Here is a 57,671-nt window from a genome sequence, read left to right as displayed (position 1 = left end):
TGCAGCACGGTGGGGTTATAATTGGACTAGGCGGCGTCGCAGGCCATTCTCACAAAGGCCTGCGACGCGATTCACTCGGTTACTTCGGTCGCGCTCAGTTGATCCAGACCTTAAGCGCAGTAACCGCAGCCTGTCTCGTCGTCAGCAAAGATGTATACAATGCGGTCGGCGGACTGAATGAAAAGGAACTGACCGTTGCTTTCAATGATGTGGACTTCTGTCTTAAAATCCGCGCTGCTGGTTATCGCAATGTATGGACACCTTATGCGGAGTTGTACCATCACGAATCTGCGACCCGCGGAATGGAGACAACTCCTGAGAAGCAACAGCGTTTTCTTGGCGAAATCCGGTACATGGAACAGACTTGGGCCACGAACTACTGGAACGATCCAGCATACAATCCCAACCTAGCTCGGGATCGCGAAGATTTCTCTTTAGCCTGGCCGCCACGCCTTCGAGCATTGTGAAATGCTCAAGTTGGTTGTCCCGGGTTGATTGGGGCTCAGTGTATTGGCAAAAACCATTTTCAAAAGTTGCAGGCACGTCTGGTTGAACGCGCCTGCGCCAAGAAGTCAACGTTAGCCAGTCATTTTTAAATTGGCGATTTTACAGGATTTATCGCGGTCGGTTGAAATGACCCGAAGTTCCACATTGCGGCGCTCAGAAGAGTTCATATTCACTGGCAAGATGACTCCCCTGAAACCTGCCTCTGCACCTACGGCAGCAGTAATATCAGGACGATCCTCCAGCGGCTTGGTAAAGCCCAGCAGATTGCCTTGTCCGTCGAATGCCAACACCCAAACTGGTGTGTGTTTCTGCGCATCAGTTATCCAACCGACCAACTGCAACTGGCCTGACGATGTTTGCATGATACTTTCGATTGCATAGTCCCTGCAGATACGGTCGTTACCCAGATTTTGGACGCTTAACAATTCGGTTATCGTTGGGGTATCAATTCCGCCGTTTCGGGCAAAAATATTAAGGTTGTTTTGCCGCAACCAATTCAGCTCAGCTCTTATGGCTTTCGCGTCTGGATATAGTTTCAGAAGCTGTTCGTCTGAGTCCACATGAGACAATGCGAAATATGCGGCGCGCGTTTGCGCTTTAGAAAAATGGATCGCATTTTCTTCGCTCATCGTAGACGTTCCTACAATCGCAACCATGACCATCAATATAGCGATCAGGCCGAAATTTTTATCATCCTTCCGAACAAGAATTTCGCGCAGCCAGATACAGACCCAAGTCATAATCAAAAGAAGCATAGGGGTGCTATAGCGCGATGACAACGCCGCCCCACTACCCAGCGGACTTCTGGTCCAGGCAGTGGCAAGCGCCGCCGCAAAAAAGAAACTTGCAAGAGCTACGAGGGCAGCAACACCCCGATCAATATCTTGGCGCTTAGACCAAGGCGCCGCGATCAGTTTAATAAATGTGAAACCATAGATCAGAAATATGCCGATCCCGATTTTGTATGCAGTGTCAAGGCTGCCGGTAAGGGCACCACCAATCATTGCGAAAAAGAAAAGGAGCACATCTGATGGCGCCCTTTGACCCAAGCCTCCTACCGGCAAAGAATGGCGAGTCAAATATAAATCTATACAGATGAAAAGCGCCGAGATCGTCAAATAACCCGCGAGCATCGGCCAATGACGCCATCTAACGAAAACCAGGAATAGACCAATGGATACGGGCAATGCGATACCATTTCCCATCGAGAAGATACTTAGAAACGTGAAGAGACATAAAGCAACAAACCAGAAAAGTTGTCTGGATCTGGCCGGACTTTCAACCAGTTTCAATGCAGCGAAAACACCCCAAACTGCCGTTAGGCTGACCAGATAGAACTGTGGTTGGAATCCCCATAAGAGATTCTCATGCTGAGCAAGCGAAACACCGGAAGCAAACAGAACAAAGCAGAGGGCAAAACAGAGGACGCCTTTAACTCTTCCCGTGAATACCAAAAGCGAGATTGAGCCGGCTATAATGAATGCGAGAAAAAAAATAAGCGCTACCAGAGGCCCATTGGTCAATTTAAAAAATAGATAATCTAATATAAAGAAAAATTTTGTTGTGGCGATAATATGTTCATTATGAGCAAGGAAAATATAATCCAATGAAAATATATTGCTTCCGTTTTCTTTTATGTCCTTAACAAACTCCCATTGATCCCAATAAATTGGTCCAAGATAATAGTTATGAACAAATATTGCCGATCTTATTATGGAATAAGAACATGATACGAAAATAAGAATTAACGAAATTTTTCTTGCCGTAGAGCGAACCAACACGTATCCGTCCTTATTTACAAAGCGTAAAAAACTGTCGCACGGGATTTAGAATCCCGGACAGAAAAGCTGCCCTTTTTGCAGGGAAGATATGCATTACTCTGCACATGCATATTTCGTTGACATTACAACTAACACTCCAAAAGTAATGGTCGCATTGCCTATCCAAAACGGATACATGTCATTTTGCCCGGCGGTGCACTGACTTTATATGCTCAATAACGATAAAACACTAAGGTCTCGGCACAGCCCTTGCCCAATAACTCCAATCCCAAGCGCAAGCGCCGATACAAGATGTTTCCAATGAAATTGCTTCGGTACCGCTCGGCAATTCAACCGTTGCATTCTGCTCCGGTCGGTCAGCTTCGTTCTCCACAGGCTTCAGGCAGCGCTCAAAGATCTTTGAAGAGGCGGCTTGAACACTGAAACAAACACCGTTCGTTTGGCCTCCGTCCCGCCATGCTCCTTCCCGTATACCGAAACTTATATCCAGGCGGCGAGAACTGCTCACAGGGAGATTCAAAATCGTCGGAGCATGGGCCAGCAATCCCTCTGGTACCTTTATGACTGTTGGGTCGTGTATTGGATTGTTCTCTAGGAGTAGGCTCAGATTCTTCTGTTGTTCGAAATAAAAATCAGCAAGCTTGCCTTTATAGCCATCACGGAGAGCTTTATTATCCAGAATCGAAAACTGGATATCAATATCTGAGCGGTATGCGAGTATTCCACCAAAGCCCGCACGGACCATTACACTCTTGGCCTTCTGTAAAGCGCCAGCTTCTAAATGCCCTGTAGATACCAATAAGTAATCTGACGGCGACTTTACCAATGGTGACACCATCAGGCCTTCACTCAGCATTCCGGGAATGACACGATAGGTTTCTACCGACCCGTCATGGTATGAAATCACGAGCTCGGTCAACGGCGGACGATAGAAAACATTCAGCAATTTTCCAATGATCGTCGGCTTTATCGTTATCGAGGCCATGACCGGTCCAGCCATATCAGGGAGGCGCACTTCTTCATTCAGGCGTGCGTGAATTGGCCCGCCATTCGTTTCTATGTTGTCCAGCGCAAGAGCGCGTTTTTGTAAGACAAGATAGTCCGCCTCAATAAGATAAGGTTGATACTTTGAGAAGAATAATGGCCACAAAGCCCCTTCGACCGAGGCGGGATGCCGCCGGTCAATAGATCCCGGCGCCATGAATAAAAAGTCTGGCGCTTGATCGCTCTCAAAAAAAGAACGATTCCGAGCGATCAAAGATGGCGAATAGGTTGTATATTCTTGCAGTGTTGGGCGCGGTCGATAGTCAAGCCCGTTGGCGATGATCGAAGATTGATCGTTCAGAATCGTATCTACCGAACCGGACAGGTGTGGTAACGGCCTCTGCTCCTTGATTGAAGCCAAAGAAGCCACATTTTGCTCAACCAGCCTCTTCTTCCAGTTCGACGGTGACAGAGCAAAGCTTGATAGTTCCGACGCTTCTCGCCTTAACGTGTCAGGCAACTGGACAACGGCAGTGAAAGGAAGAATTCGGTAAACTTTGTATAAGGCCAACTGCCCTGGAATTAGACAGGCAAATGCAAGGCCAGCCAAAAGCCAACGGCTGCTTTGTTTCCGAGGCTGGGCTGCAATGACAGCCAGTATTACTATGATCAAAGCAGTCCAAGCGATCAGCATATGGAGATCATGACGGACAAACCCGGCCTTGAACGCTACAAACAAATAGCCCGATATGACAAGAACTTGCGCGACAAGTTTGTAACGGCTCTCGGTATGCCAGTGACGAGAACTTTCGTAAAGGAGGGTTCCCACAAACAGAGTTGCGACTGCTAGCCAGACAAAAGGGTCCGGTAGTTGGATTGGCAAGCTCATTGCCGACGAATATCCGCTAGACACCTCCAGACTGCTTTTGATGAAACTCGGCAACTGTTCCAGAGGCTGGCCAGCCAGCACAAATGCCAGAATCAAACCACCGGCAAAAACAACCAGATGCAAAGGTATTCTTCTGCGTAATAGATCCAAAACATCCAATGCAAGCATAGAAAGTATAGCGATTGGGAATACAGAGAACTTTGCTAATACGATAATTCCAGACAGAAATGCTCCGGAACCGACTACTAATCTCTTGCTGTTTTCTTCGCCCCAGATGCCATACAACGCCGCTAGAAGCGGCACGATCATAAACATTACGTCGGACGTCAGAAACAAAGAGAGGCTTAGAGTTATAAGAACAGCCGCACCAGTAAGAATACTTCTCATCCGCGCAAGGAAAACTGAAAAACACAAACTAATAAAAAAAACTACAGATAAGGACGCGGCAGCCAATATATATGCATTACTCGCTTCGAACTGTCGATTATATAGTCCCGCTAGAGGGCCGCCGGTAAAAACGATATCCTTACCAAAAAGAAGCCTCTTATCTGCTCCATAAGCCAGAGCCGATTGCCACGAACCATCCAATCCCGGTAGAACCGGGTGGAAATATAAAGGCTGAAATTTAACGATAATTATGATCGACGTGATAATAAAGAATAAGATAAAACGGGTGTAAATCGAAGCCATCGCGCGCCCTAACCTGCAAACGTAAAATACTTATGCATGAAGTAGCTCGTTGCAATTGGGCTGAGCACACCAATTACATGCGCCACTGTTTCCGCATGAAAACTATAGTTTAGAGCCGGGAATGCGTATCTTGCTAACAACATACTTATACCCCACACCTGCACGAGCGCTACAGCGTTGACCAGTCCAAAGCGGAGGTATTCATGCCCGACGCTACGACCAGATTCTTCAAAAACAAATAGCTTCATCAGAATATATGCCGTCGTCATGCCGAGCAGATAAGCAACGACGATTGCTGTCGAGAAGTTGGTCACTTCCGACAGCAAGACACGTGAACCGATGTTTACCGCTGCCGCGAGACCGCCCGATAGGACAAAGCGGACAAACGGACGATCGAGAAGAGACTTTGCAATGGCGATCATTTGCTGACAGTTTCCGCCATCATCCGACCGTAGCGAACACTCTCAGCGATACCGCGGTCTTCAGGGTAGTAATAGCACGTGTCTGCAATTTGCAGCCCGTCAATCGGCGTCTGGATCGGCGGCAGCTTGTCCAGAAAATTCGGTTCGCAGACCGGTTGAGCGTAACGTAAACGTCCAACAGTCGCATCGATCAGATCACCCCGGGTGATGTTGGGATTAATCTTGCGAATATATGCGAACGCCTCCTCAATGAACTGCTCGTCGCTCCACTGCCATTTCGGCTGTGTCGTCGGCATATAATAAGGAACGTAGATGACGTGATCATCGACAGGACGCAGGTTCGAGAACTCGATCAGACCCGGAATTTCGATCTTTTCGTCAATGATGTTGAGCCAGAAATTCTTGCTGACACCTTTCCTCAGCTTGAAGAGCAGGCACACGACACCGATGTTGCGAATAGCATCATATTGTTCTTTCGATGCTGTCGGAAGGTCAGGAACGAGCGATGAGATAAATGGCGTCGGGACAGTCGAGATGACCGCGTCGGCCGGGAAAACCCGACCACCTGCGAGCACGCCTGTGACCTTGCCGTCTTTAGTTTCCACGCGCTCGGCAGGCGTGGAAAGATGCAGACGTCCGCCTTTTTTCATGAAAGCATCGACCAGCGCGTCAACGAGCGTTTGCGTGCCGCCATCGATGTAACCCAGTTCTTCCTGGAAAATAGAGCGCCGCGAATTGCCGACACGTCGCACACGGGTCGCAATCCACGAAGCCGACATCTCATCGGCGAGTTCATAGAATTTGAGCTCCATCAAACGCTTCCACAGCGTGTTGTAGACTTCCTTGCCCGAGCCCTGTTCCAGCCACTGGCGCGCCGTCTTGTGTTCGATAGATTTGAAGTTCTTGGCCTTCGTGGTCAAAAACATCTGCAAGCCGGTGCGGAATTTCGAGACGAGGCTGAGATAAGGGAATTTCAGCAGTGAAATCGGATCGCCCCACGGATGGATACGGTCCTTGATGTAATAGCCCATGGTGGTTGGACGCCATTTCATCTTATCGCCGATACCAAGCTCGCGCATCAGGCTGAATGTCGGCTCGTCAGACTTGCAGACGAAATGATAGAAGCGCTCAATCGACAGCCCACCAAAGTCGAAATGCGCAGCCATGCCGCCCGGCACGCTGTCGCTTTCGACAAGATCGACTTCGTGGCCCAGTTGAACCGCACGATGTGCAGCTGCAAGTCCCATTGCCCCGGCACCGATGATAACTATCCGGCTCATTTCGCCACCTCAGAAATCCAGAACAATCGTGCTATAGGTTTTGTTGAGGTAAGTTTCCTCAACAGCTTGCTTCAAAGGCGTAGCCGTAATCGCAAATTCTTTCGGCCAATCAATCACCGGGAAGGTTTCCGGTATGACCAGCGCCTCAAGTTGGCTCGTCGTGAAAGGCGGATTTTTGCTGAACTTTCCGTACACGAACAGCAGCCACCAAAAAAGCGTGTAAGGGATATGAACGATCCGGGCCTTTGGCTTGACCGTATTGTGGATCAGCTTGATCAGATCGCCGTAATTGATCTGCTCCAGACCGGAAATATCGAATGTACCGGTCTTCCGCGTGTTCAGTGCTGAAATAATGATCGCGGCAAAATCGCCGACATAAAGCGGTTGCCGAATGAACGCACCGTTGCCCGGAATGGGAAAGACCGCCGTCCGATCCATGAACCGCCGCAACCAGCCCAGGTGCTTACGGTCGAACCAGCCAAACATAAGCGTTGGTCGCAGAATGACGTGCGGAATGTCCGTAACCGTGTCGATGAAATGTTCTTGGGTCGTTTTGGACCGGGTGTAGAAATCATCGGCCTGTGAATTAACCACTGACGACGAGATATGCACGAAATAAGGGGTCTTGTGTCGGCGCATCGCATCGACGATCCGTTCGGTCGCCGTGACATTGTTATCGACGAATTCCTTTTCAACCAATCCGCCTATCTGAGCCTGATTGAGAACGACTGCGTCCGCACCCACGAAAGCATTCTGCCACGCACCCTCCTGCGCCAGATCCGCCTCGATAACTTCGACTTCCGGGTGAAGGCGGCGTAGCAAATCTGTGTTGGTGGGGTGTTTGTCGATACCGACTATCTTGAGCCCCGGTACAGATTTCAGCCGTGCGATCAAATTCTGCCCGACCAGCCCTGCCGCGCCGGTAATAACAATCTTTTGCATCAGATATCCATACGATTGAAAATGGTGCTCGGAAGGTTGCGAATGATCAGCATGATCAGACGCCAGAAACCCGGCGCATAAGCAATAGGCCCGCCACGTTTGGACCGATTATAGGCAATGAGCGCGATTTGTTCCGGCTTTGCCCATAGCAAGCCTTTCCGGTCCATACCCTCGGTCATAGGGGTAACGGTTGGACCGGGCTTGATAAGCACCGCGCGCGGCCCTTTATCGGCAAAGCGATGCGCAATACCTTCGACCAATGCAGCCAAGCCGGCTTTGGCCGCTCCGTAAATATAGTTTGCCCGCCGTCCGCGATCGCCCGCAACGGAGCCAATCACCACCAGCGTGCCCCGGCCTTGTCGCTCAAACACATCGGCGGCAGCAAGAGTCCAAGCCGCAGCCGAATTGAAATTGACGCGCAATATCTCTTCTGCCGCGACCAGATCGCGTTCCGCCTTGCCCTGTTCACCGAGGATGCCGTAAGCGAGCAATATCTGGTCGACACCACCGATCTGCTCTACAAAACCATCGAACTGGGCTTGCGCATCCTGCGGACCAGCGAGATCCGTGATCGCGGTTTCAACCCGCTCGGCGCCACGGATTTTCAGATCGGCGGCAATCTGATCAAGCCGAACCTGATCCCTTCCCACAAGAAGGATAACTGCGCCATCCTTTGCGTGAAGGCGTGCCGTTGCAATCGCAATAGCCGACGTAGCTCCAAGAACGATAAGGCGCAAGAACTTCCCCTTTTCAAATCGGTTCTTTCCAAATGGATTTCAGAACCGCCCAATTCATCCAACGAACGCATTACCGAACGCGAAATCTCTAACCGCGTTGGCGAGAAATGTTAACTCGCGACGCGCGCCCAAAAATGAGAGCTGAACCCCTGATCGACATGTTTCGCGAAGTTTTCCCATTCGGGATACCCGCTCTGAAACATCTTCGCCGACATGCGTCCATCCTTGGCCGGATAAAGCCTTCCGCCAGCCTCTAGCACAATCGCATCAAGTTTTTCCATGAGCCGGAGCGTTTTATCGCCCCTGTTCGGGAAATCCAGTGCAAGCGTGGTGCCTTCGTGCGGAAAGGACAGCAATCCGGGCGATGGCTTGCGCCCAAACGTCTTCAGGACCGCCAGAAACGACCCTTGACCGCTCGACGATATCGCCTTCAGCATCTCGCGCGTTGCCTCCAGTTGATTGGCCGGGGGGACCACGGATTGATACTGATACATGCCTGCGCGCCCGTACATCCGGTTCCAGCTACCGATAGCGTCGAGTGGGTAAAAGAACGGGTGCGCCGGGATTGTAGCGTTGCCGCTTTTTCGCTTGCCATTCCAGAAATAAAGAGCATTGAAAGCCCGTATAGAATAGCGGTTCATCGCAAATCCGGGCAGATTAACCGGCATTGTAAACCGCGTATTACCACGATCCAAAAGTCGCGACCCGGTGGGTGCATGATTGCCGCGGGTGAAAATTCCTCGCCCAAGGGCGGCGCCCTTCGATAGGCAATCGATCCACGACACCGTATAATCGTACCCCTCCTCGCTTTCAGCCGAGAGCGAGAAGAATTCGTCCAGATTGCCAAATGGAATATTCTCGGCATCCATCAGAGCACTGTCGACGGGAATGACTTCCAGTTCCACCCACGTGATAATGCCCGTCAGCCCCAGCCCGCCGATCGTGGCGGCAAACAGACCCGTATTGTCATTGGATGCCAGTTCGATCTCGGTGCCACCGGAACGAAGCAACCCCAACCGGCGTACCCAGCAGCCAATCGTCCCGTGCGTATGATGGTTTTTGCCGTGGACATCATTTGCCACAGCGCCACCAAGCGTCACGAAACGTGTGCCGGGCGTAACGGGCAGGAAGAAGCCTTGCCTGACAATGATATTCAAAATGGTATCGAAGGAAACGCCAGCTTCGGCCCGCAACAGACGCGTCTCTGGATCGAACGCAATCACCCGGTCCAGCCCGGAGACATCGATCAACTTGCCATCCGGATTGAGGCCACTATCGCCGTAGGAACGGCGCAATCCACAAGCCAGCAAACTGCTGTTTGAATCGTGCGCGCTCGCGATCAGACCAGGCAGTTGGTCACGCCAGGCCGGCGAAGCGACCGAATGCTCACGCAGTATGGTGCCGCCCCAGGAACGAATATCACTGCGGGGAACGAAACTGCTCATAGCGAAACAACGAAGAGAAGCGCAACCACGACACCAAGACCTATACTCGTCCGGTCGCGAATGGCGAAGCTCACCGGATCGTCATTCATTTTGCCGCGATGCGAAAGAAGCCATATGCGTCCGAGCCATATGGAAAGAACCAGAGGAATAAGAGCCAACGGTTGTGGATGCGAGTAGCTGTTGCTCGGCAGCAGCTCCTGCAAAATGAAAATCATCATCACGACAAGTGAAGCAATCGCGGTGCCGAGTCCCATAGCCAGCGTAAGAGGCGCATCTTCGACCTCATAACCCCGGCTTTTCAAGCTCGTCTCACCCATAAGCGACGCGCGTACGATTTCCGTATGTCTTTTCGCGGACGCAAGCGAAAAGAAAAAGAAAACCGCGAAAGTCAGCAGCCATTCCGGATGGGGGTCAGCGAGCAAAGCCGCCCCCATGACCAAGCGAAGGGTAAACAGAACACCGATAATCAGCATATCCAGCAGAGGGACCCGCTTGAGACCAAGCGAATATGCGCCGGTGATCACCAGATAGGCAAGCAGTGCCAGCCCAAAACGAGGCGTTATCGTAAAGGCAACCGCAAAGCCGCCAACAAGCAATCCGACCGCCAGTATGAATGCCGACCTGATCGCCAGCTTTCCACTGGCAATTGCGCGATTGCGCTTCGTCCAATGATGGCGGTCGGCATGGACATCAGCAATATCGTTCAGCAAATAAGTGGCCGAAGTGACGGCCAGCAGACACGCGAAGGCGACAACGGCATGAAGCCATAATCCGATATTGGTCCATTCGTGTGCGAGAATGAGCGGCACGAACATCAGAACGTTCTTCGACCAGTGATGAACACGGATGGCCTTCAGAAACGCCTTGAGATTGAGCTTAGGATTATCAAAACTTGCAATGACCGGCTTTTCCAGCGCATGCGCGCGCGCTGTCACGGCCGGCTTCGTTCCAGCTAGGACAATGCCGCTCGATTCCTTCCAGACATTCAGATCAGCTGCGTGATCGCCGACATAAATAAACCCATCCGGGAACTGCTTTTTCAGATACTCAGCCTTGGCCGCCCCCTTCAGGTTGGCCTGTGCTGATCCAATAGCAGAGCTGAAAATTCCAAGATGTTCCGCAACATTGTTCACCACGGATTGATCCGCAGCCGAACACAAGTGAAGCTCGTGACCTTCTTTTGCCTTTTCATGCAGCCACTCAACCAAATCCTCACGGATCGGGAACACTGCATCCGACAGATTCACCTTCGAAGCGATGGCCGCCTTCAGCGAGTGCCGACCTTTCGCAAGCTGAGGTATGCATCTTATAAAGGCAAACGGTCGCTTGAAAAACAGCATCGCCGCCGTTTCATAGAGCGTATCAGAAAGGATTAGCGTCTGATCGAGGTCAACAACGATCGGCAGACGCGCACCTTTATTATTATCGCTGATATCTGCCTGCTGCTGGACCGGTGCATAAGCCATATTCAATCCACAATCTCGCCAGACGCAGGTGCGCCATAAGCTACTTTCCGAAGTCAGGCAGATACTATGGAATGACGAGCCGTGACAACCACCTTCATCGTCCTGACATTCATACTACGGTAGAATATCGGTAACAAAACGCAACGCAAGAACGCAGAACTCTTCATTCAGGGAAACTTATTATTTTGGATCGTTCGGCTCAAGCAACTGCATAGAAGGTCACCTTGCTTTTCAATCAGCCGAAATAAGTATTCAAAACCTCAGATGTACTGCCGTCCATTTTAACGCGACCGTGCTCCAACCAGATCACTCGGTTACAGTTCTTCTCGAGCAAGTCGCGCGAATGGCTGGCGAGTACCAGAATTTTAGTCGAGTCCACAAGGTTGCGCATACGCTGATTAGCGCGCACTTTAAAGTCTTCATCTCCAGTCGACAGCCATTCATCCATTATCAGAATTTCTGGATTGATCGATGTTGACGCTGCAAAAGCGAGACGCAATTGCATACCAGTCGAATAGGTTCTGAAAGGAACTTCGAGAAATTCGCCAAGCCCAGAAAACTCTGAGATGTCATCGATTTTTGCAGCTATTTCGTCGGGATGCATACCCATCATCGCGCAACGCAACCGAATATTCTCGCGCCCCGTCGCATCTGGGTCGATACCCAGATTGATATTAATAAGCGAAATCGTATGGCCGTTGATCAGCGCAGTACCCTGCGTTGGCGTGTAAATCCCGGAAAGCACACGCAGCAAAGTCGTCTTACCGGAGCCATTGTGGCCGATCAACCCCACCCGATCCCCGTCATTCAATGTTATGGTGACATCGTCCAGACCACGAATAATAACAGTTCGATCAGTTCGGCGCTCGATTTTTCCGCCGGTAGCAACACTCAGGACACGGTTCTTTAAGGAACGGCTGGACGAGTTGTAGATAGGAAATTCCACACTCGCATTTTGAAGTTTGATGAAAGTCATGAATTTACAACCAATAAGCCACGCGCCAGCGGTACCTGCCGAAGAATACCAATGCAACACCCCAGCCAACAACGGCAAGGCCTCCAGCGACAAGCCAACTCAATGTTGCGGGCGCTTCGCCGAACAAAGGCGCACGCACCAGTTGGATCAAATGATAAAATGGATTCCAGTCAATAAAGGCATGCGATACGTGCCCGGGTAAAGTCTTGACCATCCACATGATAGGAGTGGCATAGAACATGACCTGCAGAATATTTGTAATAACCTGCGTCATGTCGCGAAAACGCGCGCAGATGACAGCCAATATCAGCATTGCCCATGCAAGATTGAGACACACCAGCAGGAAACCGGGGATGCTCAAAAACACATAAGCGTTAAATCCGCGCCCTAGTATTAGGGCAACAACTGGAAAGATGACAATGTTGTGGCCAAAGATAATAACATTGCGCCAAAGCGTCCGCATTATATGCGTGAAAAGCGGCAGCCTCACCTGAAGAATGATACCATCAGAAGCGCTGAAAGTCGTGCAACCCTCAGATAGGGATGTGGAAATGAACCCCCACATAATAACACCAGCGCATAAATAGGGTAGGAATACTCTCATTTCAGACTGAAACAGCGTCCCGAAAATGATTCCGAGTGCGCCGATAAAAACAGCCATATTTAAAGTAAGCCAGAACGCACCGACCCTTGACCGGCGATAACGCTGCGCGACATCCTGCCATCCAAATATCAATGCCAAACGATATTTTGAGATGGCGTCAAAAATATCGCCCAACGCAGCTGAAAATCCTGCCTTGGGGCGAATAGAAATCGTGTCTACAGTTATGTGCTGCTCCAAAGAGTCAACGCGCATGATAGCCCTGCATCAATCGCAAAATTCCCAAAATTTGTCCTGACAACTATGAAAACCAAAACGCAGATGATGTGCGTACTAGAGGAATAGTTTTCAAAGAGTCAACCATTCCGATCATGGAATGAGTGGAGAATAAGGCTTCAATAAGTCGCGCCCGCTCACACAACCACGACGGCAGTTGGCGGTTACCATAAATTACAAGGTCAAACTGTTTATAAAACAATCTATATTCATGGCTGGGGCGCCTGGATTCGAACCAGGGAATGCCGGTACCAAAAACCGGTGCCTTACCGCTTGGCTACGCCCCAACAAATCAAACCGAAGCAATCGGTTGCGCGGCCTTATAGCCGCTTCATTTGGCAAGCGCAATCGCCTAATCGCGAAATCCACGCTGGTGTATAAACTACCAGTTCAAGCGCTATGCCGATCCAACAGCTTACTTCTTCCACCCGCAATGCAAGCAGGGATTTGCGTTGACCGGCAAAGCTGATAATCCCTGTTATCAGTCTTATTTGCAGTCGGTATCCGTATGCTTTTTTTGGCAATCTCGTTTTTATTCAGTGCCGTTCTGTGCAGCCTGGGTCTCATAGTCCTTTCCCGCCTACTGCCGCCCACCTTTCTGGCAGCGCGGATGAATTCGCGTTCAAACCATAGTGTGGCAGCAAGGCAAATCGGCGGACTGGCGCTTATTCCTGCCGTGCTCGTAACGTTGCTGATCTTCGGGACCGATCTGGAAATTGCCAGTCGGTTGCAGCTCTGTCTGGTCGGCGCATCGGGGCTGCTGTGGATCGTCGGGGGGCTGGACGACCGTTACGAGCTTTCCGAGCTTATTCGCCTCGGATCGCAGCTCTTGGCTGCCTGCATCGTTCTTTATGGCTTAGGACCTGACTTCCGGCTTTTGCCCGATTTGCTACCACACTGGCTGGAAGCAGCATTGATCGTGCTTGCGCTGCTGGTCGCCATCAATGTCACGAACTTCATGGACGGTCTCGACCTGTTGACCGTTGCGGGACTGGGGCTCCCTCTGGCGGGCGTTGCTCTGCTCGCAGCGCTTGATCTTGCTGGCATGGAAAGCGGCGGTCTCGGGGCTGCCATCGCAGGGGCGCTGCTGGGTTTCGCGTTCTTCAACCGCCCCCCTGCCCGCATTTTCCTTGGTGATTCGGGAAGCTTGCCGCTGGGTCTTCTAACCGGCACAGCCCTACTTGTGCTGGCGCGGGAAACCCATATCGTCGTGGCTTTGATTTTGCCGCTTTACTACATTCTGGATGCTGGCTCGACCATTATCATGCGTCTTGCACAAGGCGAGAACATCCTAAAAGCCCATTCGAAACACGCCTATCAGGTCGCCAAGCGCGCCGGATGGAGTGTTTTGAAGGTTGTCGGCCACGTGGCGCTTCTCAATCTCATCCTGATTGCCTGTGCGATAGCGCTGCTGGCACTTGACCATCTGATCACGCGCGTGGCTTTCCTGCTCGTCGCAGTGGTCGCCACGCTGGTGCTGCTGCTGGATTTTCGTGGACGTTTCAGGAAGCTATAACGCTGAAGAGAACCTTGCGCACTGTTTCCACATCGCCGCTTTCCATCGCCTCCTGAAGGCGCTGAAGGCTTTCCGGCACATTAACGGCCGCCTTGTTTCCTTTCGGCGCGCGCATGATCTTCGGATGCCGGGTGGTTTGCGCCTGCGACGGATCGTAGAAGAGCTCTTCGTACATCTTCTCGCCTTCGCGAATGCCCGTCACTTCAATGCCGATGTCGCCATTCGGGTTTTCCGCATTGCGCATCGTCAGTCCGGCCAGCAGGATCATGTTCTCGGCCAGATCGCGGATTTTAACCGGCTCGCCCATTTCCAGCAGCACCGTATCGCCGGATTCGGCAATCGCGCCCGACTGCACGATGAGTTCCGCCGCTTCCTTGATCGACATGAAATAGCGCGTCATGTCCTCGTGGGTCAGGGTGATCGGCCCGCCATTGGCGATCTGCTCGCGGAAAAGCGGCACAACCGAGCCATTCGACCCAAGCACATTGCCAAAACGGACCGAATAAAAGGCTTTTTCCTTGCCCGCTTGTGCGGCCAGCAAGCCGTAATAATAGACGACCAGTTCGGCCCAACGCTTTGTCGCGCCCATGACATTCGTTGGCCGAACCGCCTTGTCCGACGAAATCAGCACCATGCGCTCGACATCGGATGCGAGCGCGGCTTCCGCCACGTCCAGCGTACCGAACACATTGTTGCAAATGCCGATGAGAGGATTTTTCTCGACCAGCGGCACATGTTTATAGGCAGCGCAGTGATAGACCGTGTCAATGTGATTATTGCGCAGCGCCTGCTCGACATAAGCGCGGTCGCGCACGGACCCCAGCACCGGCACGATCTGGCAGGACGCAATTTGTCGCAACTGGCGCTCGATCTGATAAAGCGCGAACTCGCTCGATTCAAACAGCACCAGACATTCAGGGTTCCACTGCACGATGGTCCGGCAAAGCTGGCTGCCGATAGAGCCGCCTGCGCCCGTCACCATGATGCGGCGACCTTCGACCACTTCACGCAGCAGTTCTGCATCCGGTGGCACCGGCGAGCGACCAAGAAGGTCATCGATTTCGATATTGCGCAGCGCCGAAACGAGATATTTGCCTGCGCTCAAATCGGCAATCGGGGGTAGAATCCGCGTATTGACCGGAAGCCGGCCAAGCAGACGGGCAAAGTCCTGACGCTGTTTCTGATCGAGCCCCGGCTCGGATACCAGCACCTGTTTGACGCCGTAATTTTCAATAAGGGCAGGCATTTCTTCAGCCCCATAGACACGCAGGCCGATAATATCCATGCCCTTGAGCTGCCCTGCCGGATCGACAAAGCCAACGACCATCGTATCGCTATGGCTGCGCAGCGCCGTCGCCAGCTGGCGCGCAGGCTCTCCGACGCCAACGATCAGCGCCGAGCTGGTATAAGTCCGGCCGGTTTCGGCATTGCGCAGCAACCATTTCGCGCCGAAACGGCTTGCCGTGATCAGCACCGTGCTCAACAGCCAATAAAGAAGCGGAACCGAGCGCGGCAGACCGGCATTGCCGTAAAGCTCCATCAGAAAGACCAGCGCGACCCAGAAAAGAGCCGCCACTGCGGTCGCCTGAAAGATCGGCCAGATGGCGCGTTCCGCCAGATAGCGGATGATCGCCCGATAAAGTCCGAACCGGATGAAAACCGGAACGGTCAGAATGGGCGCGATGACAATCAGAAAAAGTTGTGCCTTGCTGGGCGTAAAAACAAAGCCCAGACGAATGACAAATGCCAGATAAGCGCTGAGCAACAGCAGAACGCAATCGCTCAGCATCAAAATAATCTGCTTGGTCAGTCGTGGCAAAAGCGCCAGCCTTTGCCAAGGATATCTCAAACTCATACGCGCATTATCCTGCTCTCAAGACAGAGCGAAACAAATACCGCTCCTGTCGGCAGCAAAAAACTCTCTTTTTACCCGACGGATGAAGCCCCTAGAATTATTCCGCAACCGTTAGCATGAGTCCGCCAGACGAACCATATGAATTGAGCCTGCATAAGATTAACGAACACGTTTCAGGCGATTAATATGCCGGTGCGGCATAAAAGCGTCGGAAAAGGCGACCTGTCTGGAAAAATTTCGCTTTTCCAGACAGATACCACTCAGGATATCAAGATGCCGGTTCTGATGCTGCGCCATGCGCTGCCATCGGAATAGGCAAGCTGCGCGCCCGCCGACGCATCCGTAACGTAGATCAAGGCGCCCGCGCCGTGATTCGCGGCGATAGGCATTGTGAGTTTCGAATAGGATGCAGGCCGGATCGGCCCATCGACATCAAGACGCGTCACCGGTGTATTGCTTCCGATTGCGACATTGCCCGTCGCGCGATCCACACGCATTGCCTGACGCCACGTGCCCAGATCGTCACTCACCTTGATGCTGAAATCGCTGCTGCCGTTCAGGCCCATTTCGGCATAGCCGGTCCAGCTGGTCTGGAACAGAAGGCTCGCGGTGTCGGTCGCGGCCTGCTTGTTGACCTTGATCTGATGCCCCGCGCCTGCATTGTTGAACAGGCTTGCCGCCGCCGAAAGAGCGAAACGATTGACCGCATCCGCCGTCGCTTGAATGCCCAGCATCGATACGGACAGTTCATCCGGCACGCCGCCACCGGTGGGGTTCCAGTCCGTTCCATCGAAAACCAGAAGCTGCGCTTCCGCCTCGACATAGGCTTGCCAGCCGATCGCCGGTTGAATGAACAGCCAGCCATCATCGATGAACGAAGCGACCATGCCGTTCTTGCCGGACCATACGCCCGTGGCGGGCAACGCAACGATATAGCGCGCGCCAGCGGAAGGTGCTGCCGGTGGGGCGGTGAGGCTGCGCGATTTCACACTTAAATTCACCACCGCATCCAGCAGCCGCAATGCTTCATTATGCGTGACATGCTTCTGCGCCTGACTGGGCAGAATATAGGGAAGTTTCAGATTGGGCGTTTCATCCATGTTCGGCTCCTCATGTTTGGTGGTACGAAGAGCTTAGTCCAGGCGAACGACACGGGGATAAGTGCGGATCAGCTGCCGCGATAGGTGGAATAGGACCAAGGGCTGACGAGCAGCGGCACGTGATAATGTCCGTCCACATCCGCCACGGCGAACCGGATCGGAATGAGATCGAGGAAAGGCGGATTGGCCTGATCGGCCCCGCGCCCTGCAAAATACTCGGCCACATGGAATTGCAGCTCGTAAACGCCAATCTGCATGTCGTCGCCGGTCAGCAGCGGTGCATCAGTGCGCCCGTCCAGATTGGTGACAACGCGCTTGATCAGTTCCGGTGTGCCCTTGCTGATGCGATAGAGCTCGATGCGCATTGCCGCAGCCGGGCTGCCATGCGCTGTGTCGAGAACGTGTGTGGAAAGTCTGCCCATGTTTCCCTCGAATAATATTCAGACTGGTTTGGCCGACTGGATGCGGAAAACGACATCCGGGAAGAAATATTCTTCCAGATTGTCCTCCTTGCCAGCGCGGTCGACAATGAGAAAATCCGATTTCTGCTCAAGCGCCAGAAGCGGATGATGCCAGACATTCTTGAGATAATTGACACCCTGATCGCCATTGGCAAGGAAAACACGCGGACGCGCGGGCTTGCTGCCGGCATCTTCAGCGACAACGACCAGAAACGGACGCCGTTCCAGCGGAATGAAAGCCTGCGAACCGAAGGGATGACGCTCCATCATGATGATATCGATGGGCGGCTCAAAAGACTGGCCGCGAAAAATATTGATCAGCACACGCGCTTGCGTACCTTCTGCCTCGACGCGCGCCAGATCGTGAAAACGCTCGGTCGAACCATTGTTGATGAGACGCCGTTCCGCCCCTTCAACCTCGATGACATCGCCGAATGGCGCGAATGCTTGCTTGGTCAGCGGCTCTACCGCGAGCGTCTCAACCTTCAACTTTGCCTCCCGAAAAACAGTACTGGAGTATGACAAAGCGTTGTCCCGCGCCGCTTGTCAATCGCGAAGCAGTTTCAATCAGATATGATAAAGGCCGGACATGATCCGGCCTCTCGCAACCACGGTGAAATAAGCCCTGCATATTTGCGCGGGAGCGCGTTTCACTTTTTCTTTGAAGAGCCGTAGAGCGCTGAAATGCCCAAGAGCGCCACCGCCTGCACCGCCATGATCATATAGATGAAATCAACCTTCACCCCAGCGGCAATCGCAACGAGCGCCGCGCCGATCAGGCCAAGGGAAAGGAAGGAGAATATTCGGGCGAGCTGTCTTGTTTGACGAGATTCGGCGGCGAGCGATGCGGTAGCGACGCGTGATTTTGCTCTGTGCGGCATATCCAACTCCTGACCGTGATGAATACGATTTCCGAATTCCGAACGCATAACCGTCTCAGGTCCATTCTTGACGTATCAGGCAGTTACCGTTTGAAATCCCACTATATAAGGCCTATGCCGTTTCGACAATAACACCATAAATAAATTGGAAATGACTTCCATGGCGCTCGTTTTCGACAGCAGTTTCTCTCCTGAATATGGGAAGCCGGTTGAGCTAAGTAAAGGGATTGTCCGCGTGACGGTGAACAATCCGAGCGCCTTCACCTTTCATGGCACCAACAGCTATATCGTTGGCCGGGACACGCTGGCAATCATCGATCCGGGTCCCGTCGATGAGGCCCATTATCAGGCTCTGCTTGCCGCCATTGCAGGACGCCCCGTCAGCCATATTTTCGTCAGCCACACGCACCGTGATCACTCGCCGCTAGCCGAGCGCCTCAAAAACGAGCTGGGTGCAAAAACGGTTGCCGAAGGCCCGCACCGGCCCGCCCGCCCCTATCATGCGGGCGAAGTGAACGTGCTCGAAGCCAGCGCCGACACGGATTTTGCGCCCGATATCGTGCTTGCCGATGGCGGAACCGTTGAAGGCGATGGCTGGGCGCTTCAAGGCCTTCACACACCGGGCCATGCCGCAAACCACATGGCATTCGAGCTGAAAGGCACGGATATCCTGTTTTCGGCCGATCATGTGATGGCCTGGGCTACCTCCATCGTCGCCCCGCCGGATGGCTCAATGAGCGACTATATGGCCTCGCTCGAAAAGCTTCTGGCACGTGACGATCATGTCTATCTGCCCGGCCATGGCGGTGCGGTGACCAAGCCCGCCGCCTTTGTGCGCGGATTGCGGGCCCATCGCAAAATGCGCGAGCGCGCGGTTTTTCAGCGCATCATGCAAGGCGACCGCACCATCGGCGACATGGTGAAGGCGATCTATCGCGACACCGATCCGCGCTTGCATGGCGCAGCAGCTCTGTCGGTGCTGGCGCATCTGGAAGATCTGGTCGGGCGCGGGGAAATCGTGACCGAAGGCGACCCGTCGCTCGAAAGCATCTACCAGCCTGCATAAACAACGCTATTCGACGTCCGCAGGTGCCTTGTTCACTTCGCCTTCCAGGCTTCCAAGAAATTCGGTGATGAAGGCCGCATTCTGCCCCAGATCGCGCTTGCCATAGCGCGAGAGCGAACGGATATCGACATAGGTGGTTTCACCTTCATCCAGCAGCCGGATGACGATATCGCTCTTGAGACCGAGAATGAAACTATGCGCCGTCGCAACAAAGCGGGTGGCGCTTTCCTCCGGCGACGGCGCATCGTTGACGATCACCTGCCAGCCGAAACTCTTCAACACGGTCTGCACACCCTGCGCCACGCGGTCGGGCGCTGCCTCATAGCGGCGGCCCAGTACATCGGGATAGGCGGTGAGCTGTGTCAGCGCATCGCCGCTGACCGCCGGTGTCAGCGGGTTCATCCATTGCAGGCGGGCGGGCATATCGGTGGGAAATTGCGGCGGCGTCTCGAAATCGGTCGAAATATCGTAGAGCGCTGGCGAGCTGATCCAGAGCATGCCCAGCAAACCGAGCGGCGTCAGCACGATGCAGGCAAACACGCAGGCCGTGAAGGATCGCGCCCCGCCCTTGTCGCCATTGACCCAGAGATTGCGAAAACCCTTGGCTGCGCAGATCAGCGCCAGCAGGGCCAGAGCGCCGCTCAACCCGGCGGCAAGGACGAAATCAGGCGTTTCAAGCTTCCAGAAGCGGTGCAGCACGAAAGCCAGCGCCAGCAATACGGCAGCGAAGACCCCGAACCGCAAGGCCCAGACCGCAGAACGCGACTGTCGCCGCTGATAGCGAAGTTTTCTCATCCAGGTTCCCAGAAGCACATCCCGAAAAATACAAAGCACTTTTCGGCAGAATCCCAAAACGGCCACAACATTCAGCCACGCTCATGAATAGCAGAGAGATTTGAACCCGGCAAAACATCCAGCTGTACAGTTTTGCATAATCATCTTTACTGCCTGAAAAGCACACGTATTGCGCGATCACGGAACACTAAAAACGCATGAAGTGCAGGCTATTTTTGGCTCACTATTGCCGCCTAACAGAAAAAAGCGAGGTAAATCAATCAAAAGAGCATTGCAGCAACTACTAATGAAGGGCATGATCGATTATTAGGGGGCTTTTTTCGGATTCGTCGGAGAGGACGGAATGAACCACGCGCCTGAAAACAGTGCCAACGGGATTGGCACCACCACCCGGTCGGGCAGCGCCGAAGAAAGCGCCCAGACGGGTCTTGAAACAAGTACGATGACGCTCGAAGCCGTCGAGCTGGAATTTGCGCTCGGGGCCATTGACGTGCTGATCGAGGGGTTTGATGCAGCGCTTGCCAAGGCCGCAGAACGTGTGGGTGGCGAAGTTCTGTTCAACATGCCGGCGCTCGACACCAGCGAAGCCCAGCGCATCGGCGCGATCGCCATTGCCGGGCAGCCGCAGGATCAGGTGATTTTCGTCACGCTGCGCAATGACGGCACAACCCTGTCGGTCGAACCGCCGAAGGGCGAGAATGCGCTTTTCGAAAGCCTTGGCCGCAACTATGCCGCCGTCATGAAAAGCCTGTCGCCGAAGGAGCAGACCAACGGCGCTTGATCATTTCGGCGGGGTGGATTTTTTGACGCCTGGAACACCTGCCTGAAGATTGTGCGCAGGCACCGGGTTCAGCGTCATCGACGTTTCAACATCGCGCAGCAGTACGAATTTCATGCCCTTGGCCTTCAGAGCCATTATGCCGTTGGCAACGCCCTCGCCCGCCGACCGTGTCGGCTGATTGATATGCGAGATGATGACATCGCCATCGCGGGCCGCCGATATGCGCCGCGCCACAGTCGGCGCCAGCAACGATGCGCCCTGATCGCCATTCAGCGAATAACCGCCGATCTTGTAGCCAAGGCTTGTGGCGAGCGCCACGGCATCGGTCGAATAGCGGGCTGTCGCATCGCGATAATATTGCGGCTTTGGCGCACCAGCCCCGACAATCGACGTCGATCCGCCTTCGATTTCCGAGCGCACGGCATCCAGCGATCCGGCGGTCTTGATGCCATACATCGTCGGCACATTGGTAATGGCCGGAACATGCATAGCGCCGTGATCCTCAATCGCGAACAGGTCGGGATTGGCTTTCATCACCGCAAAGGCTTCCGCGTTTTGTTTCAACCAGCGCCCGGTCACAAAGATCGTCGCGGGAATGCGCTCCTTGACCAGCGTATCGAGAATGCGATGGTCCGTCTTGCCCATGCAGGCATCAAGCGTCAGCGCCACTTGCGGCGTTGCACTGCCGCCGCGTGCGATGTGCAGCTGCGGCTCCACGATCCGAACCTTTTCCGGTTGGGCCGCATCCTGCGGTGAAACCTCGACAGCGCCTGCCGTGCTGCAAGCGAAAACAAGCGCGGCCCCCGCCGCAGAAATGAAACGACGCATGGCCCGTTCTTCTGAAAGTGTAAATTTCGAAGGATTTTAATACGTCGGGCAATATTGTCCAGTGTGCCGACCCAACTGAATGGGGCCGACATACTAACACTTTGTTGTTATAGGGATTTTCCTTGCCAGAGCGAAAGCGCTCCTTCCTTTTCGGGAGCGCTTTCTTTTGGCTTTACGCCTTGCGCACGGCTGCCTGTGCGGCGGCGAGCCGGGCAATCGGCACGCGGAACGGCGAGCAGGACACATAATCAAGGCCGGTCTTTTCGCAGAAGGCGATAGACGACGGATCGCCACCATGCTCACCGCAAATGCCGAGCTTGATCTTGTCGCGCGTCTTGCGTCCACGCTCGGCGGCGATCTGCACCAGTTCGCCCACACCATCCACATCGAGCGACACGAATGGGTCCTGCTCCACTACACCACGCTGCTGGTAGGTAGTGAGGAAGCCTGCCGCGTCATCGCGCGAAATGCCAAATGTAGTCTGGGTCAGGTCGTTGGTGCCGAACGAGAAGAACTCTGCCGTTTCGGCGATTTCCGCTGCGCGCAAAGCTGCACGCGGCAGTTCGATCATCGTGCCGACCATATAGTCGATCTTGACGCCCGCTTCCTTCATGACGTCCTGAGCCACCGCATCGATGCGCCCCTTGACGAAATCCAGTTCCGCCTTGAGGCCGACCAGCGGCACCATAACTTCCGGCACCACCGGTTCGCCGGTTATCTTGCCTGCCTCGACGGCAGCCTCGAAAATGGCGCGCGCCTGCATTTCCGCAATTTCCGGATAGGAAATCGCCAGGCGACAGCCGCGATGGCCCAGCATCGGGTTGAACTCGTGCAGGCTTTCGGCGCGCTCGCGCAGCTTCACCGCGTCTACGCCCATGGAGCTGGCCACTTCGGCGACTTCCTCGTCCGTATGCGGCAGGAATTCGTGTAGCGGCGGATCGAGCAGACGGATCGTGACCGGCAGGCCCTTCATGATTTCGAACAGTTCGGCAAAGTCGGAACGCTGCATCGGCAGAAGCTTGGTCAGCGCTGCGCGACGGCCTTCTTCATTGTCGGAGAGGATCATCTCGCGCATCGCAACAATGCGGCTTCCCTCGAAAAACATGTGTTCGGTGCGGCAAAGACCGATGCCTTCCGCGCCGAAAGACCGGGCCGTGCGGGCATCCGCAGGCGTTTCGGCATTGGCGCGTACTTTCATGCGGCGTTGGCGGTCGGCCCATTCCATCAATTGGCCAAAGTCGCCGGAAAGCTCCGGCTGAAGCATGGCGACAGCGCCTTTCAGCACCTGCCCGCTCGAACCGTCGACGGTGACAACATCGCCCTTCTTGAAGGTCTGGCCGGCAGCCAGCATGGTGCCGTTGCGATAATCGACGCGCAGCGATCCCGCACCCGAAACGCAAGGCTTGCCCATACCGCGCGCCACGACCGCCGCATGGCTGGTCATGCCGCCGCGTGTCGTCAGAATGCCTTCTGCTGCGTGCATGCCATGAATGTCTTCCGGGCTGGTTTCGATACGAACCAGAATGACCTTGCGGCCTTCAGACTTCGCCTGTTCGGCATCTTCCGACGAGAAGACGATTTCACCCGTCGCAGCGCCCGGCGAGGCGGGCAGGCCCTGACCGACGATCTGACGCTCGGCGCGCGGATCGATGGTCGGGTGCAACAGCTGATCCAGCGCCGCGGGATCGATACGCAGCACGGCCTCTTCCTCGGTGATCAGCCCTTCGCCAGCCATTTCGACGGCCATTTTAAGCGCGGCCTTGGCGGTGCGCTTACCCGAACGGGTCTGGAGCATCCAGAGCTTACCGCGCTCGATGGTGAATTCCAGATCCTGCATGTCGCGATAATGCTGTTCCAGTCGGTCGGCGACCTTGAGGAATTCGGCAAACGCTTCCGGCATCACCTTTTCCAGCGACGGTTTGTCGGAACCGGCAGCGATGCGCGCTTCTTCGGTGATGTTCTGCGGCGTGCGAATGCCCGCCACCACGTCTTCGCCCTGCGCGTTGACGAGGAATTCGCCGTAAAGCTTCTTCTCGCCGGTCGAAGGATTGCGTGTGAAGGCTACGCCCGTGGCGGAAGTCTCACCCATATTGCCGAACACCATGGCCTGCACATTGACCGCCGTGCCCCAGGCCGCCGGGATATTGTGCAAACGGCGATAGGTGATGGCGCGCGCATTCATCCAGCTGGAGAAAACAGCACCGATGGCGCCCCAAAGCTGCTCATGCGGGTCCTGCGGGAAAGGCTGGCCCAGCTCTTCCTCGACCTTGGCCTTGTAGAGCGAAATGACATCTTTCCAGTCGTCCGCCGTCAGCGCCGTGTCGACATCGACGGCGAGATCGGCCTTCTTGTCTTCGAGAATTTCTTCGAAGAAACCATGATCGACGCCCAGCACCACATCCGAATACATCTGAATGAAACGGCGGTAGCTGTCATAGGCGAAGCGCTCGTCACCGGCTTCGCGGGCGATGGCCTGCACGGTTTCGTCGTTGAGGCCGAGATTAAGCACCGTATCCATCATGCCGGGCATGGAGGCACGTGCGCCGGAGCGAACCGACACCAGCAGCGGCTTATCAGCATCGCCGAAATTACGGCCTGTCACCTTGGCAATATGGACAAGCGCTGCGCGCACCTGCTCGTCGAGTTCGGACGGATAATTGCGGTCATGGTCGTAATAATAGGTGCAGACTTCGGTGGTGATCGTAAAGCCGGGCGGTACGGGCAGACCGAGGCTGCTCATTTCAGCCAGATTCGCTCCCTTGCCGCCGAGAAGATTACGGTCGCTTGCCGCACCTTCCGCCTTGCCGTCGCCGAACGTGTACACCCACTTCGCCATCATGGCCTCCCTTGATGCAGGAACGGTTCACAAAAGGCTTGCAACAATTGCAAGTACTCCCAGAACCTGCTGTCCGTTGCTTATGCGATCCGCAAGGCTGCTGCCAACCAAAAAAGACAAGCCGCGACAATAGAATCGATTAGAGGCGGGAATAGCTGCGCGGAGGCCACATAACGGATTGACTCTGCTGGGCAGATACAGCAAAAATAAGAACAAACAAAGAACATATTGGAGTTGGACCATGCGTATCACGGGCAAGCTCGACTATCTGGAAATGCCAGCTGGAAACGGATCGCTTGATGCGACCAAGAGTTTCTATGCGCGTGCCTTCGGCTGGTCTTTCACCGATTACGGCCCGACCTATTCAGCCTTCTCGGAAGGATTGGATGGCGGCTTTGACGCCGACCCGCAAGCAACCGCAAAGCCGCTGCCGGTGCTTTATGCGCTGAGGCTCGAAACCGCGCTTCAGGCCGTGACGGAAGCTGGCGGAATCATCGTGAAGCCGATCTTTGCCTTTCCGGGCGGACGACGTTTTCATTTCACCGATCCGGCGGGTAATGAACTCGCAGTCTGGAGCGACCAGTAAAACCCGTTTGTGGCGGTAGACTACCGAGCGTCAATGAATGTGCTCGGCAGAAGCGCGATCGACTGTTTCCATCTGCAAGGTGGTGTGGTCGAGATCGTATTTCTCCTGCAAGACCTGCTCGACCGCGCGGCGCACGGTTTCGCCCTCCGCGCCGTCGGCCAGCACAATATGGGCGGTCAGGGATTGCTGGTTCTTGGTGAGCGACCAGACATGAAGGTCGTGGAGGGTCGCCACACCCGGTACAGCCAGCACGGCTTTCTGCAAGTCGTTGAGGTCGAGTCCCGCAGGGACGCCTTCCAGCAGGATATTGATGCATTCCTTGAGCAGCACCCATGTGCGCGGAAAGACCATGAACCCGATACCGATGGCGATCACCGAATCCACCCATTCCCATCCGGTCAGATAAATGATCGCAGCGCCGACGATCACGCCGACAGAGCCCAGCATATCCGCCCAGACCTCGAGATAAGCGCCCTTGACGTTTAGGCTTTGATCCTTGTGCCCCATCAAGACCCTCATCGATATCAGGTTGATCACCAGCCCGATCACGGCGACGACCATCATGCCAACCGATTGCACATCGGCTGGACTTGAAAGACGCACATAGGCTTCATAGAGGATATAGAAAGCCACGCCGAGCAGCAGAAGTGCATTGACCGTCGCGGCAAGGATTTCGAACCGGGCATAGCCGTAGGTGCGAAGGATATCGGCGGCCCGGCGGCCAAGATATATGGCGATCAGGGCAAGAAGCAGCGCAAAACTGTCCGTCGCCATATGCATGGCGTCGGATAACAGCGCCAAACTGCCGGTGACGAAACTGCCGATGATCTCGATGATCATGAAAAGGCTGGTTATAGCAAACGCGATCCATAGCCTTGGTAGCGGCGTATCGCTGACATCTCCGTGGTCGTGATCACCGCTCATGCCGGTCCTCCGCACAGATTGTGTTTTTAGCTCGCTTCGCGCAGGCGTTCCGCCGTTTGCAGATCGACCGAAACCAGCTGGCTGACGCCCTGTTCGCCCATGGTGACGCCGAACAGACGATTCATACGCGCCATGGTGATCGGATTATGCGTGATGACCACGAAACGCGTTTCGGTTGAAGCCGCCATCTCATCCATCAGATTGCAATAGCGCTCAACATTGTGGTCGTCGAGTGGCGCGTCCACTTCGTCCAGCACGCAGATCGGCGCCGGATTGGTGAGAAACACCGCAAAGATCAGCGCCATCGCCGTCAGCGCCTGCTCGCCGCCTGACAGCAGCGTCATGGTCTGCGGCTTTTTCCCGGGTGGACGGGCGAGAATTTCAAGCCCGGCTTCCAGCGGATCGTCGCTTTCGATCAGTTGCAGTTCCGCCGTGCCGCCGCCGAACAGATGCGTGAACAGGCGCTGGAACTGCACATTCACCACCTCGAAAGCAGCCAGCAGACGCTCGCGTCCTTCGCGGTTCAGGCTCTGGATCGCCTGACGCAATTTCTTGATCGCCTCAATGACATCCTCTCGCTCGGATACGATCGCGTCGAGACGGTCCGAAAGCTCCTGGCTTTCCTCTTCCGCGCGCAGGTTCACCGCGCCAAGCCGCTCGCGCTCGATCTTGAGCCGCTCCAGCTGGCGTTCCAGCTGATCGGGGTCAGGAATAGCATCATCGGCCTTCAGCCCGGTATGGCGGATCGCTTCATGCGGCGCACAGTTCAGCGCCTCAACGATACGGGCTTCCGCGTCCTTGCGCCGCTCTTCGGCTGCGGCAAGACGTTCTTCGGCGCGAGCACGCTGCTCGCGACTTGATGCCAGATGCTGAATGGCAAGCGTCGCGGCCTTGTCGAGTTCGGCCTGCGCGGTCTCAGCCGCGGCCAGAATATCAGCGGCTTCTTTACGACGATCATCCGCCAGGGAAAGCTCGTTCAACAGCGCCCGACGGCGGGCCTCGATCTCGTCCGGCGCTTCGGCCAGACCTTCCGCCTCGTCTGCCGTCTCGGCGCGACGGTCGTTCAGCGACGCAATCTGCCGGTCGGCATTTTCCGCGCGCGAAATCCAGTTGCGTCGCTCCAGCGCAATCATGTCCAGACGGCGCAACCGCGCTTCGGCTTCGCGACGCAGCCCTTCATAAGCGGCGCGTGCTTCGGCCAAAGCCGTGCGGTCGGAGAGGACTTCGCTCGTCAGCGCTGCAAGGCGTTGCGCAATGGCCTCCAGATCCGGCATTTCACCGAGCCGGTCTTCCGCTTCCGCGACGCGGATCTGCGCTTCTTCCAGATTTTCTTCCAGCCGCGCCTTGGATTCGTCCAGAGCCGAACGGCGGGTTGCAAGCTGCCCTGCCGCACGCTCGGCGACCGCCAGCGCTTCACGCGCCTCGTCCAGCTTGCGCTGATTGGTGCGCCACTGATCGCGGGCGACACGCTCATGTTCAACGGCTTCGCGCACCGAAGCTTCGGCGCGGCGCACTGCCTGTTCGGCCTCATCGACGCCGTTGCGGGCGACAACCGATTCCTGCTCCAGTTCGCTCAGGCGGTTCTTCTGTGCCAGACGTTGTGCTGCCGGTGTCGGCGCATCGGCGCTTGCCGTGTAACCATCCCAGCGCCACAGCGCACCGGCCTTGCTCACCAGCCGCTGGCCGGGACGCAAAAGCGCCTGCAATCGCTGACCATCACTGTCCGACACAACGCCGACTTGGGCCAGCCTGCGGCGCAATTGCTGCGGCCCATCGACCAAGCGGTCGAGCGGCGTCGCCCCTTGTGGCAAGGCCGGATCGGCTTCCGGTGCCGGATTATAAGCCCAATAGACCGGTGCATTGTCGTCGCTTGCCGCGTCGAGGTCTTCACCCAAGGCCGCGCCGAGGGCGATTTCATAACCCTTTTCAACGCGCAGCTCTTCCACCACCGGCGGAAACAGGCCGGTTTCGCCAGCATTGAGAATACGCGCCAGCGTCTGCGCTTCGGTCTCGATGCGGTTCAGTTCCGTGCGCGCTTCGTTCAGAGGCTGACGGCTTGCCGCTTCGACTTCGCGTGCGCCTGCGACCAGTTCTTCTGCCGCAACAACCGCTTCTTCTGCCGCAGCAAGCGCATCCGCACAGGCATCAACCACGATGCGCTTTTCAGCCGGGTCGAACAGACCGCCGATCTGCTGGACGACAGTGGCAATATCGCGCTCGATGGCGTCCATCTGCACGGCAAGGCGGTCGCGGCGATCCTGTGTTTCCTTCAAAGCGCGTTCGATCTGCGCCCGTTCGGCGGTCGCTTCCGCCCGTTCGGCGGTCACCCGCGCCAGCGCGCCTTCGCTATCGGTCAGGCGAATTTCCGCCTCTTCGAACAGCGCACGCAATTCCTCGTCGCGCTCGCCCGATGCTTCGTTGGAGGCGACCAGTTCCTGTTCTTCTTCTTCCAGCTTCGCCAGAATATCGGCATTCTCGCGCACCATCTGCTCTTCACGAGCAATGTCGGCAGTCAGCTGTTCTAGCCGCTTCATCAGCTCGGCGCGGCGGGCGCGAATGCGTCCGTCCTCTTCGTCCAGTTGGGTGCGGGCAATTGATAGGCGCTGCAAGGCGGCGGCAGCCTTGGCTTCGGCCTCGCGCAGTTCCGGCAGCATATGCGCGCCGACCGCCTGATCGCGAGCCGCGTTCATCTGCGCCTTCGCCATATCGCCGACAGTCGCGGTCGCAGCCGACAAGGCGCTTTGTGCCTCGCCTTCCTGCGCTTTGGCCTGGCTCCAGCGCAGATGCAGCAAGGCGGCTTCCGCACGGCGGATATCGGCGGACAGCGCCTTGAAACGGTTGGCCTGACGCGCCTGACGCTTCAGGCTTTCGATCTGGCTACCCAACTCGCCGACCACATCGTCAAGACGGTCGAGATTGCCCTCGGCAGCACGCAAGCGCAATTCCGCTTCATGGCGACGCGTATGGAGGCCGGAAATACCGGCAGCTTCTTCCAGAAGCGCACGGCGTGCCTGTGGTTTTGCCTGAATGAGTTCGCCGATGCGCCCCTGCCCGACCATGGACGGCGAACGCGCGCCGGTCGATTGATCCGCAAAGAGCAACTGCACATCCTTGGCGCGAGCTTCCTTGCCATTGATGCGATAGACGGAGCCTGCCTCGCGCTCGATACGGCGCGACACCTGCAACTCATCGGCGTCATTATAGCTCGCGGGAGCCGTGCGGTCGGAATTGTCGAGGAAAAGCGTCACTTCCGCCGTATTGCGCGCCGGGCGCGTGGCAGAACCGGAGAAAATGACATCGTCCATGCCGGAAGCGCGCATGTTCTTGTATGAGTTTTCACCCATCACCCAGCGCAGAGCTTCGACAAGATTGGATTTGCCGCAGCCATTCGGCCCGACGACGCCGGTCAGCCCGCCTTCGATGACGAACTCCATCGGCTCGACGAAGGACTTGAAACCGACAAGGCGCAATTTGGAGAAGCGCATCAGCAAGCGCCCCCAGTTTTATCGCCCATTCCAGAAACGACAAAAGCGGACGCAGTGATGCGTCCGCTTTTCATCCGGGAAAACGGGTCAGAGAAGCTTGTCGATGATTGCCGACATTTCGTCAACCGAAAGGGCTCCAGCGTATTTTTGGCCGTTGATGAAGAAGGTTGGCGTCGCGTTGACTCCATAATCCTTCGATCCACGTTCCATCGTGGCTCTCACATCATCGAGAACTTGCTGGTTCGTCAAGCAAGCCTTGAAGGACTCCTGTGTAAAACCGGCAAGTTTTGCGATTTGCAGCAGGGCGGCTTCACCATCTTCGGCGGTTGCCCACTGTTGCTGCTGCTTGAAGAACACGTCGACCATCGGGAAATAGCGGTCTTCCGGGGCGCAGCGCGCCAGCATGAAAGCAGCCGTTGCGCGCGGATCGAATGGGAATTCGCGGAAGATGAGCCGCGCCTTGCCTGTATCGATATATTTTTCCTTGATTTTCGGGAAAGTATTGATCGTGAATTCGGCGCAATGCGGGCAGGTCAGCGATGCATATTCGATGATCGTCACCGGTGCATCGGCCTTGCCGTAGACCATATCCTTGAGCTTGCCCGGCTCGGCGATCTTCGCCGCATCGACAGTGCCTTCCGGGGCACGGTCCTGCGCCAGAGCGCCCGTTGCAGAAGCTCCTGCAAAAGCCAGGCCGGCAGCAGCCGATCCAGCGAGAGAAATGACGTGTCTGCGATTAAGTACTGCAGGCATCCGAATCATCCAGTCCTGTTTCATTTGGTTGTTCGATATATAATCTAAGGCGGCAGAGAAATATTCGCCAGACCCGCATCGTTCACATGAAAGTCAGCAGAGCGCCGATATTGTTTCCATATGCAGAACGACTAGCCCAGTTCTTGCTTCAACTCGCTGCAAACTGCCGAAGCCTTGCATCAAATTTATGGCGGCTTGTATCGCAATTAAGCGTTTTTGCAATTGCAGGAAGTTTCTGGCAACGCACTGAGCTTAATCCGTCTTTTTGCCGGAACTGCGCTTTTCCGCCAGAATATTCTTGCCAAGCCGCGCTAATGCCGCCCGCAAGGCATCATCCTCGATACCGTCCGTTGCCTTGTCGATCCGGCGCTCTTCCGAAGGGGCCAGCGGAGCAAGCCGCTTGGCCCGGCGCTTGGCCGGTATAGCGGGCGGCTTTTGCTCGATGCGGATGCGCCCGATGGCCGAAAAGCCAAGAAAGCCGTTGACGCGACTGATGATTTCGCCCGTCTCGTGCTGGATCTGTAAGGCGACAAAACCTTCGCAGGCGATGATCAGCGTGGCAGGCTTGAACGGGTCATCTTCATGCAGGCGACGCGGCCAGAGAATACGCAACGGGCGCGATGTGGCGCCAATGGCCGGGCCGACGATATCTTCCCAGGATTGCAGGAGCGAGAGATTGATGCCCGCACGTTTCTGGAGCATCGGGTCCATCAGACCCGAGGTCATATCCGCCAGCGGTCGAAATCCGCGTTTTGATTTTGGCTCGCTCATCGCGCTCCATTATAGCCGCGAAACCACTCCACAAACAAAGGAATACCTTCATCGAGCGTCGTTTTGGGGCTGAAACCCAGATCGCGGGCGGCCAGCGTGATATCCGCATAGGTGCGCGGAACGTCTGCGGCAGGCATCGGTTCAAGCCTGCGGATCGCGTCCCTACCCGTCGCCTTCTCGATTGCCGCAATGAAATCATTGAGCATGACCGGGCGGTTGTTGCCGAGATTATAGACCGGCGCGGTTTCCTCCGGCTTTTCCAGAATGCGTTTCACGGCGCCGACAACGCCGCTGACGATATCCTCCACGAACGTAAAATCGCGCTGCATCTCGCCATTGTTGAAAACGCGGATGGGCTCCCCTTTCAGGATCGCCGAAGTGAAAAGCCATGGCGCCATATCCGGTCGTCCAAAGGGGCCGTAAACCGTGAAGAACCGCAGGCCCGTCGAATGCAGCTTGTGCACATGGCTGTAGGAAAAAGCCAAAAGTTCGCCCGAGCGCTTCGTCGCGGCATAGACCGATACCGGATGATTGACCGGATCGCTTTCCGAAAAAGGAATTTTCTCGTTTGCGCCATAAACCGAAGACGAACTGGCATAGACCACAGGCGGGCGCTTCCCGAGCTTCAGCGCGGTCTCGAAAATATTGACCTGCCCCATGACATTGGCCGAAACATAGGCAGCCGGGTTTTCGATGGAATAACGCACGCCCGCCTGCGCGGCCAGATGCACGATCACATCGGAATCCCTGTCCGCGCCAATGGCAGTCTTGATCGCTTCCGCATCCGCAATATCGGCTTTGGCAAAACGAAAGCCGTCGCGTGCGAGGAGCTTGGCGAGCCGCGTTTCCTTCAGCTCGACCTGATAGTAGTCATTGACATTATCGATGCCGACAACCTGCCAGCCTTCGTCCAGCAGGCGTTGCGCCGTGTGGTATCCGATGAAACCGGCGGCCCCCGTTACTATCGCTTTCATGCAATCGACTTCTTTCCGAATACGCACATTTCAAGTCCGGCGCGCCGTGCGGCCATGACCCGGCGGGACGCGGCTGCATTCAGCGCCGCAAGGAAGAACATGGTCGACGAAATCGTGACTTCGTGCAGCAGCGGATTGTGCAGCATGCCGTAACTGCCTGAGACGATAGCGAAATAGATCAGGGCTCTGCGCATTGCCCAGCTATCTGCGGTTCGCCACAGATAGACGAAAATGGACAGGAAGGCACCGGTCATGAAGATCAGGCCGATGATACCGTCATTCAGCAATTCGTCGAGAACAGTATTGTGCACATGGCGGAAACCAGCCAGCATCGGAGCCTGTTCGCCCGCTTCCGTCCGCACCTCATTCATTTTGGAATAGGAACCGATGCCCGCAATCGGATGCTGCACGATGATCTTGCTGGAGCTTTTCCACAGCACCTCACGAATATCGGCAGAAATCTTGTCTTCCCACTGCTTGCTGTCACCGGTGTCGTAATATTCGATCATGCCCGAAAAGCGCTTCGAAATGATGTCGCCGACAGGACCGACGACAACCAGCGCCGCCAAAGCAACGCCCAGCGCGGCGTAAACACTCCCCTGCTGGCGGATGCTGAAACGCTTCAGAAAGAAAATGATTTCAATCGCAGCAAAGATAGGCAGAACCACGATCACGGCCCGGGTTTCGGAGGTCAAAACCGCCGCCAGACCAAGCACGAGCCAGTGCGGCCCGTTCGGGAGATAGCGCGATGCCTGGCGCAAAGGTATCGCTGCCGAGATGGCCGAGACGCCCACAACAAAGGCAAAAACCGCCTGATTGCCGCCGATCCCGATACGTCCGCCAGCGGTGACCGCCAGATACAGCGCAGCAATAGTGGCGACGAGGACGCCGACGCGCGCGCCAAGCACATAGGCGCGCAGCGGGTCGCGGATCAAAGCCATGCCGGAGCCTGCAAAGGCGAAAACCGCAATCAGCAGCGTATAGCCGATCTGACGGTTATCGTTGAACGGTTCACCGCGAAACAGGATCAGCCCAAGCGACCAGGCCGCATAAAGCAGAATGAAAATATAGAATTTCTTGCAATGGAGCCGCGCGACCGCATGGCGGCCGCAAGCCATATAGATCCCGATGCAAGAAAAGACGAATAAAATCAAAGGACCGAGGCCGACCCGGATAGGCATCGCCGCCGAGGCCACGCCCAAAATCCAGGGATCTACCCTGCGGCGAACTAAAAAGGATTTTTTGAAATAACTCAATCGGTTGCCTCTCTGAGATTCCTCTTCGCAAGTGCATAAACGATTCGCCTGACATAATCGGCAGTCCTGAAAAAAAGCGTAGTTAGCCTTTTGTATGGCGGCAATCGCTTTTTAGCGTAAGCTGAACGGCCCTGTGCAATTGTCGATACAGCAACCTCGGAGAATTCCACCACCGGTTTGTCGGTAGTGAAAATCTCGTAATGGCCAGCCCATCCTCGTTCAAGTGCAACATCGTAAGGGACCCGCATGGGGCGTATCCCAGCCAGCAGTTTCGCAGCCCCTTCCCGTGTCACGATATAAGCAGCAGAGCTTCCCAGCGGTCCATGCAGACAACGCCCGATCGCGAACTCGTCATCGACTTGACGGAAAGACCGGAATGCCGCCGTGCGGTGATTGACCAGTTTGATCGCATCCCAACCGCTGATTCGGATCGCTTTTTCAACGAAGGGCATAAAAGCGGGCGTAAACAGGACATCGTCCTCGACCAGAACGGCAAAGGGTTCCGGGGCCGCAGCGATGACTTCAAGCGCGCTAATGTGGCTGAAATAGCAACCAATTTCGGCAGGCATGGCGATTTTGCCATGGCAGCGTCGGAAACCGGCCTCATCGAAATCGCCAAGCTCGTCCGGCTGCAACAGCTTGCCTTCCACAGCCTCGACGCGCCGCAGATCGAGCGAAAACGCGTCAGCGCTTTGTTGCAGGCGCTCCCATCGGTCTCGCGAACGCGCGAGATTGATGACATAAACCGGTACGGAATTAATCACTGATTCTCTTTCCACGGCAAAAGCGCGATGGGAGGATTTGTAACGCGCCAGACCCATTTGCCAAGTGCTGACAATGTTTGGCTTTACACTATCGCTGTTTTTTCTATCAACTACAGTAAACGTGACATTTTTTGGAAAGCCGCTGCGACTTTGAACTCCACCGCCCGCCCGATCACTGCTTCGCCTCAAGCCAAAAGCGGCTCCACACGCAGCGGCCAGCTTTTGAGCTGGTATGATCGCCATCACCGTGTTCTGCCCTGGCGCGTGACGCCCTCAGAACAGACGCGCGGCATACGGCCCGATCCTTACCGGGTCTGGCTTTCGGAAATCATGCTTCAACAGACGACTGTTGAGGCCGTGAAATCCTATTTCACCGCTTTCGTCGCACGCTGGCCGAACGTGCGCGCCATGGCGAACGCCAGCGAAGACGATATTCTGCGCGCATGGGCCGGGCTTGGTTACTATTCCCGCGCCCGCAACCTCAAGAAATGCGCCGACCTCGTTGCCGCACAATATGGCGGCAAATTTCCAGGCAACGCCGCAGCCCTGAAGGAACTGCCCGGCATCGGCGACTACACATCGGCAGCGATCGCCGCAATTGCCTTCGGCGAAAATGCCGCAGTGGTGGACGGCAATGTCGAGCGCGTCATTTCGCGGCTCTATGCCATCGACACGCCGCTGCCAGCCGCCAAACCGCAAATCCGCGCCCTGATGGCCGAGATGACACCGTCAGACCGCCCCGGCGACTTTGCACAGGCGATGATGGATCTCGGCGCAACGATCTGCACAACGCGCAGACCCGCCTGCGCGATTTGCCCGGTCAATGATAACTGCATCGCACTCGCCACCCGCGACCCGGAGGAATTTCCGGTCAAGGCGCCGAAGGCGGAAAAGCCGATCCGCACTGGTGCGGCTTTCGTTGCCATGAGCGGAGACGGTGCAATCTTTCTGCGCAAGCGAAAAGGCGAAGGCCTGCTTGCGGGCATGACGGAAGTGCCGGGCAGCCCGTGGACCGCGCGTATTGATGGCGACGCGACCGTCAACGCGGCCCCCTTCCCGGCTTCATGGAAACCGGCGGGCAGCATTACCCATGTCTTCACCCATTTCGAATTGCGCCTCTCGGTCTACCGCGCCGAGAATGTGAGCGAGCGTTTGGCCGCAAACGGCTGGTGGTCGGCACCCGACGAACTCGCGGGAGAAGCCCTGCCCACTGTGATGAAGAAAGCCATCGCAGCAGCGGTGCCGGATGCCTTCAAGCAGGCTAGCAAACCCAAAAGGAAGAAACCGTGATCTCTCCAATCAAACATGTCGTTTTCGATATCGGCAAGGTTCTCATCCACTACGATCCGGAACTGGCCTATCTCGACATCATTCCCGACACCGAGCGGCGGCGCTGGTTTCTGGAAACGGTCTGCACGGGTCCGTGGAATGTCGAACAGGATCGCGGGCGCAGCTGGCAGGATGCCGAAGCGCTGTTGATCGGCACCCACCCGGAATGGCGCGAGCAGATTCTGGCTTTCCGGCAAAACTGGTCGCGCATGGTGCCGCATGCCTATGATGAAAGTGTCGCCATTCTGCGCGGGCTGATCGCCTCGGGGAACGATGTCACCATGCTGACCAATTTCGCCTCAGACACCTTCCGCGAAGCGCAGGTCCGGTTTCCTTTTCTGACGGAAAGCCGGGGTGTCACCGTTTCGGGCGACGTGAAGATGCTGAAACCCGACCGGGAAATCTACGACGCGCATGTCGCGGCGTTCGACCTTGACCCGGCGGCAACGCTGTTCATCGATGACTCGCTGCATAATGTGGACGGCGCAAAAGCTGCCGGCTGGCAGGCCGTTCATTTCACCGGTGCACCCAAACTCGCCGTCGACCTGAAGTCCCTCGGCCTTACGTTCTGATAAAAGCGAAAACGCCCGAAGCATTCGCTCCGGGCGCTCCATGATCAGACTTTGCTGGAGGCCGTCCGATGAGAATTATGCTCAGGCGCCTGCTGCCGCCATCTCGTCGCGGATGACTTTGCGCAGATCGTCGATAGGTTTCAGCAAGCCTTCTTCTTCAAAATGCCAGAAGGTCCAGCCATTGCAGGCGTCGAACCCTTGCACCTTGGCGCCGATACGATGGATCGAACCAGCTTCGCCATTGGCGGCCAGCGTGCCGTCAGCGCGAACGATCGCTGCAAAGCGGCGGCGCGCATCGCAAAGAACCGTTCCCGGACGTAAGAGACCTGCTTCCAGCACGCTGGTGAAAGCCACACGCGGTTCAGCGCGCTTGCCGGTCATGACGGTCAGTTCGGCCTTGCCGAGCGTCTCGACTGCATCGATGCGAGCGGTTGCGGCGTCGATATAGGTCTGTTCGCGTTCGATACCGACAAAATGGCGTCCGAGACGCTTGGCCACCGCGCCGGTCGTGCCAGAACCGAAGAATGGGTCGAGAATAACGTCTCCCGGCTTGCTCGAAGCCATCATGATGCGGGCCAGAAGCGCTTCCGGCTTCTGCGTCGGATGAACCTTGTCACCGTTCTCGTCCTTCAGGCGTTCTGAACCCGTGCAGATCGGAAACAGCCAGTCCGAGCGCATCTGCACATCGTCATTGGCGGCTTTCATCGCTTCATAATTGAAGGTGTAGCCTTTGCCCTTCTGGTCGCGCGATGCCCAGATCAGCGTCTCATGCGCGTTCTGGAAACGGCGTCCGCGGAAGTTCGGCATCGGATTGGTTTTGCGCCAGATCACGTCATTGAGGAGCCAGAAGCCCAGATCCTGCAACTGCGTGCCGACGCGGAAAATATTGTGATAGGAGCCGATAACCCATATCGTGCCATTCGGCTTCAAAACGCGGCGGCAGGCCAGAAGCCAGGCGCGGGTGAAGGCGTCATAGGCCTGAAAGCTTTCGAACTGGTCCCAATGATCGTCAACGGCGCTGACCATCGACTGATCCGGGCGATGCAGATCGCCACCCAGCTGAAGATTGTAGGGCGGATCGGCAAAGATGACATCGACGGAATGATCCGGCAGGCGCTCCAGAGCGGAAACGCAATCACCCTTGATGATGGAGTCGAGCCAGGCGGTACGCGGGGCCTCGATGGGCAACTCATGGGCAAGACGTACTAGGGACATGGGATACTCGATTACCTGTGGACGCGAAAACTTGTCCTTATGGTTACCGGGTAGGGTAAATATGGCGTTAACGCCAAGGTATTGAAATCGTAAACCTTTTCTTAAAAAGGCAACAAAGTCCCGGCTTTCCGGGCTTTTTCCTTTCAAACGATGCGGAACAATTTCATGACTGCCATCTTAACGCCGTCATCGAAATGCAAAGGCCGACGGGTAATGCGTCGTCTCCAATAAGGCTTGGTTATCCCTTTCCGGCTATGATTTGCGAACAATCAGCCTTCGAGGCAACTGAGCCGACCGAACCGCGCCTGTCAGGTTTTTGCATATGAATTTCGCAGAACTGCGCCATAACCGTTATTTGAGGGTGTTCTTCGTTCCCTTCCGCATGCGCGCCGTTGTGCGCGGCAGCGAAATCGGTCTCGTCATCGCGGGTGTGGTGATCGGTATCATATCCGGCCTTGCCGTTGCGGCCATCGGCGGCATATCGCAATGGATGCATCAGGCGCTGTTTGCGCTGGAACCCGGCGAAAAGCTCAGTTCTGCGGCGCAGCTTTATCCCAGCGCCTTCATCGCGCCGCTGGCTGGCGGCATTCTTATGGGGATTATCATCTGGGTGCTGGCGCGTTGGCGCAAGCGCCCCATCGTCGATCCCATCGAAGCCAATGCCTTGCATGGCGGTCGCCTGTCACTCACCGATAGCTTTATTCTCGTCGGGCAAAACCTGATTTCCAACGGCTTTGGCGCTTCGGTTGGCCTGGAGGCCGCCTATACACAGCTTGCCAGCGGTTTCGCATCGCGCATCGGGCGCGCGCTCAAACTGCGCCGGGCCGACTTGCGTACGCTGGTCGGCTGCGGTGCGGCAGCGGCCATTGCCAGCGCGTTCAACGCGCCCCTCACCGGCGCATTTTATGCATTCGAGCTTATCATTGGCGTTTATTCCATCGCCACACTGGCCCCGGTGGTCGTCGCGGCGATTGTCGGCACTTTGGTGACGCAGGCCATTGGGGGCACACCTTTTCTGATCGATATCGGCAACATCGACGCCATCACCCCACGCGATTACGTGCCCGCATTGCTGCTGGGCTTTGTTTCGGCAGGGATCGCCATTTTGATCATGCGCGGCGTAACATTCGTCGAGCAAATCACCCGGCGCAGTTTTCTGCCCAATGTACTGACACCGGCTATCGGCGGGGCCATCGTCGGTCTGATCGCCTTCTTCTCGCCGCAGGTGCTGGCGTCCGGCCATGGCGCGCTGCATCTCGATCTGAATGCGAATATTACCATCTCGGCGCTGCTGTTGCTGATCCTGACGAAATCGCTGGCCTCGGCGATTTCCATCGGCTCCGGCTTTCGCGGCGGTCTGTTCTTCGCATCGCTGTTTCTGGGCGCATTGACCGGCAAGCTTTTCGCGGCGGTCGCGGGCGTGGTGCTGCCAACCAGCCTGACGCTTGCGCCGGAAGTCTATGCGGTGATCGGCATGTCATCACTGGCCGTCGCCATCGTCGGCGGCCCCATGACCATGACGTTTCTGGCGCTGGAACTGACCGGCGATTTTCCGATTTCCATGCTGGTGCTGGGTGCTGTCGTGTCCTCCTCGCTGATGGTCCGCAAGACCTTCGGCTACTCCTTCGCCACCTGGCGCTTCCACCTGCGCGGCGAAGCCATCCGCTCGGCGCATGATATTGGCTGGATACGCAATCTGACCGTCAGCCGCATGATGCGTCACGATGTGCGCACCGTGCTGATCGACACGGATATCGAAACCTTCCGCCACGATTTCCCGCTTGGTTCCACCCAGCGGGTCATCGCGGTGGACGCGCAAGGACGCTATGTCGGCATGATCCCCGTGCCGGAAGTCTATGCCGACAGTTTCGACAGTTCGGAAAACCACAGCATCAGCGAGCTTTTGAAGTATCAGGATGAATTCCTGTTGCCGCAAATGAACGCAAAGGAAGCTGTCGTGCGGTTTGACCGTTCCGAAAGCGAAGCGCTCGCCGTGGTCAACAATGCGCAGGAACGCAAGGTCATGGGCCTGTTGAGTGAAGCGCATACGCTCAGGCGCTATAGCGAAGAGCTGGACCGCAGACGGCGCGAGGTCTCCGGTGAAGTTTGACGCTAGGGCTATAAAGTTGTAGCTGATCCTTCAATATTCCCGATGCGTTCCCGCAAGTGTGAATGCGTCCTCCTCCCGATAAGAAGGCTACCCACATGGCGGCTCCGTCCCTCATCATTTTCGATTGCGATGGCGTTTTGGTGGATTCCGAAATCATCGCTGCGGAAGTCGAATCCGTGCTTCTGACCGATGCCGGTTTTCAGATTTCCGCCGACGAACTGGCCGAACGTTTCGCCGGTCTCACCTGGCAGGACATCCTGCTGACGGTCGAGCGCGAGGCAGGCATAGCGCTTTCTGCTTCGCTGATCGATAAATCGGAAAGCATTCTCGATGAGCGCCTCAAGAACGAGGTCCAGGCTGTCGATGATATTGTGGAAGTGGTTTCGGCATTGAAGCTGCCGAAATGCATCTGCTCCAACTCGACCAGCGCACGGCTGGAAACCATGCTGAAGCGCGTTGAGCTTTACGATCTCTTTGCACCGAATATTTTTTCGGCAAAGGAAGTCGGCACCAAAAAGACCAAGCCCGCGCCGGATGTGTTCCTTTATGCGGCCAAGCAATTCGATGCCGATCCAAGCAATGTGATCGTGATCGAGGATTCCGTGCACGGCATCCATGGCGCGCGTGCCGCCGGTATGCGCGTCATCGGCTTTACGGGTGGCGCACACACCTATCCGGGCCATGCCGACCGCCTGACGGATGCTGGCGCCGAGACGGTGATCCACCGTCACAAGGATCTGGCGAGCGTCATCAACGCGCTATCGATCTGGATCGACGCCTGACACACAAGATGCCGGCACGCTGTCCGGTTTGATCCAAATATCGCGATAGCCCGAACGTTCGGGCTATCGTCTGTACTGCTTCAGTGTCTGAATCAAAAAGCGACAGGCCGTGGCGAAAATGGTGATTTCGAGAACCGGAGCTTGAGCCGTACTTTTGGGTACGTGAGCACCGGGAGCCTCGCGCAATCCAGAAAAGTTGCAGACTTTTCGGATCAGATTATGCGAATACAAAACTCAGATTGCCATTTGCAGTCCGGCATGGCGACTTTTGGAACAGACACTCAGGCGGCGGAGCGTTTGCTGCGCCCCTTCGGCGGCGCGTTGAGGATGGCCAGCAGTTCTTCGGCTTCCTGCTCGGCAAGACCGATCAGCAGCCGGGTCCCCATCATGACAGGCTCACCCGTAGACGTCTCGAAGATCGCCCAGGTATCCGTCGGTTCGAGAATACGTTCATATTTCTGTTTCATGGGTGCAGACTAGCGCAGACTCGTTGCTTTTCGTTTGAACATCGCTGTCGAATTTAATTCGAATTTTAGCTAAAGCGCGTTTTGCTTTTAGGATATTCACAGAATGCGGTAAGACATCAGTCTATCTAACCACGCGGCTCGCCGCCAATGCCCAGAAACGAGCCTTTTCGGGTCGTCTTCCGGCGTTTTACGGGTTTTGCGGGTTTTGCAACCACCAGCGTTCGCGCGATGATCGCAGAGACCGGCTTGCCGAAATACCAGCCCTGCGCCTTGACCGGCGCGCTGTCGCCCGCACTTTCCCTGGCGAAATAGAGCGCCTGCGCCTCCGTTTCCACACCTTCAACAACCACGTCCAGACAATGCTGCCGCGCCATGGCCAATATCTGCGGAACGATCGAAACCGTGCTGCCATTATCGACGGTCCGCGTGAACGTCTTATCGATCTTGATCGCATCCACATTCAACGCGCCGAGATAAGCCAGGCTGGAATAGCCTGTTCCAAAATCATCGATATAGATGCGATGCCCCTTCTCGCGCAAATGATGGATCGCACCGGAAGCCTTCGCAAAATCCACCGCTGTACGCTCGGTCAGCTCCAGACCGATCTGCTGCGGGTCGATGGACGCTTTCACCAGCCGCGCCTCCAGCCGGTTGGCGAATTCCATGTCATGCAGGTCGCGGGCGCTTATGTTGATATTGATGCGCAAGCCGGGCTTGGCGCGCAACAGTTCGCCCATTTCGCTGATCACTGCATCGATTACATAAAGCGTTATGCGATGGATCAGCCCGCTCTTCTCCGCCCGCGTGATGAAAACATCCGGCGGAACAAAGTCTCCCTTATGAATCTCCCAGCGTATCAGAGCCTCAAAACCGACAATCGCGCCACTGACAGCATTGACAACCGGCTGGTAGACAACCTCCAGTTCCTTTTTTGTCAGCGCTCTGGACAGGAGCGTCATCAGAGAACGGTCGCGATTATTATAGACGCGCCAGCCAAGGCCAAGACTGCCAGCCGCCAGCATGCCAAGCACAATGGAAAGAAATGATCGCAGCCGCGCATGCAGGCTTGTACGGTCGATCTCTGTCCTCAGTGCAAGACAGATGAGCTTGTCCGGTTCGCAGGCATAGGCGTTCAGCTGGTCATGCTTTTCGACAAAATCCCGGATACGCCCGCCTGATAGCGGCTCCAGATCGGCATTGGCCGGATATTCATAGAAGCGGGCGAAATTCTCGCGCGACTGGTCGCTCATGAACAGGGCGAAGGCATAGCCCGGCGTATGCATGAAATCGAAGGCCGCCGGGCTTAGAACGACATTGGAATTGCCCTTGCCCATCACCGGGCCATAGGTTCCCGGCGTAACCAGCGGGCGGTCGGCATAGACGTAGGTTCCGTCAGGCAGCAGCACATCCGCCGTGGAGCGCGGTTCCTGCCGCGCCAGATCCGGCAGCAGCGTCGAACAGTTCAACCGGCCATCGATCAGCCGGCCGATATCCTTGATCTGGTAGGCTTTGAAGAGAATTCTGCGCAGGTAGACCCGCTCATCGGCGGAGCAAACCCTGTAGGGCGATTGTTCTGCCTGATCGAGAGTATTGTGCGCCGAGTCGATCAGCCGCCCCGCATAGGACAGCAATGCCTCCATATAGGCATTTACCTGCCGCTCATCGCCCATTCTTCGTAGTTTTTCGCCAACCCAATGCCCGGCGACCGCTCCACAGAGAAGCAGCAAGAGAAGGATAAGAGGAACTGGATTGAAAAGGCTGCCGCCACTGCTCCGCCTGCGCACCATCCGCCCTTGAAACCTCGCAAACGATCTGTGGCAGGGACTATACTGCTTATCCCGCATAAGCAGCTATATTAAATATAAGCACAGACCCACAGCATCAATATAAACATATAAAAACGATATGACTATTACACGAACCGCGTCTTTTGGGAACAATATTAATTTATTGGCAGTTTTTTGTTTTTGTATTAGATATCGCAAATATATCGACGCCCGTAACTGTTCCAATATCGGGCGTGAACAACAAAAAATGCGCGGGTTTTGCCCCGCGCATCTGGTTTTCCGATAAGCGCTCCGCCCTGTCAGGCGCTGCGAAAATTACTTGGCATTCGGGCCTTCATCGAAGCCGACGAAAATCTGAATATTCTGCTTGTCCGGCATTGGCAGCGAAATGCCCTTGTCGTTGAAGACGAACTGGGTCGCGGTATCGCCGTTGGTGATGGTGACCGCCTGCTTGTGCAGCTTGGAATAGACCACCTGATCACCCTGACGCACGGCCACACGCACCGGCATGGTGATGGTGCCGCTCTTATATTTCGGACCGGGCACAACCTTGCCAGCGGCAGCCACATCGATGGTAATGTTGCCGTCGCCATACTGGCACGAACGCGTCACATCGGTCAGCGATGCCTGATAGACCACCTGTGCCGGGTCCTTGTCGCCGCCCTTGGCATAGGTGCTGAAGAAGGCGGTTCCGTCACGCAGCGTCACCGTCGGGCAATAGGCGCGAAGCTCAGATGCGCTGATGCGCTTTGGACCTTCAGCCGCCATATCGCCAGGCTTTTCGCTGCCACTGGTCGTGCAACCCGCAAGCGCTGCGAGCAAAACCGTTGCAAAGACTGGAAACAACGATGAACGATTCTGTGATGCTTTCTGCATAAACCGGGCTTCCCTGCATTAATTCGTTTGTTTGAGAGCGCGCCGATTTCATTGAAACCGCCGGACCACCCCAATTTGTTCCGCCGCCACATTTCCCACCAGCAAGACCGCTTCGCACGTTTGCTGGAAATGAAACTTCTTTCCCATCGCATTTCCCAACGCAAAACCGCTTCGCACTTTTGCTGGAAATGCTTTATACCACTGCGCACAAAACAGTGCGCGATGACGTTTTCCCGTTTTTTGCCGCGAAGAGCAACCCCACCCCCTCCGGGATGTTTTAATTTCTTGCGGCTTTTTTATGGACGCCCTATTGCATTTGCACAGCTTTGAAACGCATCCCAATAAGATGCGCGTCGAATGAGACATGCGCAGCCGATCTGGGCAGATATCTGGAATGAAGGCCTGACGAAATGAAATATGTAAGCACACGCGGCGAAGCCCCGGTCCTGGGTTTTAGCGATGCATTGCTCGCCGGACTTGCCCGCGATGGCGGCCTCTATCTGCCGCAGGAATATCCGCAGTTTTCTCCAGAACAAATCCGCAGCCTGCGCGGAAAATCCTATGTCGAAATCGCGCTGGCCGTGCTGACGCCCTTCACCGGTGGCGAAATTCCGCAGGCCGATTTCGAACGCATGGTGCGCGAAGCCTATGGCACCTTCCGCCATGATGCCGTGTGTCCGCTGGTCCAGACCGGCGCGAACGAATTCGTGCTCGAACTCTTCCACGGCCCGACGCTCGCCTTCAAGGACGTCGCCATGCAGTTGCTGGCGCGCATGATGGATTATGTGCTGGCAAACCGTGGCGAACGCGCCACCATCGTCGGCGCAACCTCTGGCGATACCGGCGGCGCGGCAATCGAAGCCTTTGGCGGTCGTGACAACACGGACATCTTCATCCTGTTCCCGAATGGCCGCGTCTCGCCGGTGCAGCAGCGCCAGATGACTTCGTCGGGCTTCGCCAATGTTCATGCGCTCTCGATCGAAGGCAATTTCGACGACTGCCAGAACCTCGTGAAAGGCATGTTCAACGACCTCGCCTTCCGCGATGCGCTGTCGCTTTCTGGTGTGAATTCGATCAACTGGGCGCGTATCATGCCGCAGGTGGTCTATTATTTCACGAGCGCCTTGAGCCTCGGCGCGCCGGACCGTCCGGTGTCCTTTACTGTTCCAACCGGCAATTTCGGCGATATTTTCGCAGGCTATGTGGCCAAGCGCATGGGTCTGCCCATCGAACGCCTGATCGTCGCAACCAACGACAACGACATTCTGTCGCGCACGCTCGACACCGGCGCTTATGAAATGCGCGGTGTGGCCCAGACCACCTCGCCGTCGATGGATATCCAGATTTCGTCCAATTTCGAACGTCTGCTGTTCGAGGCCCATGGCCGCGATGATGCTGCCGTGCGCGGTCTCATGCAGAGCCTGAAGCAATCGGGCGGCTTCACCATTTCCGAAAAGCCGCTTTCGGCGATCCGCGCCGAATTCTCCGCAGGCCGCTCGACGGTTGCGGAAACGGCGGAAACGATCAAGTCGGTGCTGGCTGATGATGGTTATCTTCTCGATCCGCATTCGGCCATTGGCGTAAAAGTGGCTCGCGAAAATGTGTCCGGCGCAGCCCCGATGGTGGCGCTCGCCACCGCGCATCCGGCCAAATTCCCCGATGCCGTAAAGGCTGCATGCGGTGTCGAACCGCAGCTCCCGGCATGGCTGTCGGACTTGATGCAACGAAAAGAAAGCTTCACAGTTCTTCACAACGACCTGAAAATCGTAGAAGAATATGTAAGCCGCCATTCCAGAGCCCACGCCTGAGGCTCCGGAAAGGAAATTTGAGCCCGATCCTGAATCGGATCGGGCCCATGAAAAGTCAGAGCGGGGAATGCAGGGAGCAGTTCGCTTATGGGTGTTGAAGTAACGCGTCTTCCCAACGGGTTGACGATAGCCACCGATACCATGCCGCATGTGGAAAGCGTGGCGCTTGGAATCTGGGTTAAAGCCGGCGCGAGAAACGAAGCCGCCAACCGGCACGGAATAGCCCATCTCCTCGAACATATGGCCTTCAAGGGCACGGAAAACCGCTCTGCCTGGCAAATCGCCTCGGATATCGAAAATGTGGGCGGCGAGATCAACGCCGCAACCAGCGTCGAGACTACATCCTATTACGCGCGCGTGATGCGCGATGACATGCCTCTCGCCATTGATATCCTCTCCGACATCCTGACCGCATCGAAGTTCGACGAAGCCGAACTGGAGCGCGAAAAGCAGGTGATCATGCAGGAGATCGGCGCGGCGCACGACACGCCGGACGATATCGTCTTCGACCGTTTCACCGAAACAGCCTATCGTCACCAGCCCATCGGCCGCGCCATTCTTGGCGAGCCGGATACGGTGATGTCCTTCTCTTCCGCCGATCTGCGCCAGTATATGGACGAGCAATACAGCGCCGACCGCATGGTCGTAACGGCTGCTGGCGGCGTGGATCACGATGCTTTCGTCAAGGAAGTCGAAAAGCGTCTCGGCGGTTTCCGTGCCCATAACACGGCCCCGACGCTTGAGCTTGCCACCTATGTCGGCGGCGACTTCCGCGAAAACCGCGAATTGATGGATGCGCAGGTGCTAATCGGCTTTGAAGGCCGCGCCTATCATGTGCGCGACTTCTATGCCTCGCAGCTTCTGTCCATGGTGCTGGGCGGCGGCATGTCTTCCCGCCTGTTCCAGGAAGTGCGCGAAAAGCGCGGCCTGTGCTATTCGGTCTATGCCTTCCATTGGGGCTTTTCGGATACCGGCCTGTTCGGCATCCATGCCGCCACGGGTCGCGATGAACTGGTGGAACTGGTTCCGGTCATCATTGACGAGCTGCACAAGGCGGCGGATTCGATCAGTATCGAGGAAGTCAATCGCGCCCGGGCGCAATATCGCGCCAGCCTTCTGATGTCGCAGGAAAGTGCAGCCAGCCGCGCAGGCCAGCTGGCCCGCCAGTTCCTGCTCTATGGCCGCCCGGTCGACAATAACGAATTGATGGAACGCCTTTCCCTGATCACGCCGGAACGCCTGACGGACCTTGCAGGTCGCCTGTTCCTCGACAGCAAGCCGACCATCGCGGGTGTCGGCCCCGTTGGCCGCCTGATGAGCTTCGGCGACCTCACCGATGCGCTGTCGACCAATGCGCATACGAGAAAGATAGCTGTTTAAGGCCGTAGGGGAATAAGGGAATAGGGGAGTATGTGGCCGTGAAGATTTCGTTTTTCCTACTCACTTATTCCCCTACTCACCTACTCCCCTAACTCCGATGATCGGCCTGTCGTTTCGGCGCAACAACCCGACGATCCTGCGTGGACAGCGCATTTATCTGCGCGAGCCCATGATGGGTGATTTCGCGGGCTGGGCAAATCTGCGTGAGCAAAGCCGGGCGTTTCTAACCCCGTGGGAGCCGACCTGGCCCGACGATGACCTGACGAAAAGCGCCTTCCGCTATCGCATGCGGCGTTTTCAGGAAGAAATTTCTGCCGGAACCGGCTTTCCTTTCTTCATTTTCCGCAACAGCGATAATCGCATTCTCGGCGGTATCACGCTCGGCAATATCCGGCGCGGCGTAGGACAGAACGGGATGATCGGCTATTGGAGCGGCGCTCCTTTCGCGGGTAAAGGCTATATGACCGAGGCGCTCTCTCTGGTTATCCCCTTTGCATTCGACCAACTGCGGTTGCACCGGATTGAAGCTGCCTGTATTCCCCATAATGTACGTTCGGTCCGGCTTCTCGAAAAAGCCGGATTTCAGAGAGAAGGACTGTTGCGCTCCTATCTCAAGATAAATGGCTTCTGGCAGGACCACCTGCTGTTCGCCCTCATAGAAAGCGACAAACGTATGTTGGATGGCCGCATGATCAATGGCAAGGTTGAACGCTCGTGAGCGGTTTTTCTGAAAAGCTATTCCAGAACGCCGCGCGGTTTCTCGCGTTGATCGTCTTTCTGGCCTTTTCGACCGTTCATGCATCTGCCATCGAACCGATCAAGATTTCCAAGGACGACACCGCTCTCGATCTGTCGCGCGCCGTCGAACTCCTGCGCAACAAGGGCGAGAGCGTTCAGGTTTCTACCGCGCCCGGCCCCGATGGCATTGTGCGCCGCATCGAAGTGCAGGCCGATCAGAACAGCAATGCCTCCGGCGACTGGGCCGCTTTCTCCATTGCCAATCCGACCGACCAGCAGATCGACCGCCTGATCGTCGCGCCGCATTTCCGTCTTGTCGGTTCAGGCATTATCTGGCCGGATCTCGGCTCGCCGCGTATTGCGTCGATCACCCCCAGCGAAGGCTTCGCGCTCGACCGCCAGCCAAGCGCCGATGCGGATGTGTTCCGCATCACGCTCAATCCGGGCAGCGTGGTCACCTTCGTCGCCGAGCTTTCCTCGCATAATCTGCCGCAGCTTTATCTGTGGGAACCGGAAGCCTATAAGGACACGGTCAATTCCTATACGCTCTATCGCGGTATCCTGCTTGGCATTTCAGGCCTGCTGGCGCTGTTCCTGACCATTCTCTTCGTCGTCAAGGGCACCTCGCTGTTTCCAGCCACGGCGGCGCTTGCATGGGCGGTTCTCGCCTATATCTGCGTCGATTTCGGCTTCTGGAACAAGTTGATGGAAATCACACCCGGCAATGAGCAGATATGGCGCGCGGGCACAGAGGTGGCGCTTGCCGCCTCGCTGGTGATATTCCTGTTCGCCTATCTCAATCTCAACCGCTGGCACGACCATTTCAGCTATGGCGCGGTGACTTGGGTTCTGGGCCTGCTGGCGCTTGCAGGCGTTGCGGTTTTCGATCCGCCGATTGCCTCGGGCATCTCCCGCATCTCGCTCGCACTGACCGTCGTTTCCGGTGTGGCGATTATCGGCTATCTCGCGGTGAAGGGCTATGACCGGGCGGTCATGCTGATACCCGCCTGGCTTCTCACCTTGATATGGCTGCTCGGCGCATGGATGGCGGTCACGGGCCGTCTCGACAACGATATTGTCCAGCCAGCGCTGGGCGGCGGCCTCGTGCTGATCGTGCTTCTGATCGGCTTTACCGTCATGCAGCACGCCTTTGCGGGCGGTGCGCTGCAGCAAGGGCTGCTGTCCGACATGGAACGCCAGGCGCTTGCCGTCATCGGCGCGGGCGATATCGTCTGGGACTGGGATGTGCCGCGCGACCGCGTGGTTACGACGCCCGATATCGCCAACCAGCTCGGCAATTCGGCAAGCAGCTTGCAGGGACCGGTGCGCAACTGGCTGCCCGTCATGCATTCCGACGACCGTGACCGTTTTCGTTCGACGCTGGACGCCATTCTGGAAAACCGCCGCGGACGCATCGGCCAGATTTTCCGTATGCGCGCCAATGACGGCCATTACCACTGGTATGCGCTGCGCGCCCGCCCGGTGATCGGCTCGGACGGCGAAGTCGTGCGTTGCGTCGGCACGCTCGTCAACGTTACCGAGCAGAAGAAGGCCGAGGAACGCCTGCTGCACGATGCGGTGCACGACAATCTGACCGGCTTGCCCAACCGTGAGCTTTTCCTCGACCGACTCAGCAATGTGATGAACATGGCGCGCGGCGAAAGCAATCTGCATCCGACCGTGTTCATGATCGATATCGACCGCTTCAAACAGGTCAATGACAGTCTGGGCATGTCGGCGGGCGATACAATCCTTTTGACCATTTCGCGCCGTCTGGCGCGATTGATGAAGCCGCAGGACACGCTGTCGCGCCTGTCTTCCGACCAGTTCGGGCTGCTGCTTGCATCAGAGAGCGACCCCGGCCGTATCGCGGCCTTTGCGGAAGCGCTGCGTCAGGCCACCCGCGCGCCCATTGCCTACGCCAAGCGCGAGATCGTCCTGACCGCCTCCGTCGGCCTCATCACATGGACGAAAACCGCCACCACGGCAGAAGATTTCGTGAAGGACGCGGAACTGGCCATGTATCAGGCCAAGCGCTTTGGCGGCGACCGGATCGAGCCGTTCCGCCCAGCCTTCCGCGCCATCGGCAGTGACAAGCTGCAGCTGGAATCCGATCTGCGCCGCGCGCTCGAACGCGACGAAATCAGCATGGCCTATCAGCCGATCGTCAAACTGGAGGAAGGCACCATCGCCGGTTTCGAAGCGCTTATGCGCTGGGAACATCCACGCCGTGGCGCAATCTCGCCGTCGGAATTCATTCCGATTGCCGAAAACTCCGGCCTGATCGTGCAGCTTGGCCTTTTCGCCATGCAGCGCGCCGCCGAAGACCTCTTCGCCTGGCAGGAACAATTCCCGAAACTCGACCTGTTCGTCTCGGTCAACCTGTCATCCACGCAACTCATCCGGCAAGACCTCATCAACGATGTCCGGTCCGTACTGTCGCGCATCCACCTCAATCCGGGCAGCCTGAAGCTGGAGCTGACCGAATCCGTCCTCATGGAAAATCCCGAGCAGTCGGCCCATGTGCTGGCGCGGCTCAAGACGATGGGGATCGGCCTGTCGCTGGATGATTTCGGCACCGGCTATTCGTCGCTCGCCTATCTGACGCGCTTCCCGTTCGACATCATCAAGATCGACCGCTCCTTCGTGAAGGGCGACCAGCCGCAGAAGACCACCCTGCTGCGTTCCATCGTCAGCATGGCGCATGATCTGGGGCTGGCGGTTGTGACGGAAGGTGTGGAGAGCGAAAGCGACGCGCTCCAGCTGCGCCAGATGGGCTGCGAATATGTGCAGAGCTTCATGTTCGGCCAGCCGACCAGCCGCGAAGACGCCACCCGTATGATCAAGGAACAGCTGGAAGCAGCGGCAGCGTGAGATTAGGGGAATAGGGGAATAGGGGAATAGGGGAATAGGGGAATAAAAACTGAATCGGGTCAGCCGAAGCAAGTCTTTTTGACCTACTCCCTTACTGCCCTATTCCCCTACTCCCTTGACTCACGCATGCCCCGCGTCGGAAACCAGTCGCGACATGTCGATGCCCATATGCATCATGAGGCGGGAATATTTGCCTTCGATGTCGCTGTCGAAAAGCATGTCGAGCGGCGCATCGCAACAGAGCCAGCCATTGTCGGCAAGTTCTGCTTCCAGCTGCCCCGGCGCCCAGCCGGAATAGCCCAGCGCCATCAAAACCTGTGACGGGCCCTTGCCGCCATAAATGGCGCGCAGAATATCAACCGTTGCGGTCAGGCAGACATCTTCGGAGACTGGCATGGTGGAATCGACCATGTAATCGTCGGAATGCAGCACAAAACCGCGCGAGGTATCTACCGGCCCGCCATTGCGCACCATCATATGCTGCGTGCGCTCGGGCAAAATGATCAGTTCATCCTCATCGATCACGCCAATCTGGCGCAAAATATCCGGGAAGCCGATCGGCTGCAGTTGATTGATGATGAAGCCCATCGCGCCCTCGTCCGAATGGGCGCAGATATAGACCACCGACCGGGCGAAACGCTCGTCGCTCATGCCGGGCATGGCCAGCAGGAACTGCCCGTTTAAGAACCCCTGCTCGTGGTTTGGCTTCCGCATCGTGGTCATAGTGATGAAGGTAGCAAGCCTGCAGAAAATAACAATGGGCGTCGCAGAATTGTCTTCGACGGACGCAAAAATATAATTGCTCCCAACAATGTTGGACTTGAAGCAACCATGATTTCATTTCATTTTTGAACAATGAAAACACGTCTGAATATTCTTGCGTTTGGCCTGCTGGCCACCTCGGCCCTGCCCGCCCACGCTTCAACGTCCGCCTGGACCGACACCCCCGGCGGGCGCGTCCGCGTCATCATCGAAGATGGTGCGGTTTCAGCTGAAGCGGGCCCAAAGCGCGAGATACGCGGCGCGTTGCAAATCGAGTTGCAGCCGGGGTGGAAAACCTATTGGCGCAATCCGGGCAGTGCCGGTGTGCCGCCACAGATCAATCTTGATGGCAACGCCAACGCACAGATCGACTATCCCGCGCCAGTGCGGTTCGGTGGAGATGACGACGGCATCGGCTACAAGAAGCCGGTTTCGCTCCCCATCATCTTCAAGCTGCAACCCGATGACACACGCCTCAAAGGCCATGCCTTTCTGGGTGTTTGCGAACATATCTGCATCCCCGTGCAGGCCGAATTCGACTTCCCCGTGAGTGCAAATGCCGAATCCGCCGAGCCGCAGGCCATTGCCGCGCGTACCATTGTGGAGACGGCCTTCGGGCGGCTTCCGGCGACGGCCTCCCCCACTTTCGGCGTCAGCGCTGTGAAGCGCGATGAGGACACGGCCGTCTTCACCGTGGCCGTGCCTGATCCCAAAGCACCTGCCGAGCTTTTCGTCGCCAGCGACAAGCTTCGCCTGTCTGATCCGGTGGCGTCCGGCAATCGCAACTTCACCGTTACGATCAAGGGCAATGCGCGCTATGCAACAGTCGACTATACCGTCGTGCAGAACGGCAAGGCTGTATCGGGACAGGTCACGCTCGACTGAAGGCGTGTGCGCCCTCGCCCTTTTTGATGGCAATATCAACGTTTTGAAATTGTCGAGCGCCCCGTTATCGGTTTAACTGTCGCTGCCTGCGCTTCGCAGTGCGGCAATGACAGTTTTAAAATCAGGCAGCGGATCAGACGGCGATTTATCCCCTGCCCTCAGGAGAGAACAGATGACGATCAAAGTTGGCGACACGCTTCCCGCAGCAACCTTCAAGGTCAAGACTGCGGACGGTGTCAAGGAAGTGACGACCGACGAAGTCTTCAAGGGCAAGAAGGTCGTCCTCTTTGCCGTTCCGGGCGCTTTCACGCCGACCTGCAGCCTCAACCACCTGCCGGGCTATCTCGACAATCGCGATGCAATTCTCGCCAAGGGCGTGGACCAGATCGCGGTCGTCGCCGTCAATGACGCCTTCGTCATGGGCGCATGGGCGCAGAGCACCGGCGGCGAAGGCAAGATTCTTTATCTCGCAGACGGTTCAGCCACTTTCACCAAGGCAGCAGGCCTTGAACTCGACGCCACCGCGGGCGGCCTTGGCATTCGCTCCAAGCGCTATTCGGCCATTGTCGAAGACGGTGTGGTCAAGACGCTCAATATCGAGGAACAGGCCGGTCAGGCCGTGACCTCCGCTGCTGCCGGAATTCTCGAACAGCTTTGATCCAATGCAAAAAAGGGCGGTGAAAACCGCCCTTTTTAGTATCCAGAATGATGTCTAAAGCACCTTCAAGGATTTGTGGCCGCCATATTTGAACGGCTCCATACCGGCGCGGGCCAGTTCGTCGGCCCGTTCGTTTTCCGGGTGCCCGGCATGGCCCTTGACCCAGTGCCAGTTGACCTTGTGCGGCTTGCGCGCCTCATCCAGCAATTGCCATAGCTCGGCATTCTTCACCGGCTTCTTGGCCGCTGTTTTCCAGCCATTGCGCTTCCAGCCTTCAATCCAGCCGGAAATACCGTCGCGCACATAGACCGAGTCCGTATAGAGATCGACTTCGCAAGGTTCCTTCAGCGCCGACAGTGCCGAAATTGCCGCCATCAACTCCATGCGGTTGTTAGTGGTCTCGGCCTCGCCGCCCTTCAGCTCTTTCTCATTGCCGTTCCAGCGCAGCACCGCCCCCCAGCCGCCGGGGCCGGGATTGCCGGAGCAAGCGCCGTCCGTATAGGCTTCGATCCGCTTCACGCAGCCGCTCCCTGCGGTTCCAGCCCATATTCGGCAGCCGAAACGATCTGGCGGTGGAAGCGCATCTTGCGCACATATTCCATCGGGTCCTTCTTCATGACGAAGCTGCCGTCGGGAACGGTCAGCCAGTCATAAAGCCGTGTCAGCATGAAGCGCACCGCAGCCCCCCGCGAGAGGACCGGCAGCGCATCGGCTTCCGCCGTCGAAAGCGGACGGATCGATGTGTAACCACGCAACAGCGCTGCGCCCTTGGTGCGATTATAGGAAAAGTCTTTTTCGAAGCACCACGCATTCAGGCAGACGGCAACGTCATAGGCTAGAATATCGGTGCAGGCGAAATAGAAATCGATGAAGCCCGACAGCTTGTCGCCGAGGAAGAAGACATTGTCCGGGAACAGGTCGGCATGGATCACACCGTGCGGCAGTTCGGCAGGCCAATGCTTTTCCAGAAAGTCGAGATCGGCTTCGGCTTCTTCGACCAGCCCCGGTTCGACCGTATCGGCGCGTTCGCGCGACAGGTTCCACAGCGGGCGCCAGTCGGGCAGCGTCAGACCGTTGCGGCGGCGCATGGCGAAATCCTCGCCTGCCAGATGCATGCGCGCAAGTCCCTCGCCCACGGCCTCGCAATGCGCCACCGTCGGCTTGCGCATCCACATGCCTTCCAGAAAGGTGACGATGGCCGCCGGGCGCCCGGCCAGTTCGCCGATCGTTTCGCCGTCGCTGCGTATCACCGGCTGCGGGCAATCCACGCCATGCCGGGCCAGATGCTGCATCAGGCCCAGAAAGAACGGCAAGTCTTCGCGGTTGGTGCGCTTTTCATAAAGCGTCAGAATGAAGGAACCGGAGGTCGTGTGCAGGAGATAATTGGTATTCTCCACGCCCTCGGCAATGCCCTTATAGTACGTCAGCGTGCCGATATCGTATTGCTGCAGGAATGCGCCAAGTTCGATTTCGTTGATATCAGTATAGACGGCCATGCCGCTTATTTCCCCTATATGACCTTGGGCATTATTTTGGGCGCCAGTTTCGGAATGCCGACAACCCTGTTCTCGCCATTGACGAATGCCATATCCTGCACCGTCAGTTCCACATCGCGAATTTCACGATTCACAAGGAAGTTTTCCGTTTCCACTGCCGTTTCCGCCAGTTCGATGCGCACATCGAAGCGGTCGCGGAACGATGCGATGATTTCGTCAACGATGATTTCCGGGGCGGAAGCACCCGCCGAAAGACCGACGACCGAAATATCGCCGATCTTGTCCCACTCGATATCAGCCGCGCGTTGCACCAGCATGGACATGCGCGCGCCCGCCTTTTCCGCCACTTCAACCAGACGTTTCGAATTGGACGAATTCGGCGCACCGACAATCAGGAACAGGTCGCAGCCGGGCGCTGCCGCGCGAACCGCATCCTGACGGTTGGTGGTGGCATAGCAGATCGATTCCGCAGCCGGAGCCGAAAGATTGGGGAAGCGCGCCTGCAATTCCTCGATAATGCCTGCGGTATCGTCCACCGAGAGCGTCGTCTGCGTGACGAAACCGAGATTATCCTCATCAGCAAAATGGCAGTTGCGGGCGTCCTCGACCGTTTCGATCAGCGTGACAGCGCCTTCCGGCAGCTGGCCCATCGTGCCGATGACTTCCGGATGGCCGGAGTGGCCAATCAGGATGACATGGCGTCCAAGCCGCTGATGGCGCATGGCCTGCTTGTGCACCTTGGAAACCAGCGGGCATGTCGCATCGAGATAGAAGAGGTTCTTCGATTCCGCATCGGCAGGCACGGATTTCGGAACGCCATGGGCCGAGAAAACCACCGGCTGATCGCGATGCTCCGCCGGGATTTCATCAAGCTCTTCGACAAAGATCGCGCCGCGCGATTGCAGCCCTTCGACCACATAGCGGTTATGCACGATCTCATGGCGGACATAGACCGGCGCGCCGTATTTCTTCAGCGCCAGCACGACGATCTGGATCGCCCGGTCAACACCGGCGCAAAAGCCGCGCGGACCGCAAAGGCGAATTTCCAATGGGGGGCGCTGATCGGTCATGAAGAAGCTCGCAGGTTCGGCGTGACGAAATACTTAAGATCTGTAGCCTCCGAGTTGGGCCGCAACGCGGCCAATGTCAACCCCTTGGCGATTTTCGATAGCGCCAGAGCCACGTTCCGACAACCCCCATCAGCGCCAGAGCGAGGCCGTACCACGTCACAGCATATTGCAGATGATTGTTGGGAAAATCGATGATCGTCACGCCGCCGATGGGTAGACCGCCCGGATTGGGCTTGCTGTCGGCATCGATGAAGAAAGGCACCACCTGATTGAGATCCGGCAGATCGGCGCTTTCGGCCATCGCCGCCCAGTCTTTCCAGTAGAAGATATTTTTGGCGATATCGTTTTCGGGCAGGAAGAAACCGGGCTTTGCGGATAGCGGGTCGCGCGCCAGCCCGGTTATGCTCACCGGCCCGTCCAGCTGGCCATCGGCGCGGGTGGCCGGGTCCTTCTTCTCGTAGGGAACGAAGCCGCGATTGACCAGCACGAAGCGTCCGTCTTCCAGCATCAGCGGCGTATAGACATTATAGCCTGCCGCACCTTCATAGGTGGACAGGAAATGCCGTTCGCCCTGATGCATGAAGGTGCCGGAAACGGTCATAGGCAGATATTCGACCGTGCCCTTTTCCTTATAGAGCTTTTCCATCTCCGCCAGCGGCAAAGGCGGTTCCTTGATGCGCTCATTGGTGGAAGCGATCAGCGCTTCCTTCCAATAGAGCCGCTCCACCTGCCAGGTGCCGAGCGCCAGAAGGATGACGAGCGCGATACCCGATGCGATGAGAACGCCCCATGGAAAGCGGCGCGATGCCTGACGCTCTGTCATTCTTTGGTATCCGGATGGCTATCGGCACCTCGTTGTATCGTGCCGGGCGCGGCCTTGTTGCGATATTGCATATTGATGAGAATACCCTTCATCCATCGCATGGCCACGAGGCTGAGAATGATCGCCAGCGGCACCCAAAGGATGAAATGCACCCAGAGCGGCGGGCCGAGATTGACTTCCATCCAAAGCGCCAGCCCGACCACGATAAAGCCGATGATCAGGATCACAAAAGCTGCCGGACCGTCGCCGGAATCGGCAAACGCATAATCCAGCCCGCAGGCATTGCAGCGCGGCGCGACCGTCAGAAAACCATTGAACAGTTTGCCCTCGCCGCAGCGCGGGCAGCGCCCGGCAATACCGCTTTTGATCGGATCGACCGGCGGATAGAGATTGGCATCAGGCATCGCGCGCTCCAAGATCTTGACGGTGTTTCAAAACAAAAGGCGGCCATGTTGCCAGGGCCGCCTTGAAACTCAGATTACGGCCAATCAGCCGGCGTGCATCGGCGCGCCCCAACCACCCCAGACATAGATGGCGAAGAACAGGAACAGCCAGACCACGTCAACGAAGTGCCAGTACCAGGCGGCAGCTTCAAAGCCGAAATGCTGCTTTGGCGTGAAATCACCACCGATTGCGCGGAACAGGCAGACCAGAAGGAAGATCGTGCCGATGATCACGTGGAAACCGTGGAAACCGGTGGCCATGAAGAAGGTCGCGCCGTAGATCGAGTCCTTGAACGCGAACGGGGCGTGCATGTATTCATAGGCCTGCACGAACGAAAAGATAATGCCCAGCACCACGGTGATAGCGAGGCCGGTGATCATGCCCTTGCGGTCATTGTGCAGCAGCGCGTGGTGCGACCAGGTGAGCGTCGTGCCCGACAGGAGCAGAATCACAGTGTTGTAGAGCGGCAGGTGCAGCGGGTCGAGAACCTCGATGCCCTTCGGAGGCCAGACACCGCCCGTAAACGTGGCGCGCGCCACCTGATGAACTTCGTTCGGGAAGAGGCTTGCATCGAAGAAGGCCCAGAACCATGCCACGAAGAACATCACTTCCGAAGCGATGAACATGATCATGCCGTAGCGCAGATGCAGCGACACGACGCGGGTATGATGACCTTCCTTGCCTTCCTTGATGGTATCCGCCCACCAGCCATACATGCAGTACAGCACGATTGCGAGGCCGATGAAGAAAATCCACGGCGTGACGAGGTTCAGGCCGAAGAACGGCACCTCACCCGCATTGATGTAACGCATCCAGGCGATGCCGCCGATTGCGAGCACAAAAGCGCCCATCGAGCTCAGGAACGGCCAAGGGCTGGGCGCTATGATGTGATAATCGTGGTTCTTCTCGTGTACGTCCGCCATGTCTCTCCCCGTAATCCCCTGAGGGGCTCCTCTCTCGTGCCTGC

51 protein-coding genes and 1 tRNA gene (1 of these 52 running past the window's edge) are annotated in these 57,671 nt (G+C 56.5%); 15 read left to right on the top strand and 37 right to left on the bottom strand.

Features of this window, described 5'->3' with window-relative positions; all coding sequences use genetic code 11:
- A protein-coding gene (locus tag HWD97_RS13960; RefSeq protein WP_371835155.1) for a glycosyltransferase crosses the window boundary here: on the top strand, window positions 1-467 show its 3' portion. It extends 2,473 nt beyond the left edge of the window; the window shows 467 of its 2,940 coding nt (coding positions 2,474-2,940); its start codon lies off the left edge, out of view; it ends in the stop codon at window positions 465-467.
- Window positions 468-578: 111 nt separating this feature from the next.
- On the opposite strand, the gene HWD97_RS13955 is transcribed toward HWD97_RS13960, so the two are convergent.
- The 11 genes from HWD97_RS13955 to HWD97_RS13905 form a co-directional block, all read right to left on the bottom strand.
- A complete protein-coding gene (locus tag HWD97_RS13955; protein WP_371835154.1) occupies window positions 579-2,288 on the bottom strand; it encodes a hypothetical protein in 1,710 nt (569 codons plus the stop codon).
- 229 nt (window positions 2,289-2,517) lie between these two features.
- Window positions 2,518-4,851, bottom strand: coding sequence for a hypothetical protein (locus HWD97_RS13950; RefSeq protein WP_371835153.1), 2,334 nt, complete (start codon window positions 4,849-4,851; stop codon window positions 2,518-2,520).
- 8 nt (window positions 4,852-4,859) lie between these two features.
- Window positions 4,860-5,273 carry a GtrA family protein gene (locus tag HWD97_RS13945; RefSeq protein ID WP_371835152.1) on the bottom strand — a complete coding sequence of 138 codons (414 nt, stop codon included), beginning with the start codon at window positions 5,271-5,273 and terminating at the stop codon, window positions 4,860-4,862.
- Window positions 5,270-6,553 carry an NAD(P)/FAD-dependent oxidoreductase gene (locus HWD97_RS13940; protein WP_371835151.1) on the bottom strand — a complete coding sequence of 428 codons (1,284 nt, stop codon included), beginning with the start codon at window positions 6,551-6,553 and terminating at the stop codon, window positions 5,270-5,272. Before HWD97_RS13940 ends, HWD97_RS13945 begins: the two co-directional genes overlap by 4 nt.
- A gap of 9 nt (window positions 6,554-6,562) precedes the next feature.
- The gene (locus HWD97_RS13935; protein ID WP_371835150.1) at window positions 6,563-7,495 is read right to left on the bottom strand and encodes an NAD-dependent epimerase/dehydratase family protein; all 933 of its coding nucleotides are present in this window, start codon (window positions 7,493-7,495) and stop codon (window positions 6,563-6,565) included.
- A complete protein-coding gene (locus HWD97_RS13930; RefSeq protein WP_371835149.1) occupies window positions 7,495-8,232 on the bottom strand; it encodes an SDR family NAD(P)-dependent oxidoreductase in 738 nt (245 codons plus the stop codon). The genes HWD97_RS13935 and HWD97_RS13930 overlap by 1 nt, the downstream gene beginning before the upstream one ends.
- A 110-nt stretch (window positions 8,233-8,342) precedes the next feature.
- A complete protein-coding gene (locus tag HWD97_RS13925) occupies window positions 8,343-9,677 on the bottom strand; it encodes an FAD-dependent oxidoreductase (protein ID WP_371835148.1) in 1,335 nt (444 codons plus the stop codon).
- Window positions 9,674-11,143 carry a UbiA family prenyltransferase gene (locus HWD97_RS13920; protein ID WP_371835147.1) on the bottom strand — a complete coding sequence of 490 codons (1,470 nt, stop codon included), beginning with the start codon at window positions 11,141-11,143 and terminating at the stop codon, window positions 9,674-9,676. The genes HWD97_RS13925 and HWD97_RS13920 overlap by 4 nt, the downstream gene beginning before the upstream one ends.
- A 235-nt stretch (window positions 11,144-11,378) precedes the next feature.
- Window positions 11,379-12,119, bottom strand: a complete 741-nt coding sequence (locus HWD97_RS13915; protein ID WP_371835146.1) for an ABC transporter ATP-binding protein — start codon at window positions 12,117-12,119, stop codon at window positions 11,379-11,381.
- A gap of 4 nt (window positions 12,120-12,123) precedes the next feature.
- The gene (locus HWD97_RS13910) at window positions 12,124-12,975 is read right to left on the bottom strand and encodes an ABC transporter permease (protein ID WP_371835145.1); all 852 of its coding nucleotides are present in this window, start codon (window positions 12,973-12,975) and stop codon (window positions 12,124-12,126) included.
- A 233-nt stretch (window positions 12,976-13,208) separates the two neighbouring features.
- A tRNA-Gln gene (locus HWD97_RS13905) sits at window positions 13,209-13,283 on the bottom strand.
- 221 nt (window positions 13,284-13,504) lie between these two features.
- On the opposite strand from HWD97_RS13905, the gene HWD97_RS13900 reads away from it, so the two are divergent.
- Window positions 13,505-14,512, top strand: coding sequence for a glycoside hydrolase (locus HWD97_RS13900; protein WP_371835144.1), 1,008 nt, complete (start codon window positions 13,505-13,507; stop codon window positions 14,510-14,512).
- Here HWD97_RS13900 and HWD97_RS13895 read toward each other — a convergent pair.
- From HWD97_RS13895 to HWD97_RS13875, 5 genes are all read right to left on the bottom strand, one after another.
- Window positions 14,499-16,367: a polysaccharide biosynthesis protein gene (locus HWD97_RS13895; RefSeq protein WP_371835143.1), complete on the bottom strand. Its 1,869-nt coding sequence runs from the start codon at window positions 16,365-16,367 to the stop codon at window positions 14,499-14,501. The two genes, HWD97_RS13900 and HWD97_RS13895, sit on opposite strands and share 14 nt — an antisense overlap.
- 260 nt (window positions 16,368-16,627) lie before the next feature.
- Window positions 16,628-17,467, bottom strand: coding sequence for a DUF2793 domain-containing protein (locus HWD97_RS13890; RefSeq protein WP_371835142.1), 840 nt, complete (start codon window positions 17,465-17,467; stop codon window positions 16,628-16,630).
- A 68-nt stretch (window positions 17,468-17,535) separates the two neighbouring features.
- Window positions 17,536-17,889, bottom strand: a complete 354-nt coding sequence (uraH, locus tag HWD97_RS13885) for a hydroxyisourate hydrolase (RefSeq protein ID WP_283736071.1) — start codon at window positions 17,887-17,889, stop codon at window positions 17,536-17,538.
- Window positions 17,890-17,907: 18 nt separating this feature from the next.
- Window positions 17,908-18,417: an ureidoglycolate lyase gene (locus tag HWD97_RS13880; protein WP_371835141.1), complete on the bottom strand. Its 510-nt coding sequence runs from the start codon at window positions 18,415-18,417 to the stop codon at window positions 17,908-17,910.
- A gap of 161 nt (window positions 18,418-18,578) precedes the next feature.
- Complete coding sequence (locus HWD97_RS13875; protein WP_371835140.1) at window positions 18,579-18,857, bottom strand: hypothetical protein; 279 nt, start codon at window positions 18,855-18,857, stop codon at window positions 18,579-18,581.
- Window positions 18,858-18,969: 112 nt separating this feature from the next.
- Here HWD97_RS13875 and HWD97_RS13870 point away from each other — a divergent pair, with 112 nt between their 5' ends.
- Complete coding sequence (locus HWD97_RS13870) at window positions 18,970-19,875, top strand: MBL fold metallo-hydrolase (RefSeq protein ID WP_339439908.1); 906 nt, start codon at window positions 18,970-18,972, stop codon at window positions 19,873-19,875.
- Between the two features lie 6 nt (window positions 19,876-19,881).
- Here the strand turns inward: HWD97_RS13870 and HWD97_RS13865 are convergent, their stop codons facing one another.
- The gene (locus tag HWD97_RS13865; RefSeq protein WP_371835139.1) at window positions 19,882-20,670 is read right to left on the bottom strand and encodes a DUF1499 domain-containing protein; all 789 of its coding nucleotides are present in this window, start codon (window positions 20,668-20,670) and stop codon (window positions 19,882-19,884) included.
- Between the two features lie 442 nt (window positions 20,671-21,112).
- On the opposite strand from HWD97_RS13865, the gene HWD97_RS13860 reads away from it, so the two are divergent.
- Entirely contained in the window at window positions 21,113-21,451 is a 339-nt protein-coding gene (locus tag HWD97_RS13860) for a hypothetical protein (RefSeq protein ID WP_036592710.1), read from the top strand.
- On the opposite strand, the gene HWD97_RS13855 is transcribed toward HWD97_RS13860, so the two are convergent.
- Window positions 21,452-22,279 (bottom strand): polysaccharide deacetylase family protein, encoded by an 828-nt coding sequence (locus HWD97_RS13855; protein WP_371835138.1) that lies wholly within the window; start codon window positions 22,277-22,279, stop codon window positions 21,452-21,454. It abuts the gene before it with no gap.
- 172 nt (window positions 22,280-22,451) lie between these two features.
- A complete protein-coding gene (gene ppdK / locus HWD97_RS13850) occupies window positions 22,452-25,115 on the bottom strand; it encodes a pyruvate, phosphate dikinase (protein WP_371835137.1) in 2,664 nt (887 codons plus the stop codon).
- Window positions 25,116-25,356: 241 nt separating this feature from the next.
- On the opposite strand from ppdK, the gene HWD97_RS13845 reads away from it, so the two are divergent.
- Window positions 25,357-25,701: a VOC family protein gene (locus HWD97_RS13845; RefSeq protein ID WP_371835136.1), complete on the top strand. Its 345-nt coding sequence runs from the start codon at window positions 25,357-25,359 to the stop codon at window positions 25,699-25,701.
- Window positions 25,702-25,731: 30 nt separating this feature from the next.
- On the opposite strand, the gene HWD97_RS13840 is transcribed toward HWD97_RS13845, so the two are convergent.
- The 7 genes from HWD97_RS13840 to HWD97_RS13810 all read right to left on the bottom strand — a co-directional run bounded on the left by HWD97_RS13840 (window position 25,732) and on the right by HWD97_RS13810 (window position 34,871).
- The gene (locus tag HWD97_RS13840; protein ID WP_339439913.1) at window positions 25,732-26,625 is read right to left on the bottom strand and encodes a cation diffusion facilitator family transporter; all 894 of its coding nucleotides are present in this window, start codon (window positions 26,623-26,625) and stop codon (window positions 25,732-25,734) included.
- A gap of 26 nt (window positions 26,626-26,651) precedes the next feature.
- Entirely contained in the window at window positions 26,652-30,110 is a 3,459-nt protein-coding gene (gene smc, locus HWD97_RS13835) for a chromosome segregation protein SMC (protein ID WP_371835135.1), read from the bottom strand.
- A gap of 87 nt (window positions 30,111-30,197) precedes the next feature.
- Window positions 30,198-30,863 (bottom strand): DsbA family protein, encoded by a 666-nt coding sequence (locus HWD97_RS13830; RefSeq protein ID WP_109370185.1) that lies wholly within the window; start codon window positions 30,861-30,863, stop codon window positions 30,198-30,200.
- 252 nt (window positions 30,864-31,115) lie between these two features.
- Entirely contained in the window at window positions 31,116-31,634 is a 519-nt protein-coding gene (locus tag HWD97_RS13825; protein WP_371835134.1) for a DUF721 domain-containing protein, read from the bottom strand.
- Window positions 31,631-32,608 (bottom strand): SDR family NAD(P)-dependent oxidoreductase, encoded by a 978-nt coding sequence (locus tag HWD97_RS13820; protein WP_371835133.1) that lies wholly within the window; start codon window positions 32,606-32,608, stop codon window positions 31,631-31,633. Before HWD97_RS13820 ends, HWD97_RS13825 begins: the two co-directional genes overlap by 4 nt.
- Window positions 32,605-33,726 carry an O-antigen ligase family protein gene (locus tag HWD97_RS13815; protein WP_371835132.1) on the bottom strand — a complete coding sequence of 374 codons (1,122 nt, stop codon included), beginning with the start codon at window positions 33,724-33,726 and terminating at the stop codon, window positions 32,605-32,607. Before HWD97_RS13815 ends, HWD97_RS13820 begins: the two co-directional genes overlap by 4 nt.
- A gap of 134 nt (window positions 33,727-33,860) precedes the next feature.
- A complete protein-coding gene (locus HWD97_RS13810) occupies window positions 33,861-34,871 on the bottom strand; it encodes a glycosyltransferase family 25 protein (protein ID WP_235858909.1) in 1,011 nt (336 codons plus the stop codon).
- Here HWD97_RS13810 and mutY point away from each other — a divergent pair.
- Both mutY and HWD97_RS13800 read left to right on the top strand, forming a co-directional pair.
- Window positions 34,800-35,918: an A/G-specific adenine glycosylase gene (gene mutY, locus HWD97_RS13805; RefSeq protein WP_371835156.1), complete on the top strand. Its 1,119-nt coding sequence runs from the start codon at window positions 34,800-34,802 to the stop codon at window positions 35,916-35,918. The genes HWD97_RS13810 and mutY overlap by 72 nt on opposite strands.
- Window positions 35,915-36,529 carry an HAD family phosphatase gene (locus HWD97_RS13800; protein WP_339439919.1) on the top strand — a complete coding sequence of 205 codons (615 nt, stop codon included), beginning with the start codon at window positions 35,915-35,917 and terminating at the stop codon, window positions 36,527-36,529. The genes mutY and HWD97_RS13800 overlap by 4 nt, the downstream gene beginning before the upstream one ends.
- A gap of 81 nt (window positions 36,530-36,610) precedes the next feature.
- On the opposite strand, the gene HWD97_RS13795 is transcribed toward HWD97_RS13800, so the two are convergent.
- Entirely contained in the window at window positions 36,611-37,744 is a 1,134-nt protein-coding gene (locus HWD97_RS13795) for a site-specific DNA-methyltransferase (RefSeq protein ID WP_371835131.1), read from the bottom strand.
- A gap of 322 nt (window positions 37,745-38,066) precedes the next feature.
- Here HWD97_RS13795 and HWD97_RS13790 point away from each other — a divergent pair, with 322 nt between their 5' ends.
- Window positions 38,067-39,854: a chloride channel protein gene (locus HWD97_RS13790; protein WP_124915221.1), complete on the top strand. Its 1,788-nt coding sequence runs from the start codon at window positions 38,067-38,069 to the stop codon at window positions 39,852-39,854.
- Window positions 39,855-39,949: 95 nt separating this feature from the next.
- Window positions 39,950-40,636, top strand: coding sequence for an HAD family hydrolase (locus HWD97_RS13785; RefSeq protein ID WP_371835130.1), 687 nt, complete (start codon window positions 39,950-39,952; stop codon window positions 40,634-40,636).
- Window positions 40,637-40,917: 281 nt separating this feature from the next.
- Here HWD97_RS13785 and HWD97_RS13780 read toward each other — a convergent pair whose 3' ends face one another.
- The 3 genes from HWD97_RS13780 to HWD97_RS13770 form a co-directional block, all read right to left on the bottom strand.
- Entirely contained in the window at window positions 40,918-41,103 is a 186-nt protein-coding gene (locus tag HWD97_RS13780) for a hypothetical protein (protein WP_109368510.1), read from the bottom strand.
- Between the two features lie 125 nt (window positions 41,104-41,228).
- Window positions 41,229-42,890 (bottom strand): EAL domain-containing protein, encoded by a 1,662-nt coding sequence (locus tag HWD97_RS13775; protein WP_371835129.1) that lies wholly within the window; start codon window positions 42,888-42,890, stop codon window positions 41,229-41,231.
- Between the two features lie 315 nt (window positions 42,891-43,205).
- Complete coding sequence (locus HWD97_RS13770; RefSeq protein ID WP_109368508.1) at window positions 43,206-43,766, bottom strand: hypothetical protein; 561 nt, start codon at window positions 43,764-43,766, stop codon at window positions 43,206-43,208.
- Between the two features lie 410 nt (window positions 43,767-44,176).
- Between HWD97_RS13770 and thrC the strand changes: the two genes are divergently transcribed.
- The 4 genes from thrC to HWD97_RS13750 all read left to right on the top strand — a co-directional run bounded on the left by thrC (window position 44,177) and on the right by HWD97_RS13750 (window position 50,566).
- On the top strand, window positions 44,177-45,574 hold the full coding sequence (thrC, locus tag HWD97_RS13765; protein WP_371835128.1) for a threonine synthase: 1,398 nt from the start codon (window positions 44,177-44,179) through the stop codon (window positions 45,572-45,574).
- An 87-nt stretch (window positions 45,575-45,661) separates the two neighbouring features.
- On the top strand, window positions 45,662-46,954 hold the full coding sequence (locus tag HWD97_RS13760) for a M16 family metallopeptidase (protein WP_371835127.1): 1,293 nt from the start codon (window positions 45,662-45,664) through the stop codon (window positions 46,952-46,954).
- 97 nt (window positions 46,955-47,051) lie between these two features.
- Entirely contained in the window at window positions 47,052-47,672 is a 621-nt protein-coding gene (locus HWD97_RS13755; RefSeq protein ID WP_371835126.1) for a GNAT family N-acetyltransferase, read from the top strand.
- A complete protein-coding gene (locus HWD97_RS13750) occupies window positions 47,669-50,566 on the top strand; it encodes an EAL domain-containing protein (protein WP_371835125.1) in 2,898 nt (965 codons plus the stop codon). The genes HWD97_RS13755 and HWD97_RS13750 overlap by 4 nt, the downstream gene beginning before the upstream one ends.
- A gap of 120 nt (window positions 50,567-50,686) precedes the next feature.
- On the opposite strand, the gene HWD97_RS13745 is transcribed toward HWD97_RS13750, so the two are convergent.
- A complete protein-coding gene (locus HWD97_RS13745) occupies window positions 50,687-51,289 on the bottom strand; it encodes a YqgE/AlgH family protein (protein WP_109368503.1) in 603 nt (200 codons plus the stop codon).
- Window positions 51,290-51,421: 132 nt separating this feature from the next.
- Here HWD97_RS13745 and HWD97_RS13740 point away from each other — a divergent pair, with 132 nt between their 5' ends.
- Together HWD97_RS13740 and HWD97_RS13735 are read left to right on the top strand one after the other, a co-directional pair.
- Window positions 51,422-52,213 carry a protein-disulfide reductase DsbD domain-containing protein gene (locus tag HWD97_RS13740; RefSeq protein WP_121537377.1) on the top strand — a complete coding sequence of 264 codons (792 nt, stop codon included), beginning with the start codon at window positions 51,422-51,424 and terminating at the stop codon, window positions 52,211-52,213.
- A 172-nt stretch (window positions 52,214-52,385) separates the two neighbouring features.
- Complete coding sequence (locus HWD97_RS13735; RefSeq protein WP_109368501.1) at window positions 52,386-52,871, top strand: peroxiredoxin; 486 nt, start codon at window positions 52,386-52,388, stop codon at window positions 52,869-52,871.
- A 54-nt stretch (window positions 52,872-52,925) separates the two neighbouring features.
- Here HWD97_RS13735 and rnhA read toward each other — a convergent pair whose 3' ends face one another.
- The 6 genes from rnhA to HWD97_RS13705 form a co-directional block, all read right to left on the bottom strand.
- Complete coding sequence (gene rnhA / locus HWD97_RS13730; RefSeq protein WP_121537375.1) at window positions 52,926-53,390, bottom strand: ribonuclease HI; 465 nt, start codon at window positions 53,388-53,390, stop codon at window positions 52,926-52,928.
- The gene (locus HWD97_RS13725; RefSeq protein ID WP_371835124.1) at window positions 53,387-54,367 is read right to left on the bottom strand and encodes a homoserine kinase; all 981 of its coding nucleotides are present in this window, start codon (window positions 54,365-54,367) and stop codon (window positions 53,387-53,389) included. The genes rnhA and HWD97_RS13725 overlap by 4 nt, the downstream gene beginning before the upstream one ends.
- Window positions 54,368-54,381: 14 nt before the next feature.
- Window positions 54,382-55,437, bottom strand: coding sequence for a 4-hydroxy-3-methylbut-2-enyl diphosphate reductase (ispH, locus tag HWD97_RS13720; RefSeq protein WP_109368498.1), 1,056 nt, complete (start codon window positions 55,435-55,437; stop codon window positions 54,382-54,384).
- Between the two features lie 76 nt (window positions 55,438-55,513).
- Window positions 55,514-56,260, bottom strand: a complete 747-nt coding sequence (locus tag HWD97_RS13715) for an SURF1 family protein (protein WP_121537371.1) — start codon at window positions 56,258-56,260, stop codon at window positions 55,514-55,516.
- Window positions 56,257-56,664, bottom strand: a complete 408-nt coding sequence (locus HWD97_RS13710) for a DUF983 domain-containing protein (RefSeq protein ID WP_121537369.1) — start codon at window positions 56,662-56,664, stop codon at window positions 56,257-56,259. The genes HWD97_RS13715 and HWD97_RS13710 overlap by 4 nt, the downstream gene beginning before the upstream one ends.
- An 84-nt stretch (window positions 56,665-56,748) precedes the next feature.
- Window positions 56,749-57,627: a cytochrome c oxidase subunit 3 gene (locus HWD97_RS13705; RefSeq protein ID WP_109368495.1), complete on the bottom strand. Its 879-nt coding sequence runs from the start codon at window positions 57,625-57,627 to the stop codon at window positions 56,749-56,751.
- Window positions 57,628-57,671 lie beyond the last annotated feature (44 nt).

The sequence above is a fragment of the Ochrobactrum sp. C6C9 genome (genome assembly GCF_022627935.1).
Classification (GTDB): Bacteria; Pseudomonadota; Alphaproteobacteria; order Rhizobiales; family Rhizobiaceae; genus Brucella; species Brucella teleogrylli.
Note: the sequence above shows the minus strand (reverse complement) of the source record. Positions and strands in the feature narration are given on the sequence as shown.

What these genes read in the sequence shown, in the direction of transcription:
- HWD97_RS13825 (WP_371835134.1), bottom strand. Translation starts at nt 31,634, where the DNA reads ATGAGCGAGCCAAAATCAAAACGCGGATTTCGACCGCTGGCGGATATG.
- HWD97_RS13745 (WP_109368503.1), bottom strand. Translation starts at nt 51,289, where the DNA reads ATGACCACGATGCGGAAGCCAAACCACGAGCAGGGGTTCTTAAACGGG.
- HWD97_RS13810 (WP_235858909.1), bottom strand. Translation starts at nt 34,871, where the DNA reads ATGGCGATCATACCAGCTCAAAAGCTGGCCGCTGCGTGTGGAGCCGCT.
- uraH (WP_283736071.1), bottom strand. Translation starts at nt 17,889, where the DNA reads ATGGGCAGACTTTCCACACACGTTCTCGACACAGCGCATGGCAGCCCG.
- HWD97_RS13740 (WP_121537377.1), top strand. Translation starts at nt 51,422, where the DNA reads ATGAAAACACGTCTGAATATTCTTGCGTTTGGCCTGCTGGCCACCTCG.
- ispH (WP_109368498.1), bottom strand. Translation starts at nt 55,437, where the DNA reads ATGACCGATCAGCGCCCCCCATTGGAAATTCGCCTTTGCGGTCCGCGC.
- thrC (WP_371835128.1), top strand. Translation starts at nt 44,177, where the DNA reads ATGAAATATGTAAGCACACGCGGCGAAGCCCCGGTCCTGGGTTTTAGC.
- HWD97_RS13900 (WP_371835144.1), top strand. Translation starts at nt 13,505, where the DNA reads ATGCTTTTTTTGGCAATCTCGTTTTTATTCAGTGCCGTTCTGTGCAGC.
- HWD97_RS13770 (WP_109368508.1), bottom strand. Translation starts at nt 43,766, where the DNA reads ATGCAGAAAGCATCACAGAATCGTTCATCGTTGTTTCCAGTCTTTGCA.
- HWD97_RS13890 (WP_371835142.1), bottom strand. Translation starts at nt 17,467, where the DNA reads ATGGATGAAACGCCCAATCTGAAACTTCCCTATATTCTGCCCAGTCAG.
- HWD97_RS13870 (WP_339439908.1), top strand. Translation starts at nt 18,970, where the DNA reads ATGGCGCTCGTTTTCGACAGCAGTTTCTCTCCTGAATATGGGAAGCCG.
- HWD97_RS13915 (WP_371835146.1), bottom strand. Translation starts at nt 12,119, where the DNA reads ATGACTTTCATCAAACTTCAAAATGCGAGTGTGGAATTTCCTATCTAC.
- HWD97_RS13935 (WP_371835150.1), bottom strand. Translation starts at nt 7,495, where the DNA reads ATGCAAAAGATTGTTATTACCGGCGCGGCAGGGCTGGTCGGGCAGAAT.
- HWD97_RS13895 (WP_371835143.1), bottom strand. Translation starts at nt 16,367, where the DNA reads ATGAGTTTGAGATATCCTTGGCAAAGGCTGGCGCTTTTGCCACGACTG.
- HWD97_RS13760 (WP_371835127.1), top strand. Translation starts at nt 45,662, where the DNA reads ATGGGTGTTGAAGTAACGCGTCTTCCCAACGGGTTGACGATAGCCACC.
- HWD97_RS13920 (WP_371835147.1), bottom strand. Translation starts at nt 11,143, where the DNA reads ATGGCTTATGCACCGGTCCAGCAGCAGGCAGATATCAGCGATAATAAT.
- HWD97_RS13780 (WP_109368510.1), bottom strand. Translation starts at nt 41,103, where the DNA reads ATGAAACAGAAATATGAACGTATTCTCGAACCGACGGATACCTGGGCG.
- HWD97_RS13840 (WP_339439913.1), bottom strand. Translation starts at nt 26,625, where the DNA reads ATGAGCGGTGATCACGACCACGGAGATGTCAGCGATACGCCGCTACCA.
- HWD97_RS13855 (WP_371835138.1), bottom strand. Translation starts at nt 22,279, where the DNA reads ATGCGTCGTTTCATTTCTGCGGCGGGGGCCGCGCTTGTTTTCGCTTGC.
- HWD97_RS13775 (WP_371835129.1), bottom strand. Translation starts at nt 42,890, where the DNA reads ATGGTGCGCAGGCGGAGCAGTGGCGGCAGCCTTTTCAATCCAGTTCCT.
- HWD97_RS13815 (WP_371835132.1), bottom strand. Translation starts at nt 33,726, where the DNA reads ATGGCTTGCGGCCGCCATGCGGTCGCGCGGCTCCATTGCAAGAAATTC.
- HWD97_RS13790 (WP_124915221.1), top strand. Translation starts at nt 38,067, where the DNA reads ATGAATTTCGCAGAACTGCGCCATAACCGTTATTTGAGGGTGTTCTTC.
- HWD97_RS13865 (WP_371835139.1), bottom strand. Translation starts at nt 20,670, where the DNA reads ATGAGAAAACTTCGCTATCAGCGGCGACAGTCGCGTTCTGCGGTCTGG.
- HWD97_RS13910 (WP_371835145.1), bottom strand. Translation starts at nt 12,975, where the DNA reads ATGCGCGTTGACTCTTTGGAGCAGCACATAACTGTAGACACGATTTCT.
- HWD97_RS13925 (WP_371835148.1), bottom strand. Translation starts at nt 9,677, where the DNA reads ATGAGCAGTTTCGTTCCCCGCAGTGATATTCGTTCCTGGGGCGGCACC.
- smc (WP_371835135.1), bottom strand. Translation starts at nt 30,110, where the DNA reads ATGCGCTTCTCCAAATTGCGCCTTGTCGGTTTCAAGTCCTTCGTCGAG.
- HWD97_RS13795 (WP_371835131.1), bottom strand. Translation starts at nt 37,744, where the DNA reads ATGTCCCTAGTACGTCTTGCCCATGAGTTGCCCATCGAGGCCCCGCGT.
- HWD97_RS13705 (WP_109368495.1), bottom strand. Translation starts at nt 57,627, where the DNA reads ATGGCGGACGTACACGAGAAGAACCACGATTATCACATCATAGCGCCC.
- HWD97_RS13860 (WP_036592710.1), top strand. Translation starts at nt 21,113, where the DNA reads ATGACGCTCGAAGCCGTCGAGCTGGAATTTGCGCTCGGGGCCATTGAC.
- HWD97_RS13715 (WP_121537371.1), bottom strand. Translation starts at nt 56,260, where the DNA reads ATGACAGAGCGTCAGGCATCGCGCCGCTTTCCATGGGGCGTTCTCATC.
- HWD97_RS13735 (WP_109368501.1), top strand. Translation starts at nt 52,386, where the DNA reads ATGACGATCAAAGTTGGCGACACGCTTCCCGCAGCAACCTTCAAGGTC.
- HWD97_RS13845 (WP_371835136.1), top strand. Translation starts at nt 25,357, where the DNA reads ATGCGTATCACGGGCAAGCTCGACTATCTGGAAATGCCAGCTGGAAAC.
- HWD97_RS13940 (WP_371835151.1), bottom strand. Translation starts at nt 6,553, where the DNA reads ATGAGCCGGATAGTTATCATCGGTGCCGGGGCAATGGGACTTGCAGCT.
- HWD97_RS13710 (WP_121537369.1), bottom strand. Translation starts at nt 56,664, where the DNA reads ATGCCTGATGCCAATCTCTATCCGCCGGTCGATCCGATCAAAAGCGGT.
- HWD97_RS13725 (WP_371835124.1), bottom strand. Translation starts at nt 54,367, where the DNA reads ATGGCCGTCTATACTGATATCAACGAAATCGAACTTGGCGCATTCCTG.
- HWD97_RS13875 (WP_371835140.1), bottom strand. Translation starts at nt 18,857, where the DNA reads ATGCGTTCGGAATTCGGAAATCGTATTCATCACGGTCAGGAGTTGGAT.
- HWD97_RS13950 (WP_371835153.1), bottom strand. Translation starts at nt 4,851, where the DNA reads ATGGCTTCGATTTACACCCGTTTTATCTTATTCTTTATTATCACGTCG.
- ppdK (WP_371835137.1), bottom strand. Translation starts at nt 25,115, where the DNA reads ATGGCGAAGTGGGTGTACACGTTCGGCGACGGCAAGGCGGAAGGTGCG.
- HWD97_RS13830 (WP_109370185.1), bottom strand. Translation starts at nt 30,863, where the DNA reads ATGCCTGCAGTACTTAATCGCAGACACGTCATTTCTCTCGCTGGATCG.
- HWD97_RS13820 (WP_371835133.1), bottom strand. Translation starts at nt 32,608, where the DNA reads ATGAAAGCGATAGTAACGGGGGCCGCCGGTTTCATCGGATACCACACG.
- HWD97_RS13785 (WP_371835130.1), top strand. Translation starts at nt 39,950, where the DNA reads ATGGCGGCTCCGTCCCTCATCATTTTCGATTGCGATGGCGTTTTGGTG.
- HWD97_RS13755 (WP_371835126.1), top strand. Translation starts at nt 47,052, where the DNA reads ATGATCGGCCTGTCGTTTCGGCGCAACAACCCGACGATCCTGCGTGGA.
- HWD97_RS13945 (WP_371835152.1), bottom strand. Translation starts at nt 5,273, where the DNA reads ATGATCGCCATTGCAAAGTCTCTTCTCGATCGTCCGTTTGTCCGCTTT.